At 67.1% G+C, this 55086-nt stretch carries 53 protein-coding genes and 1 tRNA gene (2 of these 54 only partly in view); 27 read left to right on the top strand and 27 right to left on the bottom strand.

Annotated features, from left to right (window positions below):
- The 4 genes from sdhA to ABNX08_RS15550 form a co-directional block, all read right to left on the bottom strand.
- A protein-coding gene (sdhA, locus tag ABNX08_RS15535) for a succinate dehydrogenase flavoprotein subunit (protein WP_022535986.1) crosses the window boundary here: on the bottom strand, position 1 shows a 1-nt sliver of it. The gene continues 1778 nt to the left of window position 1, outside the view; just 1 of its 1779 coding nucleotides falls inside the window; the start codon is cut by the window's left edge — 1 of its three bases falls inside, at position 1; its stop codon lies beyond the left edge, outside the window.
- Positions 2 to 4: 3 nt separating this feature from the next.
- Complete coding sequence (gene sdhD / locus ABNX08_RS15540; protein WP_010814617.1) at positions 5 to 370, bottom strand: succinate dehydrogenase, hydrophobic membrane anchor protein; 366 nt, start codon at positions 368 to 370, stop codon at positions 5 to 7.
- Between the two features lie 11 nt (positions 371 to 381).
- Complete coding sequence (gene sdhC / locus ABNX08_RS15545) at positions 382 to 792, bottom strand: succinate dehydrogenase, cytochrome b556 subunit (protein ID WP_022535987.1); 411 nt, start codon at positions 790 to 792, stop codon at positions 382 to 384.
- A gap of 279 nt (positions 793 to 1071) precedes the next feature.
- Complete coding sequence (locus ABNX08_RS15550; RefSeq protein ID WP_022535988.1) at positions 1072 to 1947, bottom strand: GntR family transcriptional regulator; 876 nt, start codon at positions 1945 to 1947, stop codon at positions 1072 to 1074.
- Positions 1948 to 2388: 441 nt separating this feature from the next.
- Between ABNX08_RS15550 and ABNX08_RS15555 the strand changes: the two genes are divergently transcribed.
- From ABNX08_RS15555 to ABNX08_RS15585, 7 genes are all read left to right on the top strand, one after another.
- Positions 2389 to 3372, top strand: coding sequence for a malate dehydrogenase (locus ABNX08_RS15555; RefSeq protein WP_010814614.1), 984 nt, complete (start codon positions 2389 to 2391; stop codon positions 3370 to 3372).
- Between the two features lie 133 nt (positions 3373 to 3505).
- Positions 3506 to 4486 (top strand): CoA ester lyase, encoded by a 981-nt coding sequence (locus tag ABNX08_RS15560; RefSeq protein ID WP_022535989.1) that lies wholly within the window; start codon positions 3506 to 3508, stop codon positions 4484 to 4486.
- A gap of 45 nt (positions 4487 to 4531) precedes the next feature.
- Entirely contained in the window at positions 4532 to 5719 is a 1188-nt protein-coding gene (prpC, locus tag ABNX08_RS15565; protein ID WP_022535990.1) for a 2-methylcitrate synthase, read from the top strand.
- Between the two features lie 165 nt (positions 5720 to 5884).
- On the top strand, positions 5885 to 6451 hold the full coding sequence (locus ABNX08_RS15570) for a hypothetical protein (protein ID WP_349607297.1): 567 nt from the start codon (positions 5885 to 5887) through the stop codon (positions 6449 to 6451).
- A gap of 288 nt (positions 6452 to 6739) precedes the next feature.
- Positions 6740 to 9445: an aconitate hydratase AcnA gene (gene acnA, locus ABNX08_RS15575; protein WP_022535992.1), complete on the top strand. Its 2706-nt coding sequence runs from the start codon at positions 6740 to 6742 to the stop codon at positions 9443 to 9445.
- 262 nt (positions 9446 to 9707) lie between these two features.
- Positions 9708 to 9866 (top strand): hypothetical protein, encoded by a 159-nt coding sequence (locus tag ABNX08_RS15580; protein WP_022535993.1) that lies wholly within the window; start codon positions 9708 to 9710, stop codon positions 9864 to 9866.
- 115 nt (positions 9867 to 9981) lie between these two features.
- Positions 9982 to 11184, top strand: a complete 1203-nt coding sequence (locus tag ABNX08_RS15585) for a DUF2863 family protein (protein ID WP_022535994.1) — start codon at positions 9982 to 9984, stop codon at positions 11182 to 11184.
- A gap of 65 nt (positions 11185 to 11249) precedes the next feature.
- Here ABNX08_RS15585 and ABNX08_RS15590 read toward each other — a convergent pair whose 3' ends face one another.
- Complete coding sequence (locus tag ABNX08_RS15590) at positions 11250 to 11936, bottom strand: tRNA (guanosine(46)-N(7))-methyltransferase TrmB (RefSeq protein ID WP_022535995.1); 687 nt, start codon at positions 11934 to 11936, stop codon at positions 11250 to 11252.
- Positions 11937 to 12065: 129 nt separating this feature from the next.
- On the opposite strand from ABNX08_RS15590, the gene ABNX08_RS15595 reads away from it, so the two are divergent.
- Positions 12066 to 13700, top strand: a complete 1635-nt coding sequence (locus tag ABNX08_RS15595) for an ABC transporter substrate-binding protein (RefSeq protein ID WP_349607296.1) — start codon at positions 12066 to 12068, stop codon at positions 13698 to 13700.
- 51 nt (positions 13701 to 13751) lie between these two features.
- On the opposite strand, the gene ABNX08_RS15600 is transcribed toward ABNX08_RS15595, so the two are convergent.
- The 5 genes from ABNX08_RS15600 to ABNX08_RS15620 form a co-directional block, all read right to left on the bottom strand.
- Positions 13752 to 14624: a spermidine synthase gene (locus tag ABNX08_RS15600; RefSeq protein WP_349607295.1), complete on the bottom strand. Its 873-nt coding sequence runs from the start codon at positions 14622 to 14624 to the stop codon at positions 13752 to 13754.
- A 54-nt stretch (positions 14625 to 14678) separates the two neighbouring features.
- The gene (locus ABNX08_RS15605) at positions 14679 to 15431 is read right to left on the bottom strand and encodes a tetratricopeptide repeat protein (RefSeq protein WP_349607294.1); all 753 of its coding nucleotides are present in this window, start codon (positions 15429 to 15431) and stop codon (positions 14679 to 14681) included.
- An 85-nt stretch (positions 15432 to 15516) separates the two neighbouring features.
- A complete protein-coding gene (locus tag ABNX08_RS15610) occupies positions 15517 to 16653 on the bottom strand; it encodes a PLP-dependent cysteine synthase family protein (RefSeq protein WP_022535999.1) in 1137 nt (378 codons plus the stop codon).
- Positions 16654 to 16800: 147 nt separating this feature from the next.
- Complete coding sequence (locus ABNX08_RS15615; RefSeq protein WP_022536000.1) at positions 16801 to 17238, bottom strand: universal stress protein; 438 nt, start codon at positions 17236 to 17238, stop codon at positions 16801 to 16803.
- Positions 17239 to 17456: 218 nt separating this feature from the next.
- Positions 17457 to 17798, bottom strand: coding sequence for an alpha/beta hydrolase (locus ABNX08_RS15620; protein ID WP_349607293.1), 342 nt, complete (start codon positions 17796 to 17798; stop codon positions 17457 to 17459).
- 72 nt (positions 17799 to 17870) lie between these two features.
- On the opposite strand from ABNX08_RS15620, the gene ABNX08_RS15625 reads away from it, so the two are divergent.
- Complete coding sequence (locus ABNX08_RS15625; protein WP_349607292.1) at positions 17871 to 18785, top strand: LysR substrate-binding domain-containing protein; 915 nt, start codon at positions 17871 to 17873, stop codon at positions 18783 to 18785.
- A 54-nt stretch (positions 18786 to 18839) separates the two neighbouring features.
- Here ABNX08_RS15625 and ABNX08_RS15630 read toward each other — a convergent pair whose 3' ends face one another.
- The 3 genes from ABNX08_RS15630 to ABNX08_RS15640 form a co-directional block, all read right to left on the bottom strand.
- A complete protein-coding gene (locus ABNX08_RS15630; protein WP_349607291.1) occupies positions 18840 to 19343 on the bottom strand; it encodes a DNA-deoxyinosine glycosylase in 504 nt (167 codons plus the stop codon).
- A 44-nt stretch (positions 19344 to 19387) separates the two neighbouring features.
- Positions 19388 to 21298, bottom strand: coding sequence for a molecular chaperone HtpG (gene htpG, locus ABNX08_RS15635; RefSeq protein WP_022536004.1), 1911 nt, complete (start codon positions 21296 to 21298; stop codon positions 19388 to 19390).
- A 121-nt stretch (positions 21299 to 21419) separates the two neighbouring features.
- Entirely contained in the window at positions 21420 to 22982 is a 1563-nt protein-coding gene (locus ABNX08_RS15640) for a PLP-dependent aminotransferase family protein (protein ID WP_022536005.1), read from the bottom strand.
- A gap of 84 nt (positions 22983 to 23066) precedes the next feature.
- On the opposite strand from ABNX08_RS15640, the gene ABNX08_RS15645 reads away from it, so the two are divergent.
- Genes ABNX08_RS15645 through ABNX08_RS15680 form a run of 8 tightly spaced genes read left to right on the top strand, consistent with a single transcriptional unit; the run spans position 23067 to position 28858 of the window.
- On the top strand, positions 23067 to 23744 hold the full coding sequence (locus ABNX08_RS15645) for a VOC family protein (protein WP_022536006.1): 678 nt from the start codon (positions 23067 to 23069) through the stop codon (positions 23742 to 23744).
- Between the two features lie 34 nt (positions 23745 to 23778).
- Positions 23779 to 24492, top strand: coding sequence for an alanyl-tRNA editing protein (locus tag ABNX08_RS15650; RefSeq protein ID WP_022536007.1), 714 nt, complete (start codon positions 23779 to 23781; stop codon positions 24490 to 24492).
- A gap of 5 nt (positions 24493 to 24497) precedes the next feature.
- The gene (locus tag ABNX08_RS15655) at positions 24498 to 25136 is read left to right on the top strand and encodes a LysE family translocator (RefSeq protein ID WP_022536008.1); all 639 of its coding nucleotides are present in this window, start codon (positions 24498 to 24500) and stop codon (positions 25134 to 25136) included.
- Between the two features lie 28 nt (positions 25137 to 25164).
- Positions 25165 to 26130, top strand: coding sequence for a DMT family transporter (locus tag ABNX08_RS15660; RefSeq protein WP_349607290.1), 966 nt, complete (start codon positions 25165 to 25167; stop codon positions 26128 to 26130).
- A gap of 14 nt (positions 26131 to 26144) precedes the next feature.
- Entirely contained in the window at positions 26145 to 26603 is a 459-nt protein-coding gene (locus ABNX08_RS15665) for a RidA family protein (RefSeq protein ID WP_022536010.1), read from the top strand.
- A 10-nt stretch (positions 26604 to 26613) separates the two neighbouring features.
- Positions 26614 to 26943, top strand: a complete 330-nt coding sequence (locus ABNX08_RS15670; protein WP_116323712.1) for a DHCW motif cupin fold protein — start codon at positions 26614 to 26616, stop codon at positions 26941 to 26943.
- A 55-nt stretch (positions 26944 to 26998) separates the two neighbouring features.
- Positions 26999 to 28180: a PLP-dependent aminotransferase family protein gene (locus ABNX08_RS15675; RefSeq protein ID WP_022536012.1), complete on the top strand. Its 1182-nt coding sequence runs from the start codon at positions 26999 to 27001 to the stop codon at positions 28178 to 28180.
- Between the two features lie 33 nt (positions 28181 to 28213).
- Complete coding sequence (locus tag ABNX08_RS15680; protein ID WP_022536013.1) at positions 28214 to 28858, top strand: glutathione S-transferase family protein; 645 nt, start codon at positions 28214 to 28216, stop codon at positions 28856 to 28858.
- A gap of 18 nt (positions 28859 to 28876) precedes the next feature.
- Here the strand turns inward: ABNX08_RS15680 and ABNX08_RS15685 are convergent, their stop codons facing one another.
- A complete protein-coding gene (locus ABNX08_RS15685; RefSeq protein WP_022536014.1) occupies positions 28877 to 29530 on the bottom strand; it encodes a LysE family translocator in 654 nt (217 codons plus the stop codon).
- 431 nt (positions 29531 to 29961) lie between these two features.
- Here ABNX08_RS15685 and ABNX08_RS15690 point away from each other — a divergent pair, with 431 nt between their 5' ends.
- Both ABNX08_RS15690 and ABNX08_RS15695 read left to right on the top strand, forming a co-directional pair.
- On the top strand, positions 29962 to 31644 hold the full coding sequence (locus tag ABNX08_RS15690; protein ID WP_022536015.1) for an L-lactate permease: 1683 nt from the start codon (positions 29962 to 29964) through the stop codon (positions 31642 to 31644).
- 158 nt (positions 31645 to 31802) lie between these two features.
- The gene (locus tag ABNX08_RS15695) at positions 31803 to 33632 is read left to right on the top strand and encodes an ABC transporter ATP-binding protein (protein WP_022536016.1); all 1830 of its coding nucleotides are present in this window, start codon (positions 31803 to 31805) and stop codon (positions 33630 to 33632) included.
- A 13-nt stretch (positions 33633 to 33645) separates the two neighbouring features.
- Here the strand turns inward: ABNX08_RS15695 and ABNX08_RS15700 are convergent, their stop codons facing one another.
- From ABNX08_RS15700 to ABNX08_RS15720, 5 genes are all read right to left on the bottom strand, one after another.
- Positions 33646 to 34176, bottom strand: a complete 531-nt coding sequence (locus tag ABNX08_RS15700; protein WP_022536017.1) for a chromate transporter — start codon at positions 34174 to 34176, stop codon at positions 33646 to 33648.
- On the bottom strand, positions 34173 to 34745 hold the full coding sequence (locus ABNX08_RS15705; protein WP_022536018.1) for a chromate transporter: 573 nt from the start codon (positions 34743 to 34745) through the stop codon (positions 34173 to 34175). Before ABNX08_RS15705 ends, ABNX08_RS15700 begins: the two co-directional genes overlap by 4 nt.
- 156 nt (positions 34746 to 34901) lie before the next feature.
- The gene (gene parC / locus ABNX08_RS15710) at positions 34902 to 37244 is read right to left on the bottom strand and encodes a DNA topoisomerase IV subunit A (protein ID WP_022536019.1); all 2343 of its coding nucleotides are present in this window, start codon (positions 37242 to 37244) and stop codon (positions 34902 to 34904) included.
- Positions 37245 to 37313: 69 nt separating this feature from the next.
- On the bottom strand, positions 37314 to 38126 hold the full coding sequence (locus ABNX08_RS15715; RefSeq protein ID WP_022536020.1) for a lytic transglycosylase domain-containing protein: 813 nt from the start codon (positions 38124 to 38126) through the stop codon (positions 37314 to 37316).
- A gap of 102 nt (positions 38127 to 38228) precedes the next feature.
- The gene (locus ABNX08_RS15720) at positions 38229 to 40220 is read right to left on the bottom strand and encodes a DNA topoisomerase IV subunit B (protein WP_022536021.1); all 1992 of its coding nucleotides are present in this window, start codon (positions 40218 to 40220) and stop codon (positions 38229 to 38231) included.
- A 348-nt stretch (positions 40221 to 40568) separates the two neighbouring features.
- On the opposite strand from ABNX08_RS15720, the gene ABNX08_RS15725 reads away from it, so the two are divergent.
- Positions 40569 to 41780 (top strand): MFS transporter, encoded by a 1212-nt coding sequence (locus ABNX08_RS15725; protein ID WP_022536022.1) that lies wholly within the window; start codon positions 40569 to 40571, stop codon positions 41778 to 41780.
- Positions 41777 to 41920 carry a hypothetical protein gene (locus ABNX08_RS15730; protein WP_349607301.1) on the top strand — a complete coding sequence of 48 codons (144 nt, stop codon included), beginning with the start codon at positions 41777 to 41779 and terminating at the stop codon, positions 41918 to 41920. Before ABNX08_RS15725 ends, ABNX08_RS15730 begins: the two co-directional genes overlap by 4 nt.
- Before the next feature lie 13 nt (positions 41921 to 41933).
- On the opposite strand, the gene ABNX08_RS15735 is transcribed toward ABNX08_RS15730, so the two are convergent.
- On the bottom strand, positions 41934 to 43865 hold the full coding sequence (locus tag ABNX08_RS15735; protein ID WP_041681108.1) for an ATP-binding cassette domain-containing protein: 1932 nt from the start codon (positions 43863 to 43865) through the stop codon (positions 41934 to 41936).
- Positions 43866 to 44427: 562 nt separating this feature from the next.
- Between ABNX08_RS15735 and ABNX08_RS15740 the strand changes: the two genes are divergently transcribed.
- Both ABNX08_RS15740 and ABNX08_RS15745 read left to right on the top strand, forming a co-directional pair.
- The gene (locus tag ABNX08_RS15740; protein WP_051369913.1) at positions 44428 to 45306 is read left to right on the top strand and encodes an amino acid ABC transporter substrate-binding protein; all 879 of its coding nucleotides are present in this window, start codon (positions 44428 to 44430) and stop codon (positions 45304 to 45306) included.
- 86 nt (positions 45307 to 45392) lie between these two features.
- Entirely contained in the window at positions 45393 to 46568 is a 1176-nt protein-coding gene (locus ABNX08_RS15745) for a benzoate/H(+) symporter BenE family transporter (protein WP_041681110.1), read from the top strand.
- Between the two features lie 10 nt (positions 46569 to 46578).
- Here ABNX08_RS15745 and ABNX08_RS15750 read toward each other — a convergent pair whose 3' ends face one another.
- Positions 46579 to 47088: a hypothetical protein gene (locus ABNX08_RS15750; protein ID WP_022536027.1), complete on the bottom strand. Its 510-nt coding sequence runs from the start codon at positions 47086 to 47088 to the stop codon at positions 46579 to 46581.
- Between the two features lie 256 nt (positions 47089 to 47344).
- Here ABNX08_RS15750 and ABNX08_RS15755 point away from each other — a divergent pair, with 256 nt between their 5' ends.
- A complete protein-coding gene (locus ABNX08_RS15755) occupies positions 47345 to 47677 on the top strand; it encodes a multidrug efflux SMR transporter (RefSeq protein WP_022536028.1) in 333 nt (110 codons plus the stop codon).
- 156 nt (positions 47678 to 47833) lie between these two features.
- The gene (locus tag ABNX08_RS15760) at positions 47834 to 48151 is read left to right on the top strand and encodes a hypothetical protein (protein ID WP_022536029.1); all 318 of its coding nucleotides are present in this window, start codon (positions 47834 to 47836) and stop codon (positions 48149 to 48151) included.
- A gap of 69 nt (positions 48152 to 48220) precedes the next feature.
- Here ABNX08_RS15760 and ABNX08_RS15765 read toward each other — a convergent pair.
- The 4 genes from ABNX08_RS15765 to ABNX08_RS15780 all read right to left on the bottom strand — a co-directional run bounded on the left by ABNX08_RS15765 (position 48221) and on the right by ABNX08_RS15780 (position 49430).
- A tRNA-Arg gene (locus tag ABNX08_RS15765) sits at positions 48221 to 48295 on the bottom strand.
- A gap of 110 nt (positions 48296 to 48405) precedes the next feature.
- Positions 48406 to 48579, bottom strand: coding sequence for a hypothetical protein (locus tag ABNX08_RS15770; protein WP_349607289.1), 174 nt, complete (start codon positions 48577 to 48579; stop codon positions 48406 to 48408).
- Positions 48580 to 48724: 145 nt separating this feature from the next.
- The gene (locus ABNX08_RS15775; RefSeq protein WP_022536031.1) at positions 48725 to 48913 is read right to left on the bottom strand and encodes a hypothetical protein; all 189 of its coding nucleotides are present in this window, start codon (positions 48911 to 48913) and stop codon (positions 48725 to 48727) included.
- A 34-nt stretch (positions 48914 to 48947) separates the two neighbouring features.
- Positions 48948 to 49430, bottom strand: coding sequence for a lecithin retinol acyltransferase family protein (locus ABNX08_RS15780; RefSeq protein WP_349607288.1), 483 nt, complete (start codon positions 49428 to 49430; stop codon positions 48948 to 48950).
- A gap of 463 nt (positions 49431 to 49893) precedes the next feature.
- Between ABNX08_RS15780 and ABNX08_RS15785 the strand changes: the two genes are divergently transcribed.
- Positions 49894 to 50187, top strand: a complete 294-nt coding sequence (locus ABNX08_RS15785; protein ID WP_022536033.1) for a hypothetical protein — start codon at positions 49894 to 49896, stop codon at positions 50185 to 50187.
- A 63-nt stretch (positions 50188 to 50250) separates the two neighbouring features.
- Positions 50251 to 51027, top strand: a complete 777-nt coding sequence (locus ABNX08_RS15790; protein ID WP_022536034.1) for a PP2C family serine/threonine-protein phosphatase — start codon at positions 50251 to 50253, stop codon at positions 51025 to 51027.
- A 17-nt stretch (positions 51028 to 51044) separates the two neighbouring features.
- Here the strand turns inward: ABNX08_RS15790 and ABNX08_RS15795 are convergent, their stop codons facing one another.
- Positions 51045 to 52364, bottom strand: a complete 1320-nt coding sequence (locus tag ABNX08_RS15795; RefSeq protein WP_022536035.1) for a sigma-54-dependent Fis family transcriptional regulator — start codon at positions 52362 to 52364, stop codon at positions 51045 to 51047.
- A protein-coding gene (locus ABNX08_RS15800; RefSeq protein ID WP_022536036.1) for a peptidase domain-containing ABC transporter crosses the window boundary here: on the bottom strand, positions 52361 to 55086 show its 3' portion. The gene runs 385 nt beyond the window's last position; only the last 2726 of its 3111 coding nucleotides appear in the window; its start codon lies off the right edge, out of view; its stop codon occupies positions 52361 to 52363. Before ABNX08_RS15800 ends, ABNX08_RS15795 begins: the two co-directional genes overlap by 4 nt.

A 55086-nucleotide genomic window follows, 5' to 3' on the forward strand; every position in this document is an offset into this window, starting at 1 on the left:
TTTATTACACCCTCCAGAGAATCTGAGCAGCGTAGCCCGCACAACCGACGAGCCACAGAATCGTAAGAACTTGCAGCACCAGGCGCACGGCCATCGGGCGCACATAGTCCATCCAGATGTCGCGCACGCCGATCCAGGCGTGATAGAGCAGCGACAGAATGGTCAGGAACGTGATGATCTTCATCCACTGGTTGGAGAAGAGCCCTGCCCACGCTTCGTACGAAGCGCCGTTCGACAGCAGGAAGGCAATGGCCAGGACCACGGTGAAGACCACCATGATCACGGCTGTGACGCGTTGCGCGAGCCAGTCTTTCAGGCCGTAGTGGGCACCGACGACAAGACGCTTGGGACCGATATTGTTATTTGCCACCTTGATTCTCCTCAGAACAGGCCGAACAGCTTCAGGCCGAAAATCAGGGTAAGCAGCAGGCTGACAACCAGCACGCTGATGGCAGACTTAGCCGAAGCGGGCTTGGAGACACCAACGTGCACATCCAGCAGCAGGAAACGGATACCGGCGCAGAAGTGATGCAGATAACCCCAGATCAGGGCCAGCAGAACCAGCTTGACGAAGCCGCCGGACAGGAGGGCCGAGAACTTTGCGAAGCTCAGTTCCGAAGTGATGCTCTGCTCGAACAGGTACAGCACGAAGGGAAGGAGGAGGAACATCAGGGCACCGCTGACGCGATGCAGGATGGATACCTTGCCGGCCCAGGGCAACCGATAGCGCGCAATCTGCGCGATACCGATATTCCGGAACTCCGGCCTGGCTTGTTTGACGGCTTCAGCCATGCGAGACCCCATTTGCGGTAAACAAAGAAACGAAACTGCCATTGCCTGCATGCAACGGGATGCATTAGGGCAAATCCATGAGATTTTAGCGCCTTTGTTGCGCGCTGCACCAATAATTTTCGCCTATCGGGCACCAACATGCGCCGCCCGACAATCGCACACAATCCACATGTGCCGCCAATGCCGCGCAACATTAAACGACGGCGCAACAGCCCTCACCGTCATGACAAAAGCCGCAATAATGCGCACCGGCGCGGGGGATCACGCGGTGCGCCGGGGTCAGCTCAGGTCGTTCTGGTAATAGTGCCGGGCGGTAACATACAGGCCGCGGCGCACTTCGACGGGACGGTCGCCATAGGTGTATGACACCCGTTCAACCGACAGCAGCGGCGAGCCCACCGGCACGGACAGCAACTCGGCCGCCGTCTCGTCGGCGGCCACAGCGCGAATCTTTTCCGAGGCGCGGATCATGCGTGTGCCGAACTCGGCCTCGAACAATGCATACATGGGGCCCTTCCACTCGGTCAGCTTTTCAGCCGTCAGGCCCTTGAAGTTGGCGCCGAGCAGCCAGATTTCGTCCAGCACGGTCGACTCGCCGGAGAATGTCAGTACACGGCGGATCTGCACCACGCTGTCGCCGGTGCGGATATCCAGCAGCCGGGCGATCTCGGCGGGCGCGCGCAGGCGCTTGCATTCCAGCACATGGCTGGCGCCATAATGGGGTTCGCCTTCGTCGGGGACGAGGCGCAGGAAACGGAACTTGACCACGTCTTCATGATGCGTGGTCACGAAGGTGCCCTTGCCCTGCCGGCGCGCCACCAGGTTCTCGGCGGCGAGCTCGTCGATGGCCTTGCGCACCGTGCCCTGGCTGACCTTGTAGCGCGAGGCCAGCTCCATTTCACTGGGGATCATCTCGCCCGGCTTCCATTCGCCGGACTGCAGGCTGCGCGTGATCAGCGCCTTGATCTGCTGGTAGAGCGGGCTGAAGGTGGGCGATGGCACGGCGTTGGCGGCTTGCGGGGCGGTTTGCGAAACCAGCGGCTGCGCCGGCGAAGATGACGGAGGCGGCTGCGTCCCGGCGCCGGGCGTGGCGGCGCCAGATTCCTGCGCGCCGGGGGCCGTCGCGCCGGTCAGGGACGTAGACAGGGAGGACATAGCGGGATTTCACCACAAAACGGCGAGAGGCGTCCAGCCTGATCTTAATTGTCTTATGTCTTATATAAGACATATGAATTGACAGCAAGGGAGGCGCAGCCTACACTCGCGCTGGTCCACGCCCGCGGAGGCCTGCCAGTGCCCGCCAGACCTTGACGAATGCGGCCCGGCCCCGGTGCGAGCCGGCCCGGCCTGCCCTCCGTCCCGGAATTCGGTCTGGAAATGGCGCCACGCTTCGCAGTAGACTTACGCTTCGTTGCATCACCATGACCCGTTGTGGCTCTCCCTCACCGGTTCCGCCCCGTGGCCTCGCCACCTGGCTCCGGCGGACAGCCGCTCCCCGCTGTGGCGACAACCAGCACCCGGTGACGTGCCGCCACTTGTACCACGGCAGCGCGCAACCGACCGGTTTCCCCCCATCTATCGTTTGGAGATTTACTCATGGCTAAAGCCCCAATGCGCGTCGCAGTCACCGGCGCCGCTGGCCAGATCGGCTACTCCCTGCTGTTCCGCATCGCCAATGGCGACATGCTGGGCAAAGACCAGCCGGTCATCCTCCAACTGCTCGACCTCCCGCAAGCCCAGCAAGCCGTCAAGGGCGTGGTGATGGAACTGGAAGACTGCGCCTTCCCGCTGCTGGCCGGCGTGGTCATCACCGATGATCCCAAGGTTGCCTTCAAGGACGCCGACGTCGCCCTGCTGGTGGGCGCCCGTCCGCGCAGCAAGGGCATGGAGCGCAAGGACCTGCTCGAAGCCAACGCCCAGATCTTCACGGTGCAGGGCAAGGCACTGGACGAAGTCGCCAGCCGCAACGTCAAGGTGCTGGTGGTCGGCAACCCGGCCAACACCAACGCCTACATCGCCATGAAGTCGGCCCCGAACCTGCCGCGCGAGAACTTCACCGCGATGCTGCGTCTGGACCACAACCGCGCCCTGTCGCAGATCGCCGCCAAGACCGGCAAGCCGGTTTCGTCGATCGAGAAGCTGTTCGTGTGGGGCAACCACAGCCCGACCATGTACGCCGACTACCGCTATGCCACCGTCGACGGCAAGAGCGTCAAGGACCTGATCAACGACCCGGTCTGGAACAACGACGTGTTCCTGCCGACCGTCGGCAAGCGCGGCGCCGCCATCATCGAGGCCCGTGGCCTGTCGTCGGCCGCCTCGGCTGCCAACGCCGCCATCGACCACGTGCGTGACTGGGTGCTGGGCACCAACGGCAAGGTCGTCACCATGGGCATCCCGTCGAACGGCGAGTACGGCATCCCCGCCGACACCATGTTCGGCTACCCGGTGACCACCGCCAACGGCAAGTACGAAATCGTCAAGGGTCTGGAGATCGACGCCTACAGCCAGGAAAAGATCAACATCACCCTGAACGAACTGGAAGAAGAAAAGGCCGGCGTGCAGCACCTGCTGGGCTGATCTTCCGCTCGAGGAAAGACCAGGACAAAGACCGGGGTTCCGCAACGATTCAATCGGTGCGGACCCCGGTTTTTCATATTGGGGCGTTACGCTAGCCTCTGCCCCTCCCCTACAACCAACGATCCGAACCAACGTGCATCCTTCCGAGGTCTTGTTCCAGGGCGAAGCCATCCCGGTCCAGCTGCCGGTGTGTGACCACTATGCGGGCAGCGAAAAGCTGATGCGCAAATCGCTTGCCCTGCAGCAAGAGCTTGGGGCCATCTTCGACATCACCTTCGACTGCGAGGACGGCGCCGCCGTCGGCCAAGAGCGCGAGCACGCCGAGCTGTGCGCGCAGCTGATCAGCAGCCCGATGAATGCGCACAATCGCGTGGGCGTGCGCATTCATGATCCGTCGCACCCGAGCTGGCGCCAGGACGTCGACGTGCTGGTGCGCGCCGCCGGCGCCCGGCTGGCCTATGTGGTGGTGCCCAAGGTCACCGACGTGGTCGAGGTCGCGCGCGTGACCGACCATGTCAACCAGGTGGCGCGCAATGCCGGCATCGCCCGCCATATCCCGATCCATGTGCTGATCGAGACCCATGCCGCGCTCGAACAGGCATTCGACATCGCCGCGCTGGTGCAGGTCGAGTGCTTGAGCTTCGGCCTGATGGACTTTGTCTCGGCGCATCACGGCGCGATCCCGGGCGAGGCCATGCGCTCGCCGCAGCAGTTCGAGCATCCGCTGATCCGCCGCGCCATGCTGGAGATCTCCGCCGCCTGCCACCGCCATGGCAAGGTGCCGTCACACAACGTCAGCACCGATGTGCAGACGCCGCAGCGCGCCGGCGACGATGCGCTGCGCGCGCGCAGCGAGTTCGGCTACCTGCGCAAGTGGAGCATCCATCCGGGCCAGATCGTGCCGATCGTCGCGGCATTCCGCCCCGGTGCGGAGGAAATCGGCGCCGCCAGCCAGATCCTGCTGGCAGCGCATGAAAACAACTGGGCCCCGATCCGCCACGAAGGCCAGCTGCACGACCGTGCCAGCTATCGCTATTACTGGTCGCTGCTGCAGCGCGCGCAGGCGACCGGCACGCCGCTGCCGGCCAACGTGGAAGCGCTGTTCTTCGCCTGAAACAAGTCCAACACCAGTCACGGACGCGCCCCGAAGGAGACACGGATGGCCGCTTCGAAGAACGCTGTACCGGCCGCCGCGGCAGAGCAGCCGGCCGCCGCGCCCAAACCCAAGAAATCCGTCGCCCTGTCGGGCGTGACCGCCGGCAATACCGCGCTGTGCACGGTCGGCCGTACCGGCAACGACCTGCACTACCGCGGCTACGACATCCTCGATATCGCCGACACCTGCGAGTTCGAGGAAATCGCCCACCTGCTGGTGCACGGCAAGCTGCCGACCAAGGCTGAACTGGCCGCCTACAAGGCCAAGCTCAAGTCCCTGCGCGGCCTGCCCGCCAACGTCAAGGCCGCGCTGGAATGGGTCCCCGCCAGCGCCCACCCGATGGACGTGATGCGCACCGGCGTGTCGGTGCTCGGCACCGTGCTGCCGGAGAAGGAAGACCACAACACCCCGGGCGCGCGCGATATCGCCGACCGCCTGATGGCCAGCTTCGGCTCGATGCTGCTGTACTGGTACCACTACAGCCACAACGGCCGCCGCATCGAGGTGGAAACCGACGATGACTCCATCGGCGCACACTTCCTGCACCTGCTGCATGGCGAGAAGCCGTCGGAGCTGTGGGAGCGCGCCATGCACACGTCGATGATCCTGTACGCGGAGCACGAGTTCAACGCCTCGACCTTCGCCGCGCGCGTGGTCGCCGGCACGGGCTCGGACATGTACTCGGCCATCTGCGGCGCGATCGGCGCGCTGCGCGGGCCCAAGCATGGCGGCGCCAACGAAGTGGCCTTCGAGATCCAGAAGCGCTACGACAACCCGGATGAAGCGCAGGCCGACATCACCCGCCGCGTCGAGAACAAGGAGGTCGTGATCGGCTTCGGCCACCCGGTGTACACCATCAGCGACCCGCGCAACCAGGTGATCAAGGAAGTGGCCAGGAAGCTGTCGAAGGATGCCGGCTCGATAAAGATGTTCGATATTGCCGAGCGCCTGGAAACGGTGATGGGGGACATCAAGAGGATGTTCCCGAACCTGGACTGGTTCAGCGCGGTGAGCTACCACATGATGGGCGTGCCGACGGCGATGTTCACGCCGCTCTTTGTGATCGCGCGCACTTCCGGCTGGGCTGCGCATGTGATCGAACAGCGCATCGACAACAAGATCATCCGCCCGAGCGCCAACTATGTGGGCCCTGAAAACCGCAAATTCGTCACCATTGGCAAGCGCAAGTGAGCCCGGACCGACCAGGCATCCCAATAATGTAACGAAAGGCCAGAGCACTACGCCGCCCCAGGCAAATCGTAGAGAATAGCGGCGGAAATCCATCCCAGGCCGCCGCCGGATGTGACGGCGGCGATGACATAAATCAGATTTCGGAATCCGAAAGGCACTCACAAAATGAAACATCTCGTCCTTGCCGCCTGCATCGGCGCCTTCAGCCTGACCACCGCTACCGCCGTCATGGCGCAGGAACCGGCCAAGAAGACCACCACCACCAAGAAGAAGGCTTCGACCAAGAAGAAGGCAGCTGCCGGGACCGCCGCAGCGGCCGGCGCCGCTGCGGCAGCCACCCCGACCGGTGAAAAGTGGCAATGCGAACTGGGCAACAGCCTGTACATCGCCGGCGACATGCTGCGTGACGAAGTCCTGACCGTGCACTGGCAGGGCAAGGACTACAAGCTGCCGCGCCAGTCCACCGTCACCGGCGCCGACCGCTACTACGACGCCCGTACTGGCCTGGACCTGGTCGTGATCCCGAGCAAGGCCATGCTGTTCAACAAGAACCTGGGCCAGCGCCTGGCCGACGACTGCCAGAGCGCCGCCATGCAGGCCGGCGCCGCGGCCCCGACCCAGGCCGGCGGCCTGCGCGCCCCGACTACCAGCCCGTTGCTGGTCACGCCGCCGGGCGGCCAGCCGCAGCAGCCGTCCGACGCCAGCCAGCAGTCCGCCGCACCCAAGCAGTAAGTCCGTACAGGGCGCCGGCGGCCGACTGAATTCCGGCCGCCGGCGCCCTTTTTGCCTTGCCGGGCGGGAAAATCCGCTTGGCCAGGCACGTTATCGTGCCAGCGCAGGGGCTGCGCCGGGGCCCGGCCGATCCGAACCGGGTGGCGGCAAAGCCGCGCGGCGGTTAGAGTATGCAGTTGCAGTGTGCTGCCGACCTCGGACCGCGGTCATCGCCGCGGCAGCGCACCGGGGTCTCGATTCAGGTCCGAGCCAAATGCCATCGCATCATCCTTCGATCGGAGTACGGCAATGCCCCATAACCTAGAAAACACGCTAAAAGAATTCAAGATCGGCCCTTCCGCAAAGGGCCAGTTTTATTCCCTCCCCCAGTTGGGCGAGGAGCTGGACCTGGCGATCGGGCGCCTCCCGGTGTCGATCCGCGTGGTGCTGGAATCGGTGCTGCGCAACTGCGACGGCAAGAAAGTCACCGAAGAACACGTCAAGCAACTGGCCAGCTGGAAGCCGACTGCCGAGCGTATCGACGAGGTTCCCTTCGTGGTGGCCCGCGTGGTGCTGCAGGACTTCACCGGCGTACCGCTGCTGGCCGACCTGGCCGCAATGCGCAACGTCGCCGAGAAGATGGGCAAGAACCCCAAGCAGATCGAGCCGCTGGTGCCGGTGGACCTGGTGGTCGACCACTCGGTGCAGATCGACCACTTCCGCGAGAAGAAGGCGCTGGACCTGAACATGCAGCTGGAATTCAAGCGCAACAACGAGCGCTACCAGTTCATGAAGTGGGGCATGCAGGCCTTCGATACCTTCGGCGTGGTGCAGCCGGGCTTCGGCATCGTGCACCAGGTGAACCTGGAATACCTGGCGCGGGGCGTGCACAAGAAGGACGGTGTCTACTACCCAGACACGCTGGTCGGCACCGACTCGCACACCACCATGATCAACGGCATCGGCGTGGTCGGCTGGGGCGTCGGCGGCATCGAGGCCGAGGCCGGCATGCTCGGCCAGCCGGTGTATTTCCTGACGCCTGACGTGGTCGGCGTGGACCTGACCGGCCGCCTGCGCGAGGGCGTCACCGCCACCGACCTGGTGCTGACCATCACCGAGATGCTGCGCAAGGAAAAGGTGGTGGGCAAGTTCGTCGAATTCTTCGGTGAAGGCACCGCCAGCCTGTCGGTGCCGGACCGCGCCACCATCGGCAACATGGCGCCTGAATACGGCGCCACCATGGGCTTCTTCCCGGTCGACGAGAAGACCATCGACTACTTCCGCGGCACCGGCCGCACCGACGAGGAAATCGCCGCCTTCGAAGGCTACTTCCGTGCCCAGAACATGTTCGGCATCCCGCAGGCGGGCGAGATCGACTACAGCAAGACGCTGAAGCTGGACCTGTCCACCGTGGCGCCGTCGCTGGCGGGCCCGAAGCGCCCGCAGGACCGCATCGAGATCGGCAACGTGAAGAGCACCTTCGCCTCGCTGTTCAGCAAGCCGGTGGCCGAGAACGGCTTCAACAAGGATCCGGACGACCTGGACCGCGCCTACACCACCGCCGACGGCATCGAAGTGAAGAACGGCGACGTGCTGATCGCCGCCATCACCTCCTGCACCAACACCTCCAATCCGAGCGTGCTGCTGGCGGCCGGCCTGCTGGCCAAGAAGGCGGTGGAAGCCGGGCTGGAAGTCGCGCCGCATATCAAGACCTCGCTGGCCCCGGGCAGCCGCGTGGTGACCGAATACCTGCAGGCCGCCGGCCTGCTGCCGTACCTGGAAAAACTGGGCTTCGGCGTGACCGCCTACGGCTGCACCACGTGCATCGGCAACGCCGGCGACCTGACGCCTGAGTTGAACGATGCCATCACCACCAACGACCTGGTGGCGGCCGCCGTGCTGTCGGGCAACCGCAACTTCGAGGCCCGCATCCACCCGAACATCCGTGCCAACTTCCTGGCCTCGCCGCCGCTGGTGGTGGCCTACGCCATCGCCGGCAATGTCACGCGCGACCTGATGACCGAGCCGGTCGGCAAGGGCAAGGGTGGCAAGGATATCTGGCTGGGCGACATCTGGCCGACCTCGGAAGAAATCAATGCGCTGATGAAGTTCGCAATGAATGCCGGCACCTTCAAGACCAACTACGAGCAGGTCAAGAAGCCGAGCAAGCTGTGGGGCGCGATCCAGGGCACCAAGGGCCAGGTCTACGACTGGCCCAAGTCCACCTACATCGCCGAACCGCCCTTCTTCCAGGACTTCAGCATGGAGCCGTCGGCCGCCGTGGCCAGCGTGCGCGGCGCGCGGGCGCTGGGGGTCTTCGGCGATTCGGTGACGACCGACCATATCTCGCCGGCCGGCTCGATCAAGGACACCTCGCCTGCCGGCAAGTACCTGCTGGCGCACGGCGTGCTCAAGGCCGACTTCAACAGCTACGGCTCGCGCCGCGGCAACCATGAGGTGATGATGCGCGGCACCTTCGCCAACGTGCGCATCAAGAACCTGATGATCCCGCCCAAGGCCGACGGCGCGCGCGTGGAAGGCGGCCTCACCATCCACCAGCCCACTGGCGAACAGATGTCGATCTACGACGCGGCCATGAAGTACATCGCCGAGGGCACGCCCACGGTGGTATTCGGCGGCGAAGAGTATGGCACCGGCTCGTCGCGCGACTGGGCCGCCAAAGGCACGCAACTGCTGGGCGTGAAGGCCGTGGTGGCACGCAGCTTCGAGCGCATCCACCGCTCCAACCTGGTTGGCATGGGCGTGTTGCCGCTGCAGTTCAAGGGCAGCGACAGCGCGCAGACGCTGGGCATCACCGGCAACGAGACCTTCGATATCGAGGGCATCGAGGGCGACCTCAAGCCGCAGCAGGACGTGGTGCTGGTGATCAAGCGCGCCAACGGCCACGTGCAGCGCGTGCCGGTGCTGCTGCGCATCGATACACCGATCGAGGTCGACTACTACAACCACGGCGGCATCCTGCCGTTCGTGCTGCGCCAGCTGCTGGCCGCCTGAGGCGCGCCCGTACGCCTGCAACGGCTGACGCCGCCTGCCTGAGCCTGATTGACGGGCCGCGGCAGGCGGCGTTTTTCATTGGGGCACGGTTTGCGTCCCCGGCATCACCCCGATGCCGGTCGCGCGCGTGTAAGTTCCACGCAAGCCAGCCCTGCCACACTGTGCTTCACTAGAACAGTGGTCAGAATGACAGGGCCGGCCCAGCCCCCCTGCGACTGACCCGGCCGGGCCCCGCCCGGCATCGCCAGAAACAGGAGACAGCATGGCAAAGATCCTCATCGCATTCATTATCATCGCCGGCGCGGCGCTTTACCTGCTGACCAAGGGCGGAAGCGACGTGTCCATCTCCGGCGAACAGCACGGCGTCGAAACCCACACCCCTGCCGCACCCGCCGCTTCCGCCGCACCAGCCCAGAAATAACGCGGACGAATAGCGCGCGCGCGCCGATGAGCGCTGGCCGCTCCGCATGAAGCGGCCTGCTTGTCAACGCAGCGAGTAGAATACCGTTTTACGCATAAACGGACGGTTTCTTTCTATGGCAGGTTTTCGCCCCAAGGCTTCCCCACGTCTTTCGCCTGACGCCGAGCGTCTGGTGGCCGATGCGCTCGCCCTCGACGCCTCGGGCAGCCGCATGGAGGACGGGTATTGGGAACGGCGGCTGTCGCAGCGCCTGGGCCGCCTGTTGAAGAACGGTAGCCAGACCGCGCTCGACGCGGCACTGGAACACTTGTTCAAGCACAACGCAGACGCCTCCGACGTGCTCGCCGAACAGGCCGAGACCCTGGCCGAGTCGGCCACTATCGAGGTCGACGGCCAGCGCTATGACGCGCTGCTGATCGCCGCCCCGATCCTGGCGCATACGCGCTACGCCATTCCTTCCGGCTCGCTCAAGCCCGAGCTGGCGCAGACGCTGGCGGTGCACCTGCAGGCACACGTGCTGGCCACCGGCACCAAGGTCTCGCTGTCGCCGTACCTGTACAGCATCGACCAGCTGCCGCGCACGCACAGCGACACCTTCGCGCTGACGCACAAGCTGGCCGCGGCCGCGCTCGCCGGCGCGGTGCCCAAGGTCGACCTGCGCGACCTGCCCGAGACCGCGCCGATCCTGGCCGACCCGCGCTACCTGCTGGCGGTGGTGGTCGCGCCGCACGAGCAGGCGCTGTTCCGCTGGCAGGAAGACGCCAAGGAGCACCATGCCGAGCGCTCCACCTGCCTCGAGCAATGGCGCAGCCAGGTCCAGCCTTCGGTAGCGCTGCTGCTGCCGGGCTGCGAGTTCGAGCTGCTGCTCCCCGACGCCTTCTTCCTGTCCTGCCGCGAGTCCGACAAGAGCATCCGCCCGCTGACGGTGCGCGCCGCGGTCAACTACCTGTGCGGCACGCTCGATGTCTCTGCCGGCCAGCTGGCCGCGGTGGTGGCGGCGTTCGGCGAGGAAGTGGTCGAGGAATACCGCGTGGGCTTTACCATGCGCGGCGAGAAGGATGTGATCTACGGCATCGTCTGGCCGGTCTATGGCCGCGAAGCCGGCGAGGTCGACGCCGACGAGAAGGGCAACCCGCTCGAGCAGATCTGCGAAGAGCTACGCAATGCGGGCGTGGAAGATATCTTCCGCCACGCTGCGCTGTTCGATCCGGAGTATTGCGAGGATTGCGGCACGCCGCTGTATGCGGACCGCAATGGCGAGATCGTGCACGCCGAGCTGCCCGAGGATGCGCCGACGCAGCAGCCGCTGTTCCACTGACATCGCCTACACCTGCAAGAACGGAAACGGCCCGCATTGCGGGCCGTTTCTCATTGGAGCGTCGATCAGGCTGGCGCGCGTTCGCTCACGCAACGCCACAAGCCGTGGCCCGACGCCGCATACTTGCGTTCGAATGGCGTCATCGCCTGTGACGGGTGCCATGCCTCGACCTGCCCCGGGCGACCCACCAACGCCAGCGCCTGCGCGAATTCATCGATATAAACCTGCCAGTTGCTGCGACACTCCAGGTAATCGCCGCAGGCGGCCAGCGCCGGGAACACCGCGTGACCCTGCCAGCGCCGCCCCAGGTGTCCGATCTTGGGCCACGGGTTCGGGTACAGCACGTAGTGTCGCGCCACCGGCACCGCATCGGCCTGCAGCATGCGCCAGACATCGACCAGGTCGGCCCGTGCCCAGCAGAAGTTGGCAGGCATCGGCGCCTCGCCCCACCAGTCCTTGCCGGCGGCCAGGCGCTTTTCGGACTGGTCGACGCCGATCACGTAGTGGTCCGGGAACGCGGTGGCCAGGCGCAGCGTGCTTTCGCCCACGCCACAGCCCGCATCGAGGATCAGCGGCGCGCCGCCGGCCTGCTGCCAGCTTTGCAGCGCCGCGGCAAGCTCGCGCCGGCTAGCCTCGCCGATGGGCTTGCGGAACGGCTCGGCGAGGTGGCGCGCAACGCGCGCGGCCAGGTGTTCGTGGACATCGGACTGCGCCGAAACGATGGTGGGGGAATTGGCAAACATGGCCGCCATTTTAACGGCGCAGGCGGAGGGCCTCGCAGCAATATGGCTGCAACCATGTCACTTTAGCGGCACAATGCGGGACAAACCCGCCTGAGAACCCGTCCGCGCCCGCGCGGACCCGTACGAGGAGCCTGTCCGATGAAACCGACTCACGCCACGCCCGACCGGCAACGTTCGCCGCGCCTGCCCGCCCGCCGCACCCTGCTCCACACCGCCGCAGCGCTGGTGCTGGGCAGCGCCGCCTTCACGCTGCTGCCGGCGGGCGCCGCCCATGCCGAGGACCTGCGTATCGGGCTGTCGGCCGACGTCACCTCGATGGACCCACACTGGAACAACTCCGGCCCCAACAACGCGATCGCGCTGCATATCTTCGAATCGCTGGTGTTCATGGACAAGAACGCCCGCTATATCCCCGGCCTGGCGCTGTCATGGAAGCCGGTCAACGCCATCACCTGGGAAATCAAGCTGCGCCCCAACGTGAAGTGGCAAGATGGCTCGCCCTTTACCAGCGAGGACGTCAAGGCCTCACTGGAACGCCCGGAGAAGCTGGCCAACAGCCCGGGCTCGTTCACCAGCTACACCAAGCCGATCGCGCGCATCGACACGCCCGATCCGCTGACGGTGCGCCTGACCATGAGCGTGCCCAACTACGCCAACCTGGCCAATGACCTGAACAGCGTGCCGATCATGCCGAAGAAGGTCGCCGCCACGCTGACGCAGACGGACTTCGACTCAGGCAAGGCGATGATCGGCACCGGCCCCTTCAAGTTGGTACGCTTTGCACGCGGGCAGGAAATCGTGATGGAGCGCAACCCCAACTACTGGGGCCCCAAGCCCGAGTGGGACCGCGCCATCTTCCGCATCATCACCGACAACGGCGCGCGCTCGGCCGCGCTGCTGGCGGGCGATGTCGACGTGATCGAGAGCGTGCCGTCGGCGGACGTGGCTAAGCTAAAGCAGAACCCCAGGTTCAAGATCGAGCAGCAGGTGTCGTGGCGCACCATCTTCTGGCAGATGGACCAGTCGCACGACAACCCGCCCTTCGTCACCGACAAGGCCGGCAAGCCGCTCGGCAAGAACCCGTTCAAGGATGCGCGCGTGCGTGCCGCGATCAGCAAGTCACTGAACCGCGACGCCATCGTCAACCGCATCATGGAAGGGCTGGCGGTGCCGGCATCCTCGATCGTGTCGCCACAGATCTTTGGCCATCCGGGCACCAAGCCCGAGGCCTATGACCCGGAAGGTGCCAAGAAGCTGCTCGCCGCCGCCGGTTATCCCGACGGCTTCGGGCTGACGCTGCACGCCACCAACAACCGCTACCTGAACGACGCCGCGGTGGCGCAGGCCACGGCCAGCATGCTGACGCGCATCGGCATCCAGACCAAGGTCGAAACCATGCCGGTGGCCGTGTACTTCACACGCGCGCGCCAGGGCGAGTTTGCCTTCCAGATGCTCGGCTGGGGCTCGGCCGCCGCCGACGTGGCGCTGCGCTCGATCACCGGCACGCCCAATCCCAAGACCGGCTACGGCACCTGGAACTGGGGCAAGTACAGCAACCCGCAGCTGGACCAGCTGATCGAGAAATCGCTGACGACGGTCAGCAGCGAGAAGGCGCGTGAGGAGAATGCCCGCACCGCGGCGAAGTTCGCGCTGGCCGACCACGCGATTATTCCGTCGCATAGCCAGCTGGCGATGTGGGCGATGAAGAAGGGGCTGAAGTACGAGGCGCGGACGGACGAGTGGTCATTGGCGCAGTTCTTCCATAAGGAATAACAGGCCTGCGGCTTGCACCCCTCGTCCGCGATGCGGGCGAGGGGCCGTCCCTCAAATCCTCAACCGCTCTTCCTGCCGCGCATTCGCGGCGCGCAGCTTCTCCACCCAATCCCGCGCCGGCAGCCCGGTGGTCTTTTCCACCACGTCGGCACGCCCTTCCAGCGCTTCCCACGACACATCGATATCCGGCCCGTTGAAGGCCATCGCGATGATATTGCCGTCATGCACTTCGGGGAACACCAGCACGCGGTTGTCGAAGGCGTCGCAGATGCGCTCGATATTCTTCGGGAAGCTGTCGTGGTCGCCGAACAGGTTGATGGTCATCACCCCCGGCGCCTTCAGCGTGCGCCGGCAGGCGCGGTAGAACGCGGTGGTATCGAGCACGGGCCCGCGCGCGGTGGCGTCGTACAAGTCCACCTGCAGCACGTCGATGGCGCCGGCGTGGGCGCCGTCCATCACGTAGTCCCAGGCGTCCTGCTCGCGCACGGTCAGGCGCGCATCGTCCTCGCGCAAGCCGAACATGCTGCGGCCGGCCACGATCACGGCCGGGTTCAGTTCCACCGCGGTCACGCGCGCCCGGTTGAACTGGCGGTGGCAGAACTTGGTCAGCGCCGCGGCGCCCAGGCCAAGCTGTACCACGTGGAACTCTTCAACGGACGGCGACAGGAACAGTAGCCACGCCATCATCTGCTGCGCGTATTCCAGTTCGATGGCATCGGGCTTGCGCAGGCGCATCGCGCCCTGTACCCACTCGGTGCCGAAGTGCAGGTAGCGCACCCCTTCCATTTCCGAGAAGGTCACCGGCGCAAAGCGCGGGGTCATGCGCTTTTCCTCGCGCGCCGGCGCCTGGCCACGGTTGCGGGTACCACGGGCCGGACGGCGCGAAGCCACGGCTTCAATCGATTTGCGTTTCAGTAGTGTCATGTTGTCAAAAAAAGCGTTCAGCATCCGCTGCAGCATGGAGGCGCGGAAAGCGGGTTACTTGCCCAGCGCCAGCTGCGCGCGCTGCAGCCATTCGCGGTTGTGTTCGCGGGCGTGGCGCGGCCAGTGGCGGGCGTCGTGGACGATGTCGGCGTAGAGCTGGCGCGCGCGTTCGCGGTCGGCGGCATCGGGTTGCGCCGCCAGCCAGTCGGCGAACAGGCAGCGCGGCGCGGCGTCGCTGGCACTGGTCAGCGCCTGCTCGAACGCGGCGCGCGTGCCCGGCGCGCCGGTGGCCGCAAGTGCGCGCGCATACAGCACGGCGGGATCGGGTTGCTGGCGCGCTTGCGGATCGGCCGCGAACAGCTTTTCCAGCGTCGCCAGCGCGGCCGCCGCATCTCCGATGGCGAACTGCGCCTGCGCCAGGCCCTGCAGCAGCGCCGGGTCGGACGCGAACGGGCCGTTGGCGGCGGCCTGGTAGTGCTGCAGGGCCTCGGCCGGCTCGCCGGCCTCCAGCAGCGCCGCGCCCAGCCGCATCCGGTGCTGCACCGTCGGCGCGCGGTCAAAGTCGGTGCGGGCCTCGCGCACCGCGCGGTTCGGATCGACCAGCTGCGTGATCGCGCGCGTGGCCACGCGCGCGCCACGCGATTGCCGCAGCTCGGGCAGGAAGATCGCAAAGAAATACACCAGGCTGCCCAGTCCCGGGAACAGGAACAGGATCAGCAGCCAGTACATGTTCTGGTGCGTGCGCACCGCATGCACCGCGAAGAACAGTGCAATGATGATATGGATGCTGATGCCGAAAATACGCATAGGGTAGTCACCTTGGAAACAATGGCCGCGGCGGCGGTGCAGCGCCGGCCGCCGGCATTGTGACAGAAAGCCCCGGGGGCAAGTTTCAGCCGCCCGCCGCCATGCCGGCGCCGGCCGCCTGCAGGCCCGCCACCGCCTGCGGCGTCAGCACGGCCTCGCCGTTCACCGCGCGCGCCACCAGCGCATCGGCTGCCTCGATGGCGATGCCCTGCGCGGCATACCAGGCGTCGTCGTAATAGGTATTGCCATAGCGCTCGCCGCTGTCGCACAGCAGGCCGACAATGGCGCCGCCCTGCCCCGCCGCTTGCATCTGCTGGGCCAGGTACAGCACGCCGACGAAGTTGGTGCCGGTCGAGCCGCCCACGCGGCGGCCGAAGCGCGCGGAGAGGTAGCGCATCGCAGCAAACGACAGCGCGTCCGGCACCTTCAGCATGGCGTCGATGCAGCTCGGGATGAATGAGCGTTCCACCCGCGGCCGGCCGATGCCCTCGATGCGCGAGCCGACCGTCAGACCCAGCTCAGGCTGCGGCTTGCCATCGAGACAGCTGCGGAAGTAGTCAAAGAACACCGAGTTTTCCGGATCCGCGCACAGCACGCGGGTCTTGTGGCGGCTGTAGGCCACATAGCGCCCGAGCGTGGCGATGGTGCCGCCGGTGCCGCCACTGGACACCAGCCAGGCCGGCACCGGGTACTCTTCCTCGGCCATCTGCTTGAAGATCGACTCGGCGATATTGTTGTTGGCGCGCCAGTCGGTGGCCCGTTCGGCATAGGTGAACTGGTCCATGAAATGCCCGCCGGCCTCCTGCGCGATGCGGTGCGACTCGGCGTAGATCTCCGCCGGGTTGGCCACCAGGTGGCAGCGCCCGCCGTAGAACTCGATCGCCTCGATCTTGGCGCGCGAGGTGCCTGCGGGGATCACCGCCACGAACGGCAGCCCCAGCAGCCTGGCGAAGTACGCCTCGGAGATCGCGGTCGAGCCGCTGGAGGCTTCCACCACCATGCTGCCCTCGTGCAGCCAGCCGTTGCACAGCGCGTACAGGAACAGCGAGCGCGCCAGCCGGTGCTTCAGGCTGCCGGTCGGGTGGCTCGACTCGTCCTTGAAATAGAAGTGGATGTCGGGATAGCCCGGCAGGTCCAGCGGAATCAGGTGGGTATCTGCGGAACGGTTGAAGTCCGCTTCGATCTTGCGGATGGCTTCATGGGTCCAGTCGGAGAGTGGCATGGCGTCTTGCGGGCACGGCGGCCTGGCTTTGGGACAGGCCATCAGGATGCCAGAAGCGACCACGCCCGGCAAAAATACGGTCTGCCCGGCGCCGACTGCGGAGCCGGCGCACGCGCCGACACGGACCTCGGCCGCTAGGCCTCAGGCCTACCGGTAGACCAGCACCGGGATCTTGCTGTGGGTCAGCACCTTGAGGGTTTCGCTGCCGATCAGCATTCCCTGGACGCCGCGCCGCCCGTGCGATGCCATCACGATCAGGTCGCAGTCCTTGTCCTCGGCCGTCTTGATGATGGCCTCGTAGGGATGGTCATTGACCGCGTAGGCCGTGTCGCAGGCCACGCCCGCCGTGCCGGCCTCGTTGGCCAGTCCGCGCAGGTAGCGGGTCGCGTCTTCCCAGGCTTGCTTCACGTAGGTTTCGCGCGTGCCTTCCAGCATTTCTACCTCGTAGGTCAGCACGTGGTAGTTCGGACAGACGCGCACCAGCGTGGTCTTTGCGTCCATTTCCCGCGCCAGCACGAGTGCCTTGCGGAAGGCCGATTCGGACAGTTCGGAGCCATCGACCGCCAGCAGGAGATGCCTGAACATAATTGCCTCCTTGCCTGCTCATTGCGCTCACTTTCGATGCGTCATCGCCTTGCGTCCGAAAGTGTGAGCCGCAAGGCGCACAACAATGAGCGACCGATACCCCCGGTTTCGAATTATTCGTCACCCGAATCCAGTATAGGTGCGCCATGGCCCACGGCAATCCCGGCACGCGTCACGTCGGACTGACGAGGATTCGAAGGCGAAGGCGCGCGGGTGCCTCATGTCTGGCTCCGCGCCGCAATGCCGGCGGGATCCTCCGCCAGCCATGCCGCCATAGCCGCCGCCACCGCTTGTGGCGCTTCCATGGTGGTCATGTGCCCCGCATCCTCGATAACTTCGAGCCGCGCCACCGGAATCCGCTCACACATGTCGACGTGGTGGGCCAGCGGGTTCCAGTCATCCTGGCGGCCGCACAGCAGCAACGTCGGGCAGGCAATGGCCGGCAGCAGCCGCGTCGCGTCTGGACGCCCGAGTAGTGCCCGCACCTGCGCGGCAAACTGTCCGGGATTGCTGCGCTCGATCATGTCAAGGATCTCATCGAACAGGGGCGAGCCAAACATGATCGTCCCGCTACGAACCCCAAAGCGCTAGGAAAAATCTCACTTGCTTCTGCGCTCTCCTCATGAAAATCAATGTTCCGCCCGCCCTCCACCCAGTCCCTGATGTGCTTTGAAGCGAGCGCCCGGCTGCGCTCCTTCACTGCCGCCGCGCGCGAACTGAACCTGACACAAGGCGCGGTGAGCCGCCAGATCCAGACGCTGGAGGAGCGCCTCGGCGTGCCGCTCTTTACCGGGCGGCGCGACGCCATGGCGCTTACCGACGCCGGGCGCGAATACCTGGCCGAAATCGCGCCGCTGCTGCGGCAACTGGAGCGGGCCACCATGAACGTGATGGCCCTCAAGGGAAGGGGCGGCGCCCTGTCGCTCTCGGTCGGCGCGTCGCTGGGCAGCTACTGGCTGATTCCGCGCCTGCCGGCGTTTACGCGCGGTCACGGCGAGATCACCCTGAACCTGCGCACGCGCGTGGGTCCGGTGGACTTCAGCACCGCGGCCGTGGATGCTTCGCTGGAATTCGGCGACGGCCAGCGGCCGGGCCTGCATAGCGATTTCGTGGTGCCGCTGCAGCTATCGCCCTATGCAGCGCCGTCATGGGTGGCCGCGCATGGCAAGGCGGTCGACGCAAGCACGCCACGGTCGGCGCTGATCCAGCATCTGACGCTGCCCGACGCATGGGAAGGCTGGTTCGCGCGGCAAGGCATCGAGGCCAGCCCGGGCCACGCGGGGCCGCGCTACGAGGTGATGTCGATGGCTTTGAACGCCACCGTGGCAGGGATGGGCGTGGCGCTACTGCCCTCATACATGACCGGTGACCTGCTGGTGGCCGGCAAGCTGGAGCGCCTGGCCGACGTCGCCTGGCAGCACCCGAAGGGCTACTACCTGGTGTATCCGCCGGCGTCGGCGCAGATGAGGGCCCTGAAGGTGTTTCGCGACTGGCTGTTGCAGCAGCGCGAGGCCGGCGCCGCCGCGGGCAGCGGAGCAGCCGGTTGATCGGACACGCGCGCGGGGAACACTCGCGCCCGGAATTGCGGCAGGGTCAGCGCCTCAGGCCAGCAACCCTCGCCACAATGCCAGCTTCTGCTCGAAATTGCGCGCCGCGTGCGCGGGGCTGGACGATGGCAGCACCACCGTCTCATAGCCCTGCGCGGCGAACTGCGGCGCAAAACGGCCCGAAGTGCCGCCATTGAAGCCGACACGCTGCAGCGCGGGCGCGAGCGCGCGCAGGCGCGTGAAATCGTTGGCCTGCGGCAGGCGGATATTGCTGTCCAGGCTGCCTTCGCGCAGGCACGCGCCCAGCACGTCCCAGACGCCGATGCGATGCGCCAGCAGCCGCACCAGCCGTTCGGCATAGGGCAGCGCCGGCAGCGGCTCGCCGGTGAGCGCGGCCATCAATGGCCAGAACTGGTTGCGGGGATGGGCGTAGTACTGGCGCGCGGCCAGCGAAGCGGCGCCGGGGAAGCTGCCCAGCACCAGCACGCGGGTGTGGGCGTCGATGACGGGCGGCAGGCCCTGGTGGAGATCGGCGGCAGCCGGAGGGATATCAGGCATGGCAAAGCGGTGCGGGCACGCAAAGTGCCCGCACCGACAGGCCGTCAGGCCAGCAGCTTGTTGACGCGCTGCACGTAGGCGGCCGGGTCTTCCAGCATGCCGCCCTCGGCCAGCAGCGCCTGGTCGAACAGCACCTGCACGCGGTCGCTGAAGGCGTCGCCCGATTCCTCACCTTGCAGGTCGCGCAGCTTCTTCACCAGCGCGTGTTCCGGATTCAGCTCCAGGATCGGCTGGGCGTCCGGCGCCTTCTGGCCGGCCTGCTTGAGCAGGCGCTGCAGGTAGCCGCTCATGTCGCCCTCGTCCGAGACCAGGCACGACGCCGACGCGGTCAGGCGCAGCGTCACGCGCACGTCCTTGGCCTTGCCGTCCAGCACGGACTTGGCGCGTTCCACCACGTCCTTCCAGTCGGCCTCGGCCTTTTCCTGCTCGGCCTTCTCGGCTTCGTCGGCGAGCTTGCCCAGGTCCAGGTCGCCGCGCGCGACCGACAGCAGTTCCTTGCCGTCGAACTCGCGCAGGAACGACAGCATCCATTCGTCGACGCGGTCGGTCAGCAGCAGCACTTCGATGCCCTTCTTGCGGAATACTTCCAGGTGCGGGCTGTTCTTGGCGGCGGACCAGGTATCGGCGGTGACGTAGTAGATCTTGTCCTGGCCTTCCTTCATCCGGCCGACATAGGCGGCCAGCGCCACGTTCTGTTCGGCGGTGTCGTTTTGCGTCGAAGCAAAGCGCAGCAGCTTGGCGACGCGCTCCTGGTTGGCTTGGTCCTCGCCGGCGCCTTCCTTCAGCGCCTGGCCGAACTGCTGCCAGAAGGTGTCGTACTTGGCGCGCTCGGCTTCGTCTTCACTGTCGGCCAGCGCTTCCAGCATCGACAGCACGCGCTTGGTGCAGCCCTCGCGGATCGCCTTGACGTCGCGGCTTTCCTGCAGCAGTTCGCGCGACACGTTCAGCGGCAGGTCGGCGGAATCGACCACGCCCTTGACCCAGCGCAGGTAGCCGGGCAGCAGCTGATCGGCGTCGTCCATGATGAAGACGCGCTTGACGTACAGCTTCAGGCCGGCCTTGTGGTTGCGGTCCCACAGGTCGAACGGCGCGCGTGCCGGGATGTAGAGCAGCTGGGTGTACTCGCTGCGGCCCTCCACGCGGTTGTGGGTCCAGGCCAGCGGCGCTTCGTTGTCGTGCGCGATGTGCTGGTAGAAGGCGGTGTACTGCTCATCGGAAATGTCGGACTTGGCCCGGGTCCACAGCGCGCTCGCCTGGTTGACGCTTTCCCACTCGTCGGTGCGCTTGTACGTGCTGGCCTCGGCGTCCCACACCTCCTTGGGCATGCGGATCGGCAGCGAGATATGGTCCGAGTACTTCTGGATGATGCTCTTCAGGCGCCAGGCCGACAGGAAGTCGTCCTCGCCCTCGCGCAGGTGCAGCGTGATGGTGGTGCCACGCTCGGCGCGCGCGATCGCATCGACGCTGAACTCGCCGTCGCCGGTGCTTTCCCAGCGCACCGCCTCTTCGGCGCCCAGGCCGGCGCGGCGGGTTTCCACCGTGACCTTGTCGGCGACGATAAAGGCCGAGTAGAAGCCCACGCCGAACTGGCCGATCAGCGCGGCGTCCTTCTGCTGGTCGCCCGACAGCTGCTGGAAGAATTCCTTGGTGCCGGAACGGGCGATGGTACCCAGGTTGCGGATCGCCTCGTCGCGGCTCATGCCGATGCCGTTGTCGGTGATCGTCAGCGTACGGGCCTTGCCATCGGCCTCGATGCGGATGGCAAGGTCGGCGTCGTTTTCCAGCAGCGACGGGTTCGCGATCGCCTCGAAGCGCAGCTTGTCAGTGGCGTCCGAAGCATTCGAGACCAGCTCGCGCAGGAAAATTTCCTTGTTGCTGTACAGCGAGTGGATCATCAGGTGCAGCAGCTGCTTCACTTCCGCCTGGAAGCTCATCGTCTCGTGCGGTGCGGTCATGGTTCTCCTCTTGAAAACAGGCGAATCTGGAATATGGGTCTGGCCGGGTCATCGGCCGGTGCCCCCAGAAATAGGGCTGCCCGGGCCATTTTTCAAGGGCCGGGCGTGATGGCGGCATGGCTTAAAGGCGTTCGAGCTGGCGCGCCAGGAAGCGCAGCATGTCCGGATCGCCGCTGCTGGCGACGTTGAAGCGCATCCAGCCCGACGGCATCTGCGACGGCGAGAACAAGCTCCCCGGGGCGAACAGGTAGCCCTCCTCATGGCCGGCGGTGGCGATCGCGTTGGTGTCGCGGCCGGTATCCGCCCACAGGTACATGCCGGCGTGCTGGCCCGGGAACAAGCGCAGCCCGAGGCGCTCCAGCTCGCGCCGGGTGTCGTCGCTGGCGCGATCCAGGCGGGTGCGCACGCGCTCGACGTGCTTGCGGTAGTGCCCCTCGGTCAGCACCTTGTACAGCACGCGCTCGTTGATCTCGGGCGTAGCCAGGCCCGCCAGCAGCTTGCTGTCGGTCAGCGCCGAGGCCATTTCCGGGTGTGCGGCGATAAAGCCCACGCGCAGATTGGCGGCCAGCGTCTTGGAAAAACTGCCCAGGTAGATCACCCGGCGCAGCTGGTCCAGGCTCGCGATCCGCGTGGCGGCGTGGCCGGGCGGGCACAGGTCGCAGTAGATGTCGTCCTCGACGATCAGGAAGTCGTACTGCTCGGCCATGCGCAGTAACTGGAAGGCCTTGGCCGCCGACAGCGAGGTGCCGGTCGGGTTGTGCAGCACCGAGTTGATCACAAACAGCTTGGGCCGGCGTGCCTGCACGATGCGCTCCAGCGCCTCCAGGTCCGGCCCCTCGGCGGTGTAGGGCACGCCGATCACCTGCGCGCCCTGCGCGGCAAAGCGGCCGAACATCACGAACCAGGCCGGGTCGCCCACCAGCACCGCGTCGCCGGGCTGCAGGTAGAGGCGGGCAATCAGGTCCAGCGCCTGGGTGATGCCCGAGGTCAGCACGATCTGCTCGGCGCCGGCGCGGATTTCCAGTTCTTCCAGCCGGGTGCGCAGCTGCTGCCGCAGCGGCAGGAAGCCCTGCGGCGTGCCGCTGGCGAGGAAGTGGTTGCCCGGCTGGCGGCCGAGTCCGCGCAGTGCGCTGGCGATCAGCTCGCCGTCGAGCCAGTCGTTGGGCAGGAAGCCCAGCCCCGGCGCCTTGTGCGCCTCGGCGGTGTGGAACATGCTGCGCAGCAGCCAGGTCACGTCGATATTGCGCGCCACCGCCACGCCGGACGATACCGGGGCCGCGGGCGCGGCCGGCGTGCGCTCACGCACGTAGAAGCCCGAGCCGCGGCGCGATTCCAGGTAGCCCAGCGCCACCAGCCGCTCATAGGCCTCGACCACGGTAAAGCGCGAGATGCCCTTCTCCTGCGCCAGCTGCCGGATCGACGGCATGCGCATGCCGGCGCGGAAGACGCGCTCGTCGATGCGCATGCGGGCCCATTCGGTCAGCTGCTCGACCAGCGTCATCTGGGCCGACGGGATCGGGTCGGGCAGGCGCTCGGTGGTCGGCACGACCAGACGCAGCGAACGGCCGGAGGGTTGCCCCGCGGGTGACGAAGACGTGCCGTGCGCGTCGCCTCCGCTATCCTTCTTGCGGGTCGCGGCGGCGGGATCCGTGCCGGTGTCGCCGTCCTTGGTGTGGGCATCCATGTGCTGCTCCTGCAACTGTACTGAATACGATCCGCTTAACTGTACCGGTACTGTACCGACTACCTTGTCTACCATCAAGCCAACATGAAGCTCGTCCTCGATCACCTTGTCGTCGCCGCGCCCGAACTGGACGCCGGCACCGGCCATGTCGCCGAACTGCTGGGCATCGCGCCCCATGGCGGCGGTGCGCACGCCGCCATGGGCACGCACAACCGCGTGCTCGGTATGTTCGGCGGGGTCTACCTGGAAGTGATCGCGCTCGACCCGGCCGCCCCGGCACCGGAACGCCCGCGCTGGTTCGGCCTCGACACCGAAGCCGTGCAGCAACGCCTGCGCGACGGCCCCTTCCTGCTGCACTGGGCCACCCGCGTGGAGCGCCCGGCCGACCTGACGCTGTGGCAGTCGCAGTATCCGGAGCGGATCGCCCCGGTCATCCCGATGGCCCGTGGCGACCTGCGCTGGCGCATCACCGTGCCGGAAGACGGCAGCCTGCCCGCCTGGCAGGGCGAGGCGGACCGCGCCGGCGACGGCCTGCTGCCCAGCCTGATCCAGTGGGACGTGGCCAGCTACCCCGGCGTGAGCCTGCCGCGGCAGGATCTGGCGCTGCGCAAGCTGTCCGGGCGCCATCCGCGCGCGGAGCTGCTGCGCCAGGGCTTGGCGTGGCTGGGCGCCGACCACCTGATCGCACTGGAGCCGGCAGACGGCCCGCCCGAGTTGATTGCCGAAATTGAAACCGCGCAGGGCATCCGCACCTTGCGCTAGCCATCCTTGTAAAGATTCCCGAAGGAGACCCCCGATGTCCGCCACCCGCAAGCGCTTCGACGACGACCCCTACCTCGACCACTGCACCGCCACCGTGGTGGCCGCCGGCGCCGACGGGATCGAACTCGATGAAACCGTTTGCTACGCGCGCAGCGGCGGCCAGGCCGGCGACACCGCCACGCTGGCGCTGCCCGACGGGCGCACCATCGCCATCGTCGACACGGTCTACGCGGACGACCGCAGCCGCATCCTGCACGTGCCGGCACCGGACGCACCACTGCCGCGCGTGGGCGAGCGCGTCACGGTCACCATCGACTGGGCACGCCGCCACAAGCTGATGCGCCTGCATACCTGCCTGCACCTGCTGGGCTCGCTGATCCCGGTGCCGGTGACCGGCTGCGGCATCTCGCCGGAATCGGCGCGGATCGACTTCGACCTGCCGGAATCGACGCTGGACAAGGCCGACCTGACCGAGCGCCTGAACGCGCTGATCCATGCCAACACCGCGGTGCGCATCACGCTGATCACGCCGCAGGAACTGGCCGCCGAGCCCGAGCTGGTGCGAACCATCGGCGCGGCGCCGCCGGCCGGCACATCCAGCATCCGCATCATCGAGATCCCCGGCGTGGACCGCCAGCCCTGCGGCGGCACGCATGTCGCCAACACCAGCGAGATCGGCGCGGTGGTGGTGACCAGGATCGAGAAGAAGAGCCGCACCAACCGGCGCGTGGTCGTCGCTTTCGCATAAGCGCCATGACATCCGGCTTGCTCACCGGCCTCACGGCCGCGCAGTTTCTCGCCCTGCTGACCCTGCTCACGGTCGGCCTGTTCACGCCCGGCCCCAATACCACCATCGCCGCGGTGACCGGCGCCAACTTCGGGCTGCGCGCGACGCTGCCGCACTGCATCGGCGTCGCGTTCGGCTTTGCCAGCATCCTGGCGCTGTGCGCGGTGGGCGTGGGCGCGCTGGTCCTGGGTGAGCCGACGCTGGCCGCCGTGGTTCACCTGGCCGGCGTGGCCTATCTGCTGTGGCTGGCGTGGAAGATCGCGCGCAGCGCGGCGCTGGCCGAGAAGCAGGTGCTGCGCCCGCTGAGCGTGTGGCAGTCGGCCGTGCTGCAGTACGCCAACATCAAGGCGTGGATGCTGGCCCTGGCGGTCGCCGCCTCGTACATGGCCGGCGCGCCCTCACCCGCGCAGCGCATGCTGCTGGTGTGCGGCGTGTTCGCGGTGCTGGGCTTTGTCAGCAACGGCGTGTATGGCGTGCTGGGCGCATCGCTGCGACAGTGGCTGAAACAGGGCCAGCGCGTGCGCTGGTTCAACCGCGCCATGGGTGTGGCGCTGGCACTGACCGCGCTGTGGATTGCCGTCGGTGCCCGGCCGGGCGTGCAGTGAACGCCTCCGATTGCCACCGATGACAACCATGCCTGCTTCATCGCCCCCCTCCCACCCCGCCTCCGGCGGCATGCTGCTCGGCTTTATCGGCGTGGCGATCTTCAGCCAGACGCTGCCGTTCACGCGCATGGCGGTGGCGGAGCTGGACCCGATCTTTGTCGCGCTGGCGCGCGCCGTCCTTGCCGCGCTGCCGGCGCTGGTGCTGCTGGGCGTGCGCGGTGCGTTGTGGGCCGCGCGCCGCCCGCGCGCGAGCCAGTGGCCGCGGCTGGCCGTGACCGCGCTGGGCGTGGTGGTGGGCTTCCCGCTGTTCTCGTCGCTGGCGATGCGCGAGGTGCCGGCCAGCCACGGCGCCATCGTGATCGGCCTGCTACCGCTGGCGACCGCGGTGTTCGCGGCCTGGTTCGGGCGCGAGCGGCCCTCGGCCGGGTTCTGGCTGTCGGCCGTGGCCGGCAGCGCTCTGGTGGTCGGCTTTGCCGTCTGGCAAGGCGCCGGCGGCCTGCAACATGCCGACTGGTACCTGTTTGCCGCCGTGGTGCTGGGCGCACTGGGCTATGCCGAGGGCGGCAAGCTGTCGCGCGAACTGGGCGGGCTGGAAACCATCAGCTGGGCGCTGGCGGTATCGCTGCCGGTGCTGGTTCCGCTGGTGGTCTGGCTGATGCTGCGCGACCTGCCGCAGATCGCCGCCGCGTCGCCGCGCGCCTGGGGCGGCATGGCCTATGTTTCGGTTTTCTCGATGTTCGTCGGCTTCCTTTTCTGGTACGCCGGCCTCGCAAAAGGCGGCGTGGCCCGCGTCGGGCAGATACAATTGCTGCAGCCGTTCCTGACGCTGGCGGGCGGCGCGCTGATGCTGGCCGAGCCGCTTGACGCCCCTACCATCGCCTTCGCGGTGGCGGTGATCGCCGTGGTGGCGCTTGGCCGCCGCGCTGCCGTGCGCCAAACCGCACCCGCCCCCGCCACGGAAACGCCCCGTATCCTTCCAGAACGCATCCACTGACAGGAGTCCCACGCATGTCCGTCTACGATACCCTTGCCCGCCTCGGCGTTGAACTGCCCGCCGCCAACGCCCCCGCCGCCGCCTACGTAATGGCCGCGCAAACCGGCAATACCGTGTTCCTGTCGGGCCATATCGCCCGCAAGGACGGCAAGGTATGGACCGGCAAGCTGGGCAAGGACATCGACACCGAGACCGGCAAGGCCGCCGCGCGTTCCATCGCCGTCGACCTGCTGGCCACGCTGCACGCGCACGTGGGCGACCTGAACCGAGTCACCCGCATCGTCAAGGTGATGAGCCTGGTCAACTCGACCCCCGAGTTCACCGAGCAGCACCTGGTCACCAACGGCGCCTCCGAGTTCCTGGCCGAAGTGTTCGGCGACAAGGGCAAGCACGCGCGCAGCGCCTTTGGCGTAGCGCAGATCCCGCTGGGCGCCTGCGTCGAGATCGAGATGATCGTCGAAGTGCAGGGCTGAACCTCGCAACATGCGCATCGACAACCTGCCCTTCGGCACCACCGACTGGTCGGCCATCGCGCCGACCCGCCATCCCGGCGAACAGGGCGAGGCCACCTGGCGCACGCGCCAGTTCGGCGATATCCGCGTGCGCATGGTCGAATACTCGCCCGGCTACCTCGCCGACCACTGGTGCAGCAAAGGCCATATCCTGTTCGTGCTGGACGGCGAACTCCATACCGAGCTGGACGACGGCCGGCAGTTCGTGCTCACCGCGGGCACCAGCTACCAGGTCGCCGACCAGGCGGAAGCGCACCGTTCGTCCTCACCGACCGGTGCCAGACTTTTTATCGTTGACTGAGCGGCAGGGTTAGCCGCTCTCTCCCAGATTTCCCCCAGACCAAAAGAGACACATCATGAAATGGGCCATCTCCCGCCGGGCACAGCAACTGACCAGCTCGGCCATCCGCGAAATCCTCAAGGTCACCGAGCGTCCGGAAGTCATTTCCTTCGCCGGCGGCCTGCCGTCGCCGGCGTCGTTCCCGGTAGCGGCCATGGAGGCAGCGACGGCCCGCGTATTCGCCGACAACCCGCAGGCAGCGCTGCAATACGCCGCGACCGAAGGCTACCTGCCGCTGCGCGAGTTCGTCGCCAGGCGCCATGACGTGGCCGTCGAGCGCGTGCTGATCGTGACCGGCTCGCAGCAGGCGCTGGACCTGATCGCCAAGGTGATGATCGACCCGGGCAGCAAGGTGATGGTGGAAACCCCCAGCTACCTCGGCGCGCTGCAGGCGTTCTCGCTGTTCGAGCCGGAGTTCGTCTCGATCCCCACCGACGACAAGGGCCTGGTGCCCGAGGCGCTGACTCCCGAACTGACCGCCGGCGCGCGCTTCCTGTACGCGCTGCCCAACTTCCAGAACCCGACCGGCCGCCGCCTGCCGCTGGAGCGCCGCAAGGCGCTGGTGGCGCGTGCGCAAGAGCTGGGCGTGCTGCTGGTCGAAGACGATCCCTACGGCGCACTGAGCTATACCGGCGACCAGTTGCCGACACTGCTGTCGATGAACCCGGACGGCGTGATCTACATGGGCTCGTTCTCGAAGATCCTGGCACCGGGCCTGCGCCTGGGCTACGTGATCGCCCCGCCCGAGCTGCACTTCAAGCTGTGCCAGGCCAAGCAGGCCTCGGACCTGCACACGCCCACCTTCACCCAGCGCGTAGCCTACGAGACCGTGCGCGACGGCCTGCTGGACACGCATATCCCCACCATCCGCGAACTCTACAGCAAGCAGTGCAGCTTCATGCTGGACGCCCTCAAGCGCCACATGCCCGAGGGCGTGACCTGGAACGCGCCCGAGGGCGGCATGTTCATCTGGATGGAACTGCCCGAGGGCCTGGACAGCATGGTGATCCTGGAAGAGGCGGTGAAGCGCAACGTGGCCTACGTGCCGGGCGCGCCGTTCTACGCCAGCAACCCGAAGCGCAACACGCTGCGCCTGGCCTTCGTCACGGTGCCGGCCGAGCGCATCGAGCAGGGGGTGAAGACCCTGGGCGAACTGTTCCGCGAGGCCATCGCCGCCAGGCAACCGCGCGCGGCCTGAGGCTGACGGGCGCGCACCACGACAGGAGCCGACATGCTGCGAATCTGGGGCCGACTCTCCTCCATCAACGTGCAGAAAGTGGTCTGGTGCGCGCGCGAGCTGCACCTGGACCATGAGCGCGTGGATATTGGCGTGACCAAAGGCGACCTCGACACCGAGGCCTATGTGCGCCTGAACCCGAACCGCCAGATCCCGGTGATCGAGGACTTCCGCGGCACCGATGTCGGCGGCGAGCCCTTCGTGCTGTGGGAGTCCAACGCGATCGTGCGCTACCTGTGCGCGCGCTACGGCGAGGACACGCTGTGGCCCGAAGACGTCAAGGCGCGTGCCTCGGCCGACCGCTGGATGGACTGGCAGACCACGGCCTTCAGCCCGGCCATGGTGACGGCGTTCCTGAACCTGGTACGCACGCCCGCAGCCCAGCGCGACGAGGTCGCCATCAAGGCGTCGTGCGCGCGCACCGAGCCGCTGGCCGCCCTGCTCGACAAGGCGCTGGCCGGGCGCGAGTTTATCGGCGGCGACCGCTTCACCATGGCCGATATCTCGCTGGCCTGCGCCGCGCACCGCTGGATGGGCCTGCCGGTGAAACACCAGCCGCGCCCCGAGCTGGAGCGCTGGCTGGAGGCGATGCGCGCCCGCCCTGCTGCCGGCGGCATCCTGGAACTGCCGCTGCGCTGAGCCGCGGCAGTTTTTTCTCTACTTCGCGGCGCGCGAGCCCGACGCCGCCGTAAACACCCCCAACCCGATAAACGCCGCCCCCGTCAGGTAGCGGCCGAACGCGCGCGCCCGTCCGGCACGGCGCAGCGCCGGCATCACCGCGGCCGCGGCCATCACGTAGCAGGCATCGGTGGTGGCCGCGATCAGCACGAAGGCCACCCCCAGCGCCAGGCTCTGTGTCAGTGCCGAGCCGGCCGGGTTCATGAATTGCGGCAGGAAGGCGGCGAAAAAGATCGCCGTCTTGGGGTTGAGCAGCGCCACCACGAAGCCGTCGCGCACCACCTGGCGCAGGCTGCGCGGCGCCACCTCCGGGGTGCCCCCGTTCGCGGCCGCCCCACCCCCGCGCAGCGCGCGGATGCCCAGCCAGATCAGGTAGGCCGCGCCCGCGTACTTGACCACCGAGAACGCCAGCGCCGACACCGAAAACAGCACCGCCAGACCCAGCGAGGCGCCAATAGCATTGCCCAGGTTGCCCAGCGCCACCGCGCCGATCGACGCCAGCCCGGCCCGCCGGCCCTGCGCCAGCGTGCGCGTGACGATGTAGACCACGGCCGGGCCGGGCGTGATGGCAAGCGCCAGGCTGGCCAGCACGAAGGCGGTCAGCAATGGCCACGGAGGCAGGAATTCAGTCATGAGGATCCTCGCTCGGCAAGTTGTCCGGGGCATCCCGCCCACGGTACGAAGATTGGCAGTATGGCCGCGACGCGGCCCTTGCGCCAGCACCGCGCGGCCTTCCGGGGCTTGACCGCAGCAGCAGGCATCCGGCGCGGCGCGTAGCAGGCAGACTTTTGCAACAGGCGCCGTTTAGAGTACTCTGCCCCGATGTGCCTGCACGGCCCCATGTGCGCCACGCGCCCCCAGGGAAACCCTGATCCGTGAATGTAGCTCATGGTAGACATGACGCAATGTACGACTGCGAACCGGGAACCCGTTCCTAAAATCCCTGTTTTTACCGGATGCATTGGTTTTAGCGCGGCTCTTCGCGCGCCGGTCTGAAGTGATAGGGGACGCCCAGGGCTCGCAGATTGCCCGGGCGCCCGAGCCAACCTGAGGAGGATTCAATCGTGTGGAGTCAAGTCTATGACCCGCTAGGCAATATGGCGCTGTCGACCATTGCCGCGGGCATTCCCGTCGTCGTGCTGCTGGCAGCGCTGGCGTTCTTTCACATGCAGGCGCACCTGGCGGCCGGGCTGGCACTGCTGATCGGCATCGTCGTCGCCTCCACGGTGTTCGGCATGCCTGCGGCAATGGCCGGCAAGGCGGCCGGCCTTGGCATCGTGTCCGGCCTGTTCCCGATCGGCTGGATCGTGCTGAACATCATCTTCCTGCACCGGCTCACGACCCTGAACGGATCCTTCAAGGTGTTGCAGACCTCGATCTCCGGCATCACCGAAGACCGCCGCCTGCAACTGCTGCTGGTGGCGTTCAGCTTTGGCGCCTTCTTCGAGGGCGCGGCCGGCTTCGGCACGCCGGTCGCCGTGACCGGTGCCATCCTGATCGGCCTGGGCTTCTCGCCGCTGGCGGCCTCGGGCCTGGCGCTGATCGCCAACACCGCGCCGGTGGCCTACGGCGCGCTGGGCGCCCCGATCATCGGCCTGGCCTCGGTGACCGGCCTGGACCTGCTCGACCTGTCGGCCATGATCGGCCGCCAGCTGCCGTTCTTCTCGGTGATCGTGCCGTTCTGGCTGATCTGGGCCTTCGCCGGCTTCCGCGGCATGCTGGCGATCTGGCCGGCGATCCTGGTGGCGGGCGTGAGCTTCGCGGTGCCGCAGTTCCTGGTATCGAACTACCACGGCCCTTGGCTGGTGGACGTGATCGCCGCGCTGGTGTCGATGGGCTCACTGACGCTGTTCCTGAAAGTCTGGCATCCGAAGGAGATCTGGACCTCGGCCAAGATCCTTGGCCGCCACGACGACTCCAAGGTCGACCATCCCGAAGCGCTCGAAGCCGATGCGCGCGCCAGCGCCGCCTCGGCCGGCATCTCGGTGGCCAAGGCCTGGATGCCGTGGGTGATCCTGACGGTGTTCGTCTTCGTCTGGGGCATCCCCGAGTTCAAGAAGCTGATGGATGGCCTGTGGGCGTGGAAGTTCCCGATCCCGGGCCTGGACAAGGCCGTGCTGAAGGTGCCCCCGGTGGTGCCGAAGGAAATCGCCGAAGGCGCCGTCTTCAACTTCAACGTGCTGTCGATGGCCGGCACCGGCATCTTTGTCTCGGCGCTGCTGGGCGGCCTGCTGATGGGCTACTCGGTGCCGCGCCTGTTCAAGGAGTACTGGGAAACCATCAAGCTGGTGCGCTATTCGCTGCTGACCATCTGCGCGATGTTCGGGGTCGGCTACCTGACCCGCTACTCGGGCCTGGATGCGACGCTGGGGCTGGCCTTTGCCCACACCGGCGTGTTCTACCCGCTGTTCGGCACCATGCTGGGCTGGCTGGGCGTGGCGCTGACCGGGTCGGACACCGCGTCCAACGTGCTATTCGGCGGCCTGCAGAAGACCACGGCCGAGCAGCTCGGCCTGTCGCCGGTGCTGATGGCGTCGGCCAACAGCTCGGGTGGCGTGATGGGCAAGATGATCGACGCGCAGTCGATCGTGGTGGCCTCGACCGCCACCAAGTGGTACGGGCACGAGGGCGACATCCTGCGCTACGTGTTCTTCCACTCGATCGTGCTGGCGATCCTGGTGGGCCTGTTCGTGACGCTGCAGGCGTATGTGCCGCCGTTCACGCATATGGTGATCCACCACCCCTGACCCTGCCGCGGTTTTTGCACTGTGGTTCAGCCGAAGCCCCGCCCCCGGCGGGGCTTTTCCATTGGGCAACGCGCGTATCATGGTGCGTCTGATCCGCCGCATGCGCGCGCCGGCTCCCACAAGGATGCCGGGCGCGCCGGGCACAACGGGAATCCGCCATGTTGCGTCGCCTGGAAAGACTGATCGACCCCTTCCGGGGCATGCCCGACCACGAGCCGCCCGGCCAGGTCTGGCGCTTCTATGCCTGGTACCTGCGCGAAGTGTGGGGCGTGTTCGCGCTGCTGTTGCTGGTGGGCCTGGTCGGCGCGCTGATTGAAGTCGCGCTGTTCAGTTTCCTCGGCCGGCTGGTCGACATGGCGCAGACGACGCCGGGCGCGGAGTTCTTCAGCCGGCATCGCAACGAGCTGCTGTGGATGGCCGTGGTGGCGCTGCTGCTGCGTCCCATCTTTTTCGGGCTGCACGATGTGCTCGTACACCAGGTCATCAACCCCGGCCTGGCCAACCTGATCCGCTGGCAGAACCACCGCTACGTACTCAAGCAGAGCCTGTCGTTCTTCCAGAACGACTTCGCCGGGCGCATCGCGCAGCGCATCATGCAGACCGGCTACTCGCTGCGCGATTCCGCGGTGCAGGCGGTGGATGCGCTCTGGCACGTGGTGATCTACGCGATCAGCTCGCTGGTGCTGTTCGCGCAGGCCGACTGGCGCCTGATGATCCCGCTGCTGCTGTGGATCGTCTGCTACGTGGCCGCCCTGCTCCACTTCGTGCCGCGCGTGAAGCAGCGCTCGGTGGTGGCCACCGAGTCGCGCTCGCGGCTGATGGGGCGCATCGTGGACGGCTATACCAACATCACCACGCTCAAGCTGTTCGCCCATACCCGGCACGAGGAAGAGTACGCGCGCGACGCCATGGCCGAGCAGACCGAAAAGACGCGCCTGGCCGGGCGCATGGTCAGCGGCATGGATATCACCATCACCGCCATGAACGGCGCGTTGATCGCCGGCACCACCGGGCTGGCGCTCTGGCTGTGGAGCACGGGGCATGTCACCACGGGCGCGATCGCCCTGACCACGGGGCTGGTGATCCGCATCAACAATATGTCGGGCTGGATCATGTGGGTGGTGAACGGCATCTTCGAGAACGTCGGGCAGGTGCAGGACGGCATGAAGACGATCGCCGTGCCGCGCCGGGTGATCGACCGCGCCGATGCGCAGCCGCTGCGCGTCACCCATGGCGAGGTCCGCTTCGAGCAGGTGGGATTCCACTACGGCAAGGGTTCCGGCGTCATCGAAGGCGTGGAACTGACCGTGCGCCCAGGCGAGAAGATCGGGCTGGTCGGCCCCTCCGGCGCCGGCAAGTCGACGCTGGTCAACCTGCTGCTGCGCCTCTATGACGTCGAACGCGGCCGCATCCTGATCGACGGCCAGGACATCGCCGCGGTCACGCAGGAAAGCCTGCGCGCGCAGATCGGCATGGTCACGCAGGACACCTCGCTGCTGCACCGCTCGATCCGCGAGAACCTGCTCTATGGCAAGCCATCCAGCACCGAGTCCGAACTGGCCGAAGCCCTGCACGGCGCCCGCGCGGACGAGTTCGTCCCGCACCTGGTCGACGCCCATGGCAACACCGGGCTGGAGGCGCAGGTGGGCGAGCGTGGCGTGAAGCTGTCAGGCGGGCAGCGCCAGCGCATTGCGATTGCACGCGTACTGTTGAAGAACGCGCCGGTGCTGATCCTCGATGAAGCGACCTCCGCGCTGGACTCGGAAGTGGAAGCGGCGATCCAGGAGAGCCTGGAAACCCTGATGCAAGGCAAGACCGTGATCGCCATCGCGCACCGGCTGTCGACGATCGCGCGCATGGACCGGCTGGTGGTGCTGGACAACGGCCATATCGTGGAGAGCGGCACGCATGCGCAATTGCTGGCGCATGGCGGGCTGTATGCGCGGCTGTGGGCGCACCAGACGGGCGGCTTCGTCGGCGTCGACTGACCGGACCGCGGGGCTAGACCAGCCCCAGCAGGCCGGCCGCACCGCCGATCGCCACCAGCACCAGCGGATGCACCCGCGTCTTCAGCATCAGCAGCACCGTGGCGGCGGTGACCAGCATCGCCGCCCAGTGCAGGTCGACGCTGCGCGCCAGCACCCAGCCCGACGCGAACATCAGGCCGATGGTCAGCGCCGCCAGCCCGCGCCGGATCAGCCCCGGCCAGCGTGCGTGCGGCGAGCGCCCGGAGAAATACTCGAAACACAAGGCGATCAGGCTCGACGGCCCGCAGATGCCGAGCATGGAAGTCAGCGCGCCGGCCAGCCCCGCCACCTGCCAGCCGAACAGCGATACGAACAGGATGTTCGGCCCCGGCGCCGCCTGCGAGATCGCGTACATCGCCGAAAACTGCGCATCGGTCAGCCAGCCATTGGCTTCCACCAGATAGCGGTGCATGTCGGGCAGCGTGGTGCTGGCGCCGCCGATCGCCAGCAGCGACAGCACGCCGAAATGGGCCAGCAGGCTGCCCAGGATTTCGCCCATGCTCATGCCCGCGCTCCCTTGCCGATGCGCCACTCCCACACCAGCGCCAGCGGCACCAGCACCGCCATCACCGGCACCAGCGGCCAGCGCAGCAGGCCAATGGCGACAAAGGCGACGCCGCCGATCAGCACGTTGCGCACGGTCACCGACAGGCTCTGCGCCAGCCGGAAGCCGGTGGCCAGCATCAGGCCGGCCGACACCGCCGTTATGCCGGTCAGCATGCGCCGCACCGCGGCGACGTCCTGGTAGTGCTGGTACAGCAGCATCAAACCCAGCACCAGCCCCATCGGCACCATCACCAGCCCGCTGAACGCGGCCAGCGCGCCGCGCCAGCCGGCAAAGCGCAGGCCCAGCATCAGCGCCAGGTTAATCACGTTGGGGCCGGGCAGCACCTGGCCCAAGCTCAGCAGTTCGACGAAGTCGCGGTCGTCCAGCCAGCGGTTACGCTCGACCACCGCGCGCCGCACGAACGGCAGCACGCCGCCGAAACCGGACAGGCCCATGCGGGCAAACTCGAGGAACAGCTTGCGGGGGCCGGGCGGCGGTGCAAGTTCAGGCAGCGGGGGGACCGACATGAGGGAGGGCGCTGTGTAGCGGAGATTGCTGTTCTTGTTGCTTCCGGCCTGCGCCCCATTCCGGCCAATGGCCGGGCACTGGGGAAAGGCCCGGCACGCAGGCCGGGTCCAGGTTCGCGGCCGCCCTGCAGGCCAGGGCAGCCGCGACGGCCGGCATCAGTTGCCGCCGGCCGGGGGATCCACGCGCACCGGATCGATACGCGGTTCCTTCAGCTTGGCCTCGATCGGCTTGCCCTTGCGCGCGCGCTTGCCGACGTACGGCAGCAGCGACTGCCCGGCCAGTTTCTGTGACGACGGCTTGCCGCCGCGGCCGGCGCCGGACAGCACCAGACCCGGTGCGCCGACGGCGATCGCCTGGAGCAGCTTTTCCTTCGGCTCCAGCTCCATCAGGATCACGCCACGCCCGCCGGCCGACAGCACCTTGACCTCGTCCAGCGCCACCAGCAGCAGGCGGCCGTTGCCCGACAGGCAGGCCGCATGCGTGGCCTCGTCGCCGACCGGCGCCGGTGCCAGCGGCGCGTCGCCGTCATCGAGCGTCAGGAACGACTTGCCGCCCTTCTGCCGGCTGATCATGTCGCCGACCTTGGTCAGGAAGCCATTGCCGCCCGCGGTGGCGATCAGCATGCGCTGCTCGGCGCTGCCGGCAAAGGTGTGCGCGACCTGGCTGCCAGACTGCAGCTCGATCAGCGTGGTGATGGGCACCCCGTCGCCGCGCCCGCCCGGCAGGCTGGCGACCGGCACGGAATAGACCCGGCCATTGGTGCCGAAGACCAGCAGCACGTCGACGGTGCGGCATTCAAAGGTGTCGTAGAGCGCGTCGCCGGCCTTGAAGGTGAACTGCTGCGCGTCGTGGCCATGGCCCTGGCGCGTGCGCACCCAGCCCTTCTGCGACATCACCACCGTCACCGGCTCGTCGATCACGCGCACTTCGGCCGCGGCGCGGCGTTCTTCCTGGATCAGCGTGCGGCGCGGGTCCTTGTCTTCCGGGCTGTATTGCTTGGCGTCGGTCTCGATCTCCTTGATGATGCGACGGCGCATCATGGTCTCGGACTTGAGCAGCACGTCCAGTTCGGCCTGCTCCTCGCGCAGTTCCTTCAGTTCCTTCTCGATCCGGATCGCTTCCAGGCGCGCCAACTGGCGCAGCCGGATTTCCAGGATGTCCTCGGCCTGGCGGTCGCTCAGGCCGAAGGCCTCGATCAGCGCCGGCTTGGGCTCGTCGCTCTCGCGGATGATGCGGATCACCTCGTCGATATTGAGCAGCACCAGCATCCGGCCTTCGAGGATATGGATGCGGTCCTCGACCTTGCCCAGGCGATGGCGCGTGCGCCGCGTGACGGTCTCGAAGCGGAACCGGATCCATTCGCCCAGGATCTCGCGCAGGCCCTTCTGGCGCGGCCGGCCGTCGGTGCCGATCATCACCAGGTTGATCGGCGCGCCCGACTCCAGGCTGGTATGCGCCAGCAGCGTGTGGATGAACTCCTGCTGGCCGACGTTCTTGCTCTTGGGCTCGAACACCAGCCGCACCGGCGCATCCTTGCCCGATTCGTCGCGCACCGCGTCCAGCACCGCCAGCACGGTGGCTTTGAGCTGCTGCTGTTCCTGCGTCAGCGCCTTCTTGCCGGTCTTGATCTTGGGGTTGGTAATCTCCTCGATCTCTTCCAGCACCTTCTGCGCCGAGGTATTCGGCGGCAGCTCGGTCACCACCAGCTGCCACTGGCCGCGCGCCATCTCCTCGATGGTCCAGCGCGCGCGCACCTTCAGGCTGCCGCGGCCGCCCTCGTAGATCTGGGCGATATCGGACGCGGGCGAGATGATCTGGCCGCCGCCCGGATAATCCGGTCCCGGCATCAGCGCCAGCAGCTCGGCCAGCGTGATATTGGGGTTGCGGATCATCGCCACCGTGGCCGCGGCCACTTCGCGCAGGTTGTGCGGCGGCACCTCGGTCGCCATGCCCACCGCGATGCCGGAGGCGCCGTTGAGCAGCACGAACGGCAGCCGCGCCGGCAGCAGCTTGGGCTCCTGCATCGAGCCGTCGTAGTTGGCGACAAAGTCGACCGTGCCTTCGTCGATCTCGTCCAGCAGCAGCCGCGAGATCGGCGTCAGCCGCGCTTCGGTGTAGCGCATCGCCGCCGCGCCGTCGCCGTCGCGCGAGCCGAAGTTGCCCTGGCCGTCGATCAACGGGTAGCGCAGCGAGAAGTCCTGCGCCAGGCGCACCAGCGCGTCATACGCGGACTGGTCGCCGTGCGGGTGGAACTTGCCCAGCACGTCGCCGACCACGCGCGCGGACTTGACCGGCTTGGCGTCGGCGCGCAGGCCCATCTCGTGCATCGCGAACAGGATGCGGCGCTGCACCGGTTTCTGGCCGTCGGCCACCTCGGGCAGCGCGCGGCCCTTGACCACGCTGACCGCGTAGTCCAGGTAGGCCCGCTCGGCGTAGCGCGCCAGCGTCAGTGAATCCGCCGGCTCTTCAGGTTGAAACGTGATGTCTTGTTGTTCCATGGATAGGCAAGAATTCGGCGCGCCTTGAACTGCCGGCGCGCCGGGTTGCTTGTTGTTCGGTCATGCCGGTCAGGGCATGTTGCGGCGTCCGCCGATGACCATCTTCACGCGCGGGCCGTCCGCGCTGGCACTGGTGCGAGTCAGCACCGCGCCCTGCTGCGGCTGGTACAGCCGGTAGAACTGCAGCACGGTGCTGACGTACTGCTGCGTCTCCGGGTATGGCGGAATCCGGTTGTTATAGCGCTGCACCGCGCCCTCGCCCGCGTTGTAGGCGGCCAGCACCAGCTCCAGGTTGTTCGGGAACAGCTGCATCAGCCAGCGCAGGTAGCGCACGCCCGCAGTGATATTGGTGCGCGGGTCGGCCAGCTTCTGCTCGACGCTGCGGCGCGCATCGGCGCTGACGCCAAAGCGCGCGCCGGTGTCGGGGATCACCTGCATCAGGCCGATCGCGCCCTTGGGCGACACCGCGCCGGCGTTGAAGCCCGACTCCACCGCCATCACCGCCTTGACCAGCGCCGGGTCGACATCCTGCTTGCCGGCGATCTGGTGGATCAGCGGCTCGACGGTCTTGATGTTGGGATGGTTGACGACGTAGCGGTAGAGCTTGTGCTGCTCCAGGTCAATATCGGCGCCGGCGGTCCCGCCCGCCTGCGAACGCCCGCGTTGGATCGCAGCCAGCCGCGCGCTGTCGAGCTTGCCGCCGTCCTTCATGAACAGCTTGTAGCGCTCGTCCAGCTTCTGGTCGGCAAAGTGCGCCACGCCGTCGGCATCGATATAGCCCCACAGCTCGGCATGTGCCGCCGGCGCACAGGCGAGCCCGGCCAGCGCCAGCAGGGCGGCTGCCAGGTTACGCCATGGTTTGCCGGGGGGTCTCGTCGTCATCGTGCGTTCAGTGCAGCAGGCCGGAGCGGGCATTATGCGCCAATCGCGCCGGGCCGGCACCGGCCTGCCAGCATGGGCTGGCCAGGTGCCATGGCCGCGGCTTCAGATATCGGCCTCGACCTCGTTGCCCTTCTCTTCCAGCCAGCTGCGGCGCTGCGCGGCCTCGCCCTTGCCCATCAGCATATTCATCATCTCGACGGTCTGCGGCAGGTCATATTCGCCCAGCATCACGGGCAGCAGGCGCCGCGTGTCGGGGTTCATGGTGGTTTCCCAGAGCTGCTCGGCGCTCATTTCGCCCAGGCCCTTGAAGCGGGAAATCTGCCACGAGTTTTCCTTGACGCCGTCCTTGAGCAGCTTGTCCTGGATGGCCAACAGCTCGCCTTCGTCCAGCGCGTACAGCTTCTGCGCGGGCTTCTTGCCGCGCGCCGGTGCGTCGACGCGGAATAGCGGCGGACGCGCCACACAGACGTTGCCGGTCTCGATCAGCTTGGGAAAGTGGCGGAAGAACAGCGTCAGCAGCAGCACCTGGATATGCGCGCCGTCCACGTCCGCGTCGGACAGGATGCAGATCTTGCCGTAGCGCAGGTTGGACAGGTCGGGCTCGTCGTTGGTGCCGTGCGGGTCCACGCCGATCGCCACCGCGATGTCATGCACCTCGTTGTTGGCAAAGAGGCGGTCGCGCTCGGTTTCCCAGGTGTTGAGCACCTTGCCGCGCAGCGGCAGGATGGCCTGGAACTCCTTGTCGCGGCCCATCTTGGCCGAGCCGCCGGCGGAGTCGCCCTCGACCAGGAAGAGTTCGTTGCGGGTCACGTCGGTGGACTCGCAGTCGGTCAGTTTGCCGGGCAGCACGGCCACGCCGGAGCCCTTCTTCTTCTCGACCTTCTGTGCCGCACGCGTGCGGGCCTGGGCCTGGCGGATCACCAGCTCGGCCAGCTTCTTGCCGTACTCGACATGGTGGTTCAGCCACAGCTCCAGCGCCGGGCGGCTGAAGGTGGACACCAGCCGCACCGCGTCGCGGCTGTTCAGGCGCTCCTTGATCTGGCCCTGGAACTGCGGATCCAGCACCTTGGCCGACAGCACGAACGAGGCGCGCGCGAACACGTCCTCGCTCATCAGCTTGACGCCCTTGGGCTGCAGCGCATGCATCTCGATAAAGCTCTTGACCGCCTGGAACAGGCCTTCGCGCAGGCCGGATTCATGCGTGCCGCCGGCAGGCGTGGGGATCAGGTTGACGTAGGACTCGCGCACCGGCGCGCCGTCTTCGGTCCAGGCCACCACCCACGACGCGCCTTCACCGTCGGCAAAGCCTTCTTCGCCGGGATTGGCGTCGGGGTCGGCGAAGTGCTCGCCCTCGAACATCGGAATCACCAGTTCCGCGCCGCTGCCTTGCGCCAGCGCCTCGACCAGGTAGCCCTTCAGGCCCTGGTCGTACTGCCAGGTCTGGCGCTCGCCGGTTTTCTCGGTCACCAGCGTCACCTTGACGCCGGGCAGCAGCACGGCCTTGCTGCGCAGCAGGCGCTGCAGCTCCGCCAGCGGGATCGCGGCCGAGTCGAAATACTTGGCGTCCGGCCACACCTGCACGCGGGTGCCGTTCTTTTTCTCACCACGCTCGAACTTGCGCGAGGCCAGCGGCACGGTCACGTCGCCGCCGGAGAAGGTCAACGTGGAACACATGCCGTCGCGCCAGACGGTCACGTCCAACTGCGTCGAGAGGGCATTGGTCACCGACACGCCCACGCCGTGCAGCCCGCCCGAGAAGGCATAGGCGCCGCCCTTGCCCTTGTCGAACTTGCCGCCGGCGTGCAGCCGGGTAAAGACGATCTCGACCACCGGCACGCCTTCTTCCGGGTGGATGCCCACCGGGATGCCGCGGCCGTCGTCCTCCACGCTGACGCTGCCGTCGCGATGCAGGGTCACCAGGATCTCGGAGCCGTGGCCGCCCAGGGCCTCGTCCGAGGCGTTGTCGATCACCTCCTGCACGATATGCAGGGGGTTGTCGGTCCGGGTGTACATGCCGGGGCGCTGCTTGACCGGCTCCAGGCCCTTCAGGACCCGGATGGAGGATTCGCTGTACTGACTGGTTTTGCTCGCCATGGAGTCGCTACGAAAGTGATTGTCCCGGCTGCACGGGGCGCACAACTGTGCACGCGCCGGGGCACCGGGCACTGCATTGTAATGGAAGCGGGCGCGGGCAATCCCGTGGAAAAGGGATTGCGCTGGGTGCCGGCGCTGGCGGCGCTTTGCCGCCCCCCCGCCACTTTTTGCCGGGGCGCCGGCAACGCGGGCGCTGCCGCACGCGTTTTTGCAAGCCGGGGTAAACTCGCCACCACCCGGCCCTGGCAAGCCTGATTGCCGTCCCGGCGCGGTTCAAAACAACAAGCACAGACTATCCATGTCGGCACCGCACTACCCGGCGGGACTGCCGCACACCGAGCCTAGACAATGCAAAACCGACAACTCTCCCTGACCACCGTGCTGGTGTGCGGCGGCCTGCTCGTCACCCTATCGATGGGTATCCGGCACGGCTTCGGCCTGTTCAACCTGCCGATCACGCAGGCCCACGGCTGGAACCGCGAGACCTTCGCCTTCGCGCTGGCGCTGCAGAACCTGATGTGGGGCGCCAGCCAGCCCTTTGCCGGCGCACTCGCCGACAAGTTCGGCGCGCTGCGCATCATGCTGATCGGGGTGGCGCTGTACGTGGCCGGCCTGGTGGTGATGGCGCTGGCCACCAGCGGCACCGCCTTCGCCACCGGCGCCGGCGTGATGATCGGCATCGCGCAGTCAGGTACCACCTACAGCATCGTCTACGGCGTGATCGGCCGCGTGGCCAGCCCCGAGAAACGCGTGTGGGCGATGGGCATTGCCGCCGCCGCGGGCTCGTTCGGGCAGTTCCTGATGATCCCGGTGGAACAGGGACTGATCTCCGGCATGGGCTGGCAGAACGCGCTATACGTGATGGCTTTGATGGCCTGTGTAATGCTGCCGCTGGCGCTGACGCTGCGCGAGCCGCGCGAGGCGGGCCACGCCGGCGGCCACCACCAGACCATCGGCCAGGCCGTCCACGAAGCCTTCGGCAACCGCAACTTCCAGCTGCTGACGCTGGGCTATTTCGTGTGCGGCTTCCAGGTAGTGTTTATCGGCGTGCACCTGGCGCCGTACCTGAAGGACCAGGGCCTGGTCGACCCGAAAGTCGCCGTCGTGGCGCTGGCGCTGATCGGGCTGTTCAACGTGTTCGGCACCTATACCGCCGGCGCGATCGGCCAGCGCCTGCCCAAGCGCTACCTGCTGGCGTTCATCTACCTGGCGCGCTCGGTGGTGATCGCCGGCTACCTGCTGCTGCCGCTGACGGTGGCCAGTACCTGGGTGTTCGCGGCGCTGATGGGCTTCCTGTGGCTGTCGACCGTGCCGCTGACCAACGGCATCATCGCCCAGGTGTTCGGCGTGAAATACCTGTCGATGCTGTCCGGGGTGGTGTTCTTCTCGCACCAGATCGGCAGCTTCCTGGGCGCCTGGCTGGGCGGCTTCCTCTATGACCGCACCGGTGGCTACAACACGGTGTGGCTGATTTCCATCGCGCTGGGCGTGATGGCCGCGCTGGTGAACCTGCCGATCCGCGAGCAGGCGCTGGTGCGCGCGCAGCCGGCGGCGGCATGATGGCCAAGGCCCGCGTCCGCGTGGCCAAGGCAACCGGGCTGGCGGTGCTGGCCGGGCTGCTGGCGCTGGGCTTCGTGGGCTATCTGCGGCCGGGTTTTATGGTCGATCTGACCAATATGGTGTTGGCGTGGTGCGGGTGACGCAGCCAGGCGCTCACACGCCCTCGCCCTTCGACTTCGCTTCCAGCACTTCCCAGCGCTCCAGCGCTTCCAGCAGTTCCATCTCGATCTCGTCGTGCCGGGTGCCCAGCTGCACGGCCTTGGGCGCATCGCTGACATAGAGCGAACCGTCTTCCAGCTGCGCCGAGATCGCCTTCTGCTCCGTTTCCAGCGCGGCAATGCGCTCCGGCAGGCCGTCCAGCTCGCGCTGCTCCTTGTACGACAGCTTGACGGTCCGGTTGGCACCGCGCGCCTCGCGCGAGTCCTTGCCCTTTGCCGGCTCGGCCGCCTTCTGTTCCGGCTTGCGCGCGGCCTGCAGCGCCGCGCTGCGGGCCGACTGCTCGACCCAGTCGGAATACCCGCCCACCGACTCGCGCCACACGCCATCGCCTTCGGCAGCGAGGGTCGAGGTCACCACGTTGTCCAGGAACGCCCGGTCGTGCGAAACCAGGAACACGGTGCCGCCATAGTCCTGCAGCAGTTCTTCCAGCAGTTCCAGCGTATCGATGTCGAGGTCGTTGGTGGGCTCGTCCAGCACCAGCACATTGGCCGGCCGCGCGAACAGGCGCGCCAGCAGCAGCCGGTTGCGCTCGCCGCCTGACAGCGACTTGACCGGCGAACGCGCGCGCTCCGGCGCGAACAGGAAGTCGCCCAGGTAGCTCATCACGTGCTTGCGCTGGCCATTGACCTCGACCCAGTCGCTGCCCGGGCTGATGGTGTCCGCCAGCGAGCGCTCCAGGTCCAGCGCGGTGCGCATCTGGTCGAAGTACGCCACCTGCAGGTTGCTGCCGTTGCGCACGGTGCCGCTGTCCGGTGCCAGCTCGCCCAGGATCAGCCGCAGCAGCGTGGTCTTGCCGGCGCCGTTGGGGCCGATCAGGCCGACCTTGTCGCCGCGCATGATGGTGGCGGTAAAGTCGCGCACCACCACCTTGTCGCCATAGGCCTTGCTGACGCCGGTCAGCTCCGACACGATCTTGCCGGAGCGATCGGCCTGCGACACTTCCAGCTTGACGTTGCCCTGTACTTCACGGCGCGCGGCGCGCTCGTTGCGCATCGCCACCAGCCGCTGGATGCGCGACACGCTGCGCGTGCGGCGCGCCTCCACGCCCTTGCGGATCCACACTTCCTCCTGCGCCAGCAGCTTGTCGAACTTGGCCTGCTCGACCTGCTCCGCGGCCAGCATCTCTTCCTTGCGTGCCTGGTAGGCGGCGAAGTTGCCGGGGAAGGACACCAGCCGGCCGCGGTCCAGTTCGATGATGCGGGTGGCGACGCGGTCGAGGAAGGCGCGGTCGTGGGTGATCAGCAGCACGCTGCCGCGGAAGCCCAGCAGTAGGTCTTCAAGCCAGCGGATCGCTTCCACGTCGAGGTGGTTGGTGGGCTCGTCCAGCAGCAGGATGTCGGGCTCGGCCACCAGCGCCTGCGCCAGCGCCACGCGCTTCTGCAGGCCGCCGGAGAGTGCCTCGACGCGCGTGTGCGAATCCAGTCCCAGCCGTGCCAGCGTGGTTTCGACGCGCGTGCGCAGCTGCCAGGCGCCGGCGGCGTCCAGCTCGGACTGCAGCCGGTGCAGCTCGGCCAGTGCGGCTTCGTCGTCATGATTCTCGGCGACCCGGTCGGCGGCGGCCTCGTAGCGCACCAGCAGGTCGTGCGCATCACCCATGCCCTGCGAGACGGCGTCGAACACGGTGATGCCCGGCTCGAACTGCGGCTCCTGCGGCACGTAGGCGGTGGTCACGCCGCTCTGGCGCGCGATCAGGCCGTCATCCGGCGCCGCCAGCCCGGCCACGATCTTCAGCAGCGAGGACTTGCCCGAGCCGTTGCGCCCGATCAGGCCCACGCGCTCGCCGGCCTCCAGCGAAAAGTCGGTGTGGTCGAGCAGGGCCACGTGCCCGAAGGCAAGCTGGGCGTCGGTGATGGAAAACAGGGCCATGGGATGGAAGGCGACGAGAGAAAGGCGGAGAAAGGACGGGGCGGCCTGCCAGGGCTGGCGTGGCACGGCAGCCCGCATTGTAGACGACCGGACGCAGCCGGAAGCCGCGCCCAAAAAGAAGGGCCCGCGCATTGCGGGCCCAAGAGTCTCTCCTCGGTGCCCTGCTCGCAAGGCACGGCGACAGAATATCAATGCGCCCCTGCGCGCTCCAGTCGGACAAGTCCGTAAGGGAAAGTCCCGGTCAACCGAGATCGCCAGCGATCGTTGCTTGCCGAGTACGCCCGCCCCCCGGCAGTTGTCTGCACCCGGCCCCGCATGGAACAATGGCTCGTCCTGCACCCGCCGGTGCCGGCACGACAAATACACGCAAACGCAGAGCCGGCGCCACAGCCGGCCAGAAATCGGAACGGGTGGTTGGCCGCCGGCCGCTGCCCGCGCCGGTTCCAGTCATTTCTGTACGGGGGTTACATTGATCGATCCGGGTCTGCGGGGCCTGCCTTCCTGCCGGAAGCTTGCGCCTGTGTTGTCTTTGCTTGCCTGTGCCGCCTTTGCTGGCGGCGCCCTGCCTGCGGCGCATGCCACCACCAACGCCGGCGCCGATACGGTGGCCGACGCCGACAGCGCACCGGTGCTGCGCCGCATCCGCCAGACCGGCGCGATCCGCATTGCCCACCGCGAAAGCTCGGTGCCGTTCTCCTTCCTGGCGGATGGCAAGCCCATGGGCTACGCCGTGGACCTGTGCCTGCGCGTGGCCGACGCCGTGCGCGGCGCACTGAAGCTGCCGTCGCTGCGCGTGGACTGGGTGCAGGTCACGCCGGCCTCGCGCATCCCCGCCATCGTCGAGGGCAAGGCTGACCTCGAATGCGGCTCCACCACCAACAACCGCGAGCGGCGCGAGCAGGTGGCCTTCACGATCCCCCACTACATCGCCGGCAGCCGCATGCTGGTCAAGGCGTCGTCGGGCATCACCAAGTGGCAGGACCTGCGCGGCAAGACCGTGGTCTCGACCACGGGCACGACGCCGCTGGCGACGCTGCGCAAGATGGACGAATCCGGCGCCATGCAGCTGCGCCTGGTGGAGGCAAAGGACCATGCGCAGGCGTTCGCCATGGTCGAAGCCGGCAAGGCCGACGCCTTCGTGATGGACGACGTGCTGCTGTACGGCCTGCGCGCCAACGCGGCCAAGCCGGCCGAGTACCGCATCACCGGCGACCTGCTCACCATCGAGCCCTACGCCATCATGCTGTCGCGCCAGGACGCGGCCTTCAAGCAGCTGGTCGACAAAACGCTGGTGGCGTCAATCTACGACCAGGACACCCAGAAGCTCTACCGCAAGTGGTTCCAGGGGCCGATCCCGCCGCATGGCACCCGGCTCGACATCCCGATGAGCTACCTGCTACGCGATTCCTTCAAGTTCCCGAGCGACAAGGTCGCAGACTGACAGCCCCGCCGCGGGGGCGGCAAATTGGGACGGCCAAGGCACTTATGCGAAGATTGCGGCCCTGCCAATGTGCTTGTTGCCGCCCCATGACCACCGCTTCACTCAAAACCGACCTGTCCGTTCCCGCGCTCGTCGCCGGGCTGGTCGCCGCGCTGACCGGCTATACCAGTTCGCTGGTGCTGATGATCCAGGCCGGCCAGGCCGCGCACCTGACCGATGCGCAGATTTCGTCGTGGATCTGGGCGTTGTCGATGGGGATGGGGGTGACCACCATCGGCCTGTCGCTGGCGCTGCGCGTGCCGATCGTGGTGGCCTGGTCCACGCCCGGCGCCGCGCTGCTGATCGCCAGCCTGCCGGGCGTGCCGTACGCGGAAGCCATCGGTGCCTTCCTGCTGGCCTCGCTGATGATGATGGCCGCCGGCATGACCGGCTGGTTCGACAAGCTGATGCGTGCCCTGCCCGCCAGCATCGCCTCGGCGCTGCTCGCTGGCATCCTGTTCCGCATCAGCGTGGATGTATTCGTCCTGGCGCAGCACCAGACCGTGCTGCTGCTGGCGATGTTCGCCGCCTACCTGATCGGCCGCAAGCTGTGGCCGGCCTATGCCGTGCCGGGCGTGCTGCTGACAGGCGTGGTGGTTGCCGGGGGGTTCGGCCAGCTCGATTTCTCCGGGTTGCGGCTGGCCGTGGCCGTGCCGGTGTGGACCACGCCGGCGTTCTCGCTGTCGGCCCTTATCAGCATGGCGATCCCGCTGTTTATCGTTGCGCTGGCCTCGCAGAACATCCCCGGTCTGGCGGTGCTGCAGGCCGATGGCTACCACGTGCCCGCGTCGCGGCTGATCACGCTGACCGGCCTGGCCTCGGCGGTGCTGGCGCCGTTCGGCTCGCACGGGGTCAACCTGGCAGCGATCACCGCCGCCATCTGCACTGGCCCGCAGGCCGATCCCGACCGCAACCGCCGCTATACCGCGGCCGTGGTCTGCGGCGTGGGCTACCTGGTGGCGGGCACACTGGCCGCCAGCATCGCCGCGCTGTTCGCCGCCTTTCCGCGGGCGCTGGTGGTGGGCGTCACGGCGTTCGCGCTGCTGGGCTCGATCGCCAACGGCCTGACGGTCGCGATGCAGACCCCGGGCGAGCGCGAAGCGGCGTTGCTGACCTTCATGATCACTGCCTCCGGCATGACGCTGGCGGGCGTGGGCTCGGCCTTCTGGGGCGTGGTGGGCGGCATGCTCGCGTACTACGTGTTGCGGCCGCGTGCCGCCTGAGCCCCCGTCGCTACAGCATCAGGAAGGCCACGTCCGCGGCGCTGATTGCCTCCGGCGGCACGCCCCTGCGGCGCTGGAACAGCACGTGCTGCAGCACGCGCTCGCGGTGCGCGACAAAGGTCTCCGGATCCAGCCCCAGCGCCATGCGCGCATAGTGCTCGGCCATCAGCTTGTAGACGCGATGGCGCACCAGCAGCATTTCGTGGTCCGCCTGGAGCCGGCTCATCGCTGCCGTGTGGTCATCCTCCAGCTGGCGCATGCCAACCACAACGCGGGCATGCATGCCGCGGTAGCGATCGACCTCCGCATGCGCTTTGCGCAAGTCCTCGCGCAGCGACCGCACCTCCTGCATCAGCTTCAGGTTGTGCTGCACGCCGCGCTGGATGCGGGTGGCCTCCTCCAGCGCATGATCCGCCGCGGCGATGGTGTCCTGCCATGGGCTCACGTCCGCCGCAGGCTCCGTGTCCCCAAATTGCGATGACGGCCAGACGGCCGTATCGGCAATGCCAGTGTGATGCATACCGCTCCCCTTGCCACATGCCCGCCGCCGGCATCGTGAGGGTTCGTGCCGGCTTGTTCGGGCTGAATACCGCGACTGCTCTTCGTTGTCTTTTGACGCGAGCCGGCGTGGGCCCCGCTTTTTTCTTATGCGTCATTCAAGACCGCCTTGCCGCATCGCACAACCACCGCAAAGGAGGGAGGAGGCTTTGGCGCAACATGACAGGGGCGCTAAGATGCCGGACTGGCCGACCCTTTCGCCCCACAGACGCGTCCCCATGAACGGTTACCTGCTCCTCGCCCTTGCCATCATTGCCGAAGTCATCGCCACCAGCAGCCTGAAGGCGTCGCAAGGCTTTACCCGGCTCTGGCCCAGCGTGCTGGTGGTTACCGGCTACGTTGCGGCGTTCTATCTGCTGATGCTAGTGATGCGGACGGTGCCGGTGGGGATCGCTTACGCGATCTGGAGCGGGGCCGGGATTGTGTTGGTGTCGCTGATTGCCGTGGTGTTGTACCGGCAGATTCCCGACCTGGCGGCTTGCCTGGGGATTGGATTGATCATTGCGGGCGTAGCGGTGATCCAGTTATTTTCCAAAACCAGCGCGCATTGATCAACGGCTTGGAGCCGTTGAGAGGTAAATCTACTGCCGGACGGCCCCGCATCGCGCCCGCCGCCTGTCCCCTCGGTGCGGTAACCATTTGATACAGCCGCCTGGCAATATCACTTGCTATGCTCGGCCGCTATCTTCTACTCCAGCCAAACTACCATGCCAGAAAAGGCGCCGCTGGCCATCCTTGGCCTGCTGTTCATAATGGCCTCCGCGGCCAATGCCGACGCACTCCCGCATGGCCATCCGGTCGACTACCGAAGCCCCGGCGGAGAATTCAAGGAGAAGTACCGCAGCGGCCCTTGCGAAATCGAACGTGAACAGAAGCGCGATGGGGAGTACAAGGAAGAGCGCAAATGCGAGGACGGCCCGCGCGGCTATGAACAGAAGGAAAAATTCCGCAAGGGGCCTTGCAAGATTGAGCGCGAGTGGAAGAGGGATGGCAAGTATGAGGAAAAGGTCGAATGCAAGCCATGAGCGACGCGGCTTGCCCAGCCCAGTGGAGGCGACCTACTTCTTCCAGGACGGGAAGGCCCGGCGTTTCTATGGTCCCGCCGACAGGAATCGAACCTGTATCTAGCGCTTAGGAGGCGCTCGTTCTATCCATTGAACTACGGCGAGGGGACCCGGAAGCAGGCTGGGAGTATATCAAAAACCTCTTGCGAACAGGCACAAGTCCGGGCCCGTGTCGCCGGCGCGGGAATTGCGGGGCCGCTGACGGTGCCGCGGCGTCAGTGCATCTGGATATCAGCCGCGAACGCCAGCGCCTGCCCCAGCGACTCGCACTCGGTGAGGTTGCCGAAGTCGTCCGTCACGCATACATCCCGGTGCGCGCAGGGTGTGGTCCGAACAATGCTCAATCCGAGCAGGTTCAACGGTTCGACTATGGTCACCAAGATCAGCATGACGCCCCTCGCAGTGATGCGTGAGACATCAGTGTCCCGGCCGCACACGCGTGCATCGGTGGTCTACTGCACATAGCAGGGTGTTTTCTGGCCCTGCGGCACCAATTTCCCCACTTCGGAGGCCATTCCATGTCGCAAATGGCGATCAGTGGCGGCGGCTCCCCCCGGCAAGACGCCCGGACGAAGCCAGCCGGGCCGCCTGGCCGGTGCGCCGCAGCGCACGGCGCCCCGGGCGGTGGCGGCCGCGGGCGCAGTTGGCGGCGGTGGTGCAGCTGCGGTGGCAGGCTTGTCCGCGCAGGTTGCAGCGCAGTTCCCAGTCGATCAATCCGGACATGGCGGGCTCCTTAGTTCGGTGGCGGCCGCGCGGTTCAGGCGAGGCCGAGGTTCATGCCGCCCAGATGGGCTTGCAGCAGCACGCCCAGCAGCAGCCAGCCGATCTGCAGCGCGGCGCGCGGACGGCGCATGCAGGTTTCCACCTGTTCGCTGCGGCTTTCGCCGGACAGACACCAGGAGCAGAAGTGCTCGCAGTTGTTGGTCAGCAGGCGGTAGGCGTTTTCGCCCAGGCGGGAGCGGGCGCGTTCGACAGCGTGCGGGCCGGCGAAGCGTGCGCAGGGTTCGGGCTTGACGGCGATGCCATGGCCGGCGGCGAAGCCTTCGAGCGTGGTTTCTTCGACCGGGGCGGCTTGCAGCGCGCGGGCAAAGCCGGCGTAGTGGATGACGCGGCCAGCACCGGCATAGATGCCATGGTGGACGTAGCCATGGCGTTCGGTCACCAGGTGGGCGCCGAGCGGCAGCAGGTCGGCGTGGTGATCGTCGCTACCGTATTCGTGTTGTGGGTCCTGGGTGTTCATGGCTGGCCTCGATCTGTCTGGTTGCTGCAGGCATTGCTGCTTCGTGCCAGACCAACCGCATCAACCATGCCAATGGCAGGGAGGCACAACGGGACAAGGCTTTCCGGGAAATCCAAGGGTTTTGGCGGGGGTGACCTGTCTGACGGCAGCCAACCGCGCTGCGGCAAATCTGTTGGCTGGCGGCCACCACTCGCTCCGCGCCAGGACGACTGCGCGGGCCGGCGGGGAACCCGCGCGGTGGATACGCTGTGGTGGGTGGAGCCCGACACTGTCCGCCCGGTGTGTCGGGCATCCGCCAACGTGGCCCGCCTCCAGGCGTGTGCCCCATCGGCCCCACCCCACCTGGCAGGCCGCGCCAGTCCTGGGATTCCAATGTCTTCCTCCCGAACCCGCCGCTTGGCACGCGCCTTGCTCAATACCGGTACCACCCCCGGCGCCCCGCCGCTTTCACCGGAGACCGATTATGGCCACCCTCGCAATCAACGACCTCGGCACCTGCCGCGAACTTGCTCCCGCCGCCATGGCCCGCGTGCGCGGCGCCGGCGGGCAGTGGGTGTTCGGGTGGATCCGCCCGTTCGTGCCGTCGTCGCCGTTGCCAGGCGGGACCGTGATCAACTTTTACGAGATCAACTACAGCTTCTATGCTGATCAGATGAACAACCAGTTCCAGAACATCGATATCCGTAACAACGCGCCAAACGCCAATATCAATGTTCAGGGCGACCAGGGCGCGAGGAACGACGGCCGGCTGATCTGAACGTCAGCGCCGTCGTGGCTGCGCCCCGGCCGCGCCGGGGCTTTACGCGGACCGGAGACAAGATTGGGCTTCGACTCGCATTTCCAGTGGACCTCGGCGGCGTGCACGGACGTCGGGCGGGTCCGTGAGCGCAACGAGGATGCCTGCCTCGACCTGCCCGGGCAACAACTATGGGCGGTGGCCGACGGCATGGGTGGCCATGCCATCGGCGACTTCGCCAGCCAGGCGGTGGTGCAGGCGCTGGCCGCGCTGCCGGCGCAAGCCCGGCTGGAAGACCGGCTCGACGCCACGCGCGCGGCGATGCTGGGTGTGAACCTGGCGCTGGTCGATGAAGCCGCGCGCCTGGGTGTGCGCTGCATCGGCAGCACGGTGGTGGTGCTGCTGGCCGGCGACCGCCGCTGTGCCTGCCTGTGGGCGGGCGACAGCCGGCTGTACCGCCTGCGGGGCGGCCAGTTCGCCCGCCTCACGCGCGACCACAACCAGGTCGAGCGCCTGCTGGCGCGCGGGCTGATCACGCCGGAAGAAGCGCGCCACCATCCCGCCCAGAACACCATCACGCGCGCAGTGGGTGCGGCGGCAACGCTGGTTCCGGAGCAGTTGCTGACCGATGTGGCGGACGGCGATGTCTTCCTGCTGTGCAGCGACGGCCTGAGCAACGAAGTCGACGATGACGACATCGCCACCGTGCTGGCGCAGCAGGACGTTGCGCAGGCCGCGCAGACGCTGCTGCAGATGGCGCTCAATGCCGGCGGCCGCGACAACATATCGGTGGTGGTAATCCGCGCCGCGGATCCCTACGGCTCGGACAAGACCCTGGTGAATCCCGAGCTGGACACCTAGCTGCAGCAGCGGCGACCCTAGCCCTTGCCGCCTTCGGCCTGCCGATTGGCGCGGAAGTCCTTCGAGTGGATCCCGTGCTTCTTCAGCAGCATCTGCAGGTGCGAGCGGTTCATGTCGAAACGCCGCGCCAGTTCGGCAACGGTGCCGCCCACTTCCTGCAAGCCCCGTTCGAGAAACGCCCGCTCGGCCTCGTCGCTGGCGGCGCGCTTGGCTTCGCTGAGGGAAGTCGCCATGGTGATGTCGGCGCTGGCGGTGCCGCTGCCCACCACCGCCAGCGTGGCCGGCTTGGGCCGGATGTCCTGCGGCAGGTGCGCCAGGTCGGCCGTATCGCCGGCCAGGCATGACAGCCGGTACATCAGGTTGCGCAGTTCGCGGATATTGCCCGGGTAGTCGTAGTGCAGCAGGAAGTCGCGCAGCCGCGGCGTCAGCTTGAGCGGCCGGCGCTTGAGCATGCCGGCGGCCTCGTCACTGAAGTACGACACCAGCAGCGGGATTTCGTCGCGCCGCTCGCGCAGCGACGGCAGGCTGACGTGGATCACGCTCAGGCGATAGAACAGGTCCTCGCGGAAGGTGCCGGCCTGGCTCATGCGGCGCAGGTCCTTGTTGGTTGCCGCGACGATGCGCGTATCCACTGAGATCGCCTCGTCCGAACCAACGCGCTGGATCTCGTGCGCTTCCAGCACGCGCAGCAGCTTGACCTGCCCGGTCAGCGGCAGCTCGCCGATCTCGTCCAGGAAGATGGTGCCGGTATGCGCGCTCTCGAACTTGCCGCGCCGGTCGTTGCTGGCGCCGGTGAAGGCGCCCTTCTTGTGGCCGAACAGCTCGGATTCAAGCAGGCTGTCGGGGATCGCGCCGCAGTTGACCGAGATAAACGGCTTGTCGGTGCGCGCGCCATTGGCGTGGATCACCTTGGCCATCAGCTCCTTGCCGGTGCCGCTCTCGCCGTCGATCAGCACCGGCAGGTCAGTCGGCGCGGCCTTCTCGGCGATCTCCAGTGCCTCCAGCAGCTTGGGGTTGTCGCCAAAGGTGCCTTCGAAAATGAAACTGCGCTCCATCAATGCCTGGCGGCGCTCGCGCGGCATGCGCTCGACTTCTTCCTGCGGCGGCGCCGCCTCGGTCGCCGAGGCCGCCTGCACGAAGCGCTCCTTGTGCGACAGCCCCATCACCTCGTCGCGCAGCGTGGTGGCCTGCTTGAGCAGCTTCTCGATCTCCGGGCGGTCAAGCCGCGACGCCCAGCGCAGCGTCGAGCGCAGGATCTCGATCTTCTCGATCAGCCCGGCGAACGACACCGGGGACGTGACCGAGGCGGGGGTGGCACCCTGGTTGTATAGCTTCATGCGGCACTCAGTTGCTTCTGCACCAGTTGGAAATACATGCCCTTGCGCTCGAGCAGCTCCTCGTGCCGGCCCTGCTCGACGATGGCGCCTTCATACAGCACCAGGATCTTGTCGGCCTGCATGATGGTGCTGAGCCGATGCGCGATGATCACCGCGGTGCGCCCGCGCAGGATCTCCTGCATATTGGCCAAGATGTTGCTCTCGGACTGCGTGTCGAGCGCCGAGGTGGCCTCGTCGAACACCAGCAGGCGCGGGTCGTGGTACAGCGCGCGGGCAATGCACAGGCGCTGGATCTGCCCGCCGGAGAGCCCGATGCCGCGCTCGCCCACCACCTGCTCGTAGCCCAGCGGCAGCTTGCTGATAAAGGCATGGGCGTCGGCCATGCGCGCCACCTCCTCGATGCGGCGCCGGTCGGGGCTGTCGTCACCGCAGGCGATGTTCTCGGCGATGGTGCCCGAGAACAGCAGGTTGGACTGCATCACGTAGCCCACCTGCGCGCGGTAGAACGCCGCGTCGATCACGTTGAGGTCATAACCATCCACCGTCATCGCGCCCTCGGTGGGCTTGTAGAAGCCCACCAGCAGCTTGGCCAGCGTGGTCTTGCCCGAGCCGCTGCGCCCGACGATGGCCACCATCTCGCCCGGGCGGATGGTGAAGCTGATGTTCTCCAGCACGTAGGGCGTGTCCTCGCCGCCGTAGCGGAAGTACAGGTCCTTCATCACGATCTCGCCCTGCAGGTCGGGCAGCATCACGCGCGACAGCACGTCCTGCGGCTTCTGCTCGGGCTCCAGGTCGAGCACGTCGCCCAGGCGCTCCATCGCCACGCCGGCATCGTTGAGCTGGCCCCACAACGCCACCAGCCCCATCAGCGGCGCCAGCACGCTGCCCATGAAGGCGTTGAAGGCGATCAACTGGCCGATGGTCAGCTCGCGCTCCAGCACCAGCGTCGCGCCCACCCACAGTACGGCGATGGTGGTGGCCGCGTTGAGCAGCTGGCTCACCAGCCCCACCAGGATATGGAAGGCCTGCGCCTTGTACTGCGCCTCCAGCGCCTTGGTGTACTTGCGTTCCCAGCGCAGCCGCACCGGGCGCTCGATGCCCATGCCCTTGACGGTCTCGGCGCCGCCCAGCGTCTCCATCAGGTAGGCCTTGGCATCGGTCGAGGCGGCGAACACCTCGCGCGCATAGGTCTTGACCTTGGGCGTCACCACCACCGTCAGCGCCGCGATCGGGATCACGAAGGCGATCAGCAGCAGCGTCAGCTTGACGTTGTAGAGGAACATGATGGTGAAGTAGATAAACACCATCAGCAGGTTCAGCGCCGTGGTCACCGTCGATTCGGTCAGGAAGGCGCGGATGGTCTGGTTCTCCTGGAAGCGCGCGAAGATGTCGCCAGTCTTGCGCTTGGCAAAGAACGACAACGGCAGCGACAGCGTGTGCTTGAAGAAGTGCGACATCATGGCGAAGTCCATGTTGCGCACCATGAAGTTGGCGAGATACGCGCGGATCGTCGCCATCAGCTGCGAGAACACATTGGAGATGATCAGCCCCACGATCAGCAGGTGAAGCAGCCCCACGTTCTGGTGCACCACCACGCCGTCCAGGATGTTCTGGATGATCAGCGGCGGCACCACGCCCAGCATCTGGATCACGAAGGTGGCCAGGAACAGGTGCGCCAGGATCTTCTTGTACGGCGCGAGATAGCCGATGAATCGCAGCCACGGCGAGCGCGATACCGACAGCTGCGTCATGCTCTCGCCCGGCGAGAACAGCAGGCAGGTACCGCTCCAGCCTCGCTCGAACTCCTCCGCGCTCATCTTGCGGAAGCCGATGGCCGGGTCGGCCACCCACACCCAGCGCGACGAGATCCCGTACACCACCACGTAGTGGTAGCCCTCCCAGTGCACGATAAAGGGCAGCTCGAAGCCCATCAGCGAATCGCGCGTGCACTGCACCCCGCGCGTGGTGAAGCCGAGCGATTCGCCCGCGCGCGCCAGGCTGTCGAGCGTGGCGCCCTGCGTGGTTACGTTGGCGAGCTCACGTAGTTTGCCCAGCGTCATCGGGATACTGTAGTGCCGGCAGATCATCGCCAGGCAGGCGGCGCCGCAGTCCATCTCCTCGGCCTGCTCCACCAGCGCAAAGCGGCGGATCAGCTTTTCGCCGAGCTCGGGCTTGGATTGCAGGTCCAGCAGCACCGGGCGCTTGCGCCGTTCGGCCAGCTTCTTCTGTCGATGCAGTTCGCGGTCGAGCGCCCGGATGCGCTCTTCCAGCACCTCGCGCAGGCGCGGGTTGCGCTCCAGGATCAGCTGCACGGTCTTCTCCGGGATCACCAGCAGGCGCACGTCGGTCTCGGCAATGGCCGAGGCCAGCTGCTCCTGCCGCATCACGCAGGCGCGCTCGCCGAAGACATCGCCCTGCCCCAGCGTCGCCAGCGGGAATTCGCTGCCCTCTTCGCTGCGCACGACGCGCACGGTGCCCTGGCGCACCACGTAGAGGCGGCGGTCCTCGCGCCCCTCCTGCTTCAGGATCTCCTTGCCGGCCGCCACGCGCTTGACGCCGACGCTGCGCACGGCGTCTTCCAGCTCCTGCTTGTCGAGCTTGCCGCGCAGGTCGAACAGCCGCGCGACAAAGCCGCCGGCCGAACTGATCGCAACATAGCTGGTGATAAAGGCGAGCGCCGCGGGGTTGCCGGCCACTACCGGCTCGCCCACGCTGCGCGGGA

Origin of the sequence: Cupriavidus sp. DF5525 (assembly GCF_040149425.2) — a bacterium.
Classification (GTDB): domain Bacteria; phylum Pseudomonadota; class Gammaproteobacteria; order Burkholderiales; family Burkholderiaceae; genus Cupriavidus; species Cupriavidus pickettii_A.

What these genes read in the sequence shown, in the direction of transcription:
- ABNX08_RS15675 (WP_022536012.1), top strand. Translation starts at nt 26,999, where the DNA reads ATGAAATGGGCCATCTCCCGCCGGGCACAGCAACTGACCAGCTCGGCC.
- htpG (WP_022536004.1), bottom strand. Translation starts at nt 21,298, where the DNA reads ATGACCGCACCGCACGAGACGATGAGCTTCCAGGCGGAAGTGAAGCAG.
- ABNX08_RS15735 (WP_041681108.1), bottom strand. Translation starts at nt 43,865, where the DNA reads ATGGCCCTGTTTTCCATCACCGACGCCCAGCTTGCCTTCGGGCACGTG.
- ABNX08_RS15730 (WP_349607301.1), top strand. Translation starts at nt 41,777, where the DNA reads ATGATGGCCAAGGCCCGCGTCCGCGTGGCCAAGGCAACCGGGCTGGCG.
- ABNX08_RS15680 (WP_022536013.1), top strand. Translation starts at nt 28,214, where the DNA reads ATGCTGCGAATCTGGGGCCGACTCTCCTCCATCAACGTGCAGAAAGTG.
- sdhC (WP_022535987.1), bottom strand. Translation starts at nt 792, where the DNA reads ATGGCTGAAGCCGTCAAACAAGCCAGGCCGGAGTTCCGGAATATCGGT.
- ABNX08_RS15590 (WP_022535995.1), bottom strand. Translation starts at nt 11,936, where the DNA reads ATGGCGGCCATGTTTGCCAATTCCCCCACCATCGTTTCGGCGCAGTCC.
- ABNX08_RS15650 (WP_022536007.1), top strand. Translation starts at nt 23,779, where the DNA reads ATGTCCGCCACCCGCAAGCGCTTCGACGACGACCCCTACCTCGACCAC.
- acnA (WP_022535992.1), top strand. Translation starts at nt 6,740, where the DNA reads ATGCCCCATAACCTAGAAAACACGCTAAAAGAATTCAAGATCGGCCCT.
- ABNX08_RS15665 (WP_022536010.1), top strand. Translation starts at nt 26,145, where the DNA reads ATGTCCGTCTACGATACCCTTGCCCGCCTCGGCGTTGAACTGCCCGCC.
- ABNX08_RS15760 (WP_022536029.1), top strand. Translation starts at nt 47,834, where the DNA reads ATGCCAGAAAAGGCGCCGCTGGCCATCCTTGGCCTGCTGTTCATAATG.
- ABNX08_RS15780 (WP_349607288.1), bottom strand. Translation starts at nt 49,430, where the DNA reads ATGAACACCCAGGACCCACAACACGAATACGGTAGCGACGATCACCAC.
- ABNX08_RS15725 (WP_022536022.1), top strand. Translation starts at nt 40,569, where the DNA reads ATGCAAAACCGACAACTCTCCCTGACCACCGTGCTGGTGTGCGGCGGC.
- parC (WP_022536019.1), bottom strand. Translation starts at nt 37,244, where the DNA reads ATGGAACAACAAGACATCACGTTTCAACCTGAAGAGCCGGCGGATTCA.
- ABNX08_RS15720 (WP_022536021.1), bottom strand. Translation starts at nt 40,220, where the DNA reads ATGGCGAGCAAAACCAGTCAGTACAGCGAATCCTCCATCCGGGTCCTG.
- ABNX08_RS15770 (WP_349607289.1), bottom strand. Translation starts at nt 48,579, where the DNA reads ATGCTGATCTTGGTGACCATAGTCGAACCGTTGAACCTGCTCGGATTG.
- ABNX08_RS15670 (WP_116323712.1), top strand. Translation starts at nt 26,614, where the DNA reads ATGCGCATCGACAACCTGCCCTTCGGCACCACCGACTGGTCGGCCATC.
- ABNX08_RS15625 (WP_349607292.1), top strand. Translation starts at nt 17,871, where the DNA reads ATGTTCCGCCCGCCCTCCACCCAGTCCCTGATGTGCTTTGAAGCGAGC.
- ABNX08_RS15585 (WP_022535994.1), top strand. Translation starts at nt 9,982, where the DNA reads ATGGCAGGTTTTCGCCCCAAGGCTTCCCCACGTCTTTCGCCTGACGCC.
- ABNX08_RS15715 (WP_022536020.1), bottom strand. Translation starts at nt 38,126, where the DNA reads ATGACGACGAGACCCCCCGGCAAACCATGGCGTAACCTGGCAGCCGCC.
- ABNX08_RS15795 (WP_022536035.1), bottom strand. Translation starts at nt 52,364, where the DNA reads ATGAAGCTATACAACCAGGGTGCCACCCCCGCCTCGGTCACGTCCCCG.
- ABNX08_RS15620 (WP_349607293.1), bottom strand. Translation starts at nt 17,798, where the DNA reads ATGTTTGGCTCGCCCCTGTTCGATGAGATCCTTGACATGATCGAGCGC.
- ABNX08_RS15580 (WP_022535993.1), top strand. Translation starts at nt 9,708, where the DNA reads ATGGCAAAGATCCTCATCGCATTCATTATCATCGCCGGCGCGGCGCTT.
- ABNX08_RS15660 (WP_349607290.1), top strand. Translation starts at nt 25,165, where the DNA reads ATGCCTGCTTCATCGCCCCCCTCCCACCCCGCCTCCGGCGGCATGCTG.
- ABNX08_RS15600 (WP_349607295.1), bottom strand. Translation starts at nt 14,624, where the DNA reads ATGACACTACTGAAACGCAAATCGATTGAAGCCGTGGCTTCGCGCCGT.
- ABNX08_RS15685 (WP_022536014.1), bottom strand. Translation starts at nt 29,530, where the DNA reads ATGACTGAATTCCTGCCTCCGTGGCCATTGCTGACCGCCTTCGTGCTG.
- ABNX08_RS15615 (WP_022536000.1), bottom strand. Translation starts at nt 17,238, where the DNA reads ATGTTCAGGCATCTCCTGCTGGCGGTCGATGGCTCCGAACTGTCCGAA.
- ABNX08_RS15605 (WP_349607294.1), bottom strand. Translation starts at nt 15,431, where the DNA reads ATGCGTATTTTCGGCATCAGCATCCATATCATCATTGCACTGTTCTTC.
- ABNX08_RS15705 (WP_022536018.1), bottom strand. Translation starts at nt 34,745, where the DNA reads ATGTCGGTCCCCCCGCTGCCTGAACTTGCACCGCCGCCCGGCCCCCGC.
- ABNX08_RS15695 (WP_022536016.1), top strand. Translation starts at nt 31,803, where the DNA reads ATGTTGCGTCGCCTGGAAAGACTGATCGACCCCTTCCGGGGCATGCCC.
- ABNX08_RS15570 (WP_349607297.1), top strand. Translation starts at nt 5,885, where the DNA reads ATGAAACATCTCGTCCTTGCCGCCTGCATCGGCGCCTTCAGCCTGACC.
- ABNX08_RS15550 (WP_022535988.1), bottom strand. Translation starts at nt 1,947, where the DNA reads ATGTCCTCCCTGTCTACGTCCCTGACCGGCGCGACGGCCCCCGGCGCG.
- ABNX08_RS15610 (WP_022535999.1), bottom strand. Translation starts at nt 16,653, where the DNA reads ATGCCACTCTCCGACTGGACCCATGAAGCCATCCGCAAGATCGAAGCG.
- ABNX08_RS15785 (WP_022536033.1), top strand. Translation starts at nt 49,894, where the DNA reads ATGGCCACCCTCGCAATCAACGACCTCGGCACCTGCCGCGAACTTGCT.
- ABNX08_RS15595 (WP_349607296.1), top strand. Translation starts at nt 12,066, where the DNA reads ATGAAACCGACTCACGCCACGCCCGACCGGCAACGTTCGCCGCGCCTG.
- ABNX08_RS15630 (WP_349607291.1), bottom strand. Translation starts at nt 19,343, where the DNA reads ATGCCTGATATCCCTCCGGCTGCCGCCGATCTCCACCAGGGCCTGCCG.
- prpC (WP_022535990.1), top strand. Translation starts at nt 4,532, where the DNA reads ATGGCCGCTTCGAAGAACGCTGTACCGGCCGCCGCGGCAGAGCAGCCG.
- ABNX08_RS15555 (WP_010814614.1), top strand. Translation starts at nt 2,389, where the DNA reads ATGGCTAAAGCCCCAATGCGCGTCGCAGTCACCGGCGCCGCTGGCCAG.
- ABNX08_RS15640 (WP_022536005.1), bottom strand. Translation starts at nt 22,982, where the DNA reads ATGGATGCCCACACCAAGGACGGCGACACCGGCACGGATCCCGCCGCC.
- ABNX08_RS15745 (WP_041681110.1), top strand. Translation starts at nt 45,393, where the DNA reads ATGACCACCGCTTCACTCAAAACCGACCTGTCCGTTCCCGCGCTCGTC.
- ABNX08_RS15700 (WP_022536017.1), bottom strand. Translation starts at nt 34,176, where the DNA reads ATGAGCATGGGCGAAATCCTGGGCAGCCTGCTGGCCCATTTCGGCGTG.
- ABNX08_RS15655 (WP_022536008.1), top strand. Translation starts at nt 24,498, where the DNA reads ATGACATCCGGCTTGCTCACCGGCCTCACGGCCGCGCAGTTTCTCGCC.
- ABNX08_RS15755 (WP_022536028.1), top strand. Translation starts at nt 47,345, where the DNA reads ATGAACGGTTACCTGCTCCTCGCCCTTGCCATCATTGCCGAAGTCATC.
- ABNX08_RS15775 (WP_022536031.1), bottom strand. Translation starts at nt 48,913, where the DNA reads ATGTCCGGATTGATCGACTGGGAACTGCGCTGCAACCTGCGCGGACAA.
- ABNX08_RS15645 (WP_022536006.1), top strand. Translation starts at nt 23,067, where the DNA reads ATGAAGCTCGTCCTCGATCACCTTGTCGTCGCCGCGCCCGAACTGGAC.
- ABNX08_RS15750 (WP_022536027.1), bottom strand. Translation starts at nt 47,088, where the DNA reads ATGCATCACACTGGCATTGCCGATACGGCCGTCTGGCCGTCATCGCAA.